The following is a 41483-nucleotide window of genomic DNA, read 5'->3' on the forward strand; positions in this document are numbered from 1 at the left end:
ATGGCAAAAGCAACTTACGGAACAGGATCTTCTATCATGATGAACATTGGACTGGAGCCATTAGAATCTCCTGAAGGACTGGTCACCTCCATTGGTTACGGAATCGACCAATCTATTTACTATGTTTTCGAGGGAAATATTCACTGTACCGGAGATACACTCAACTGGCTGAAAAACGAAGTTCAACTGATCAACGATGCGTCGGAAACAGAAGCTCTGGCAACGTCAGTAGAAAATAACAATGGAGTTTACCTGGTTCCTGCCTTTGTTGGGCTGGGCGCTCCTTACTGGGATAATCAAGCTCGCGCTTGTTTGTCAGGGATGCCACGAAATACAACCAAAGCCCACATTGTTCGGGCAGCCTTAGAAAGCATCGGATATCAAGTAAAAGACCTCATCAGCTTAATGGAAGAAAAAGGTGGTATTCAATTAAAGGAATTACGAGCCGATGGCGGACCAACCCGAAATGATTTCTTGATGGAATTTCAGTCCGGCATTTTGAACCGAAATGTTGCGCGCTCCGAAATTGAAGAAGTTTCGGCACTCGGAGCCACATTTATGGCGGGACTAGCGGTCGGGTTCTGGAAGAACCTGGAGGAGATCCAATCGCTTCGTGAGGATGGAAAGCTTTTTGAGCCAGCAATGGATCAAGATAAAATAACAACCAATTACGCCGGGTGGAAAAAAGCAGTTGAAAGAGCCCGACTAAATTAACAATCAAAAAAAATTAAAAACGTTATACAATGAATCAAAAGAAACAAACATTTGGCGTAATCATCGCCACGCGCAACATTTTCAATGCTCAGTTGGCTGTTGATGCTCGCAAAAAAGTATTGGAGAAATTGGACAAAATGGGCTTTGGAACAGTAATCCTTCCCGAGTCAGAAACCCCTACCGGAAATATTGAAGGATATGCAGACGCTGTAAAATGCGCTGACCTATTCAAAAAGAACAGCGACATTATCGAAGGTATTGTTGTTGTTTTGCCAAACTTCGGTGATGAATTGGGAGTTGTAAATTCCATAAAACTATCAGGATTAAAGGTTCCTGTTTTGGTGCAAGCTTGCGACGACGAAAACGACAAAGTTGACGTAAAAAGCCGCCGTGATGCATTTTGTGGAAAATTGTCCGTTTGCAACAACTTCTACCAATACGATGTGAAATTTACAGATACCATTTACCATACCTATAGTATCGATAGCGCAGAGTTCACCAAAGATCTGGTTAAGTTTGCTGGTATTTGCCGCGTGGTAAAAGGACTGAGCAATTTACGTGTAGGAGCAATCGGAACCCGGCCTATTGGTTTCCAAACCATGCGTTTCAGCGAAAAGCTGTTGCAGAAATTTGGCATTACGGTTGTTCCTGTTGATATGTCTGAAATTATTGCCGCAGCCAACAAGATTGATGAAAATGATCCGGCAGTAGTGGAAAAAGTTAAAGCAATTCAAGCTTATGGAAGCTGTGCGATCACGGCACAAAAAAAGATTGCAAAACAAGCTCGTTTTGGCTTGGCTGTTGAAAACTGGATCAACGAAAACGACATTGACATTTCGGCTCTTCAATGCTGGGAATCAATCGAAAAGAATTACGGCTGTGCTGCCTGCGTCACCATGAGCATGATGGGTGAAAAACTGATGCCATCGGCTTGTGAAGTGGACGTTGCAGGAACCATCTCTATGTATGCGCTGGCATTGGCAGCTCAAACACCTTCAGCCATCCTCGACTGGAACAACAATTTCGCCGAAGACCGCAACAAGGTCGTTTGCACGCACTGTAGCAACTACCCGAAATCATTCTTCCAGAACGACATTGAAATTGGCAGCCTCGATGTACTCGGAACGGTGCTTGGCAGCGAAGATACCTTTGGTGCTGTAAAAGGAAAAGTAGCAGCTGGAGACATGACCTATTTCCGTATTTCAACCGATGACAATAAGGGATTAATTAAAACCTACTTAGGTGAAGGTACAATGACCGACGATCCCTACGGAATGGATGGAGGCATTGCAGTTTGCGATATTCCGAACCTGCAAAACCTGATGAAATATATGTGTAAGAATGGATTTGAACACCACGTAGCTATGGTTCGCGGACATGTTTCTGAAATATTAGAAGAAGCAATTGGCAACTACCTGGGATGGGATATTTACAAACACGAATAAGAGCGTTTTAATTGATTAGAAAAGAAAATAAGATGCAAAAATTCACAGATCTGGAGCTAAAATTAAAATCTGTCAAGTACAGACGAATGCTCCTTAAATATATAAAACTAGCCAAAGCAGGTCATACCGGCGGAAGTTTATCATGTACCGACATTCTAAATGTGTTGTATAATGATGTGCTGAATGTTTCACCCGAGAATTTCTCTGACAAAAACAGAGATCGTTACATCCAAAGCAAAGGACATTCAGTTGAAGCGCTTTACGCCGTGCTTGCTGATCGGGGATTTTATCCTGAAAGTGACCTGGAGACCATGTGTCAGTATCAATCTAAATACGTGGGACATCCAACACGAAAAGTAAATGGCATTGAGTTTAACACCGGAGCTCTGGGGCATGGATTACCGATCAGTGCAGGCATTGCATTGGCAGGGAAAAAAGATAAAGCTCCCTACAAAGTTTTTACTTTAGTTGGCGACGGAGAATTAGCGGAAGGATCAAACTATGAAGCTGCGATGATGGCAGCTCATTATAAATTGGATAACCTGGTCGCTATACTGGATCACAATGCCTTGCAAATTACAGGTCCAAACCGGGAAGTCTGTAGCCCTTACCCCATTGATGAAAAGTGGAAAGCCTTTGGATGGCATGTTATTTCAATTGACGGAAACAATATTTCAGAACTTCGTGAAACCTTGAATAATATTCCGGTTGAAGATGGAAAACCAACTTTTATTATTGCCAATACCGTTAAAGGAAAAGGCGTAAGCTATATGGAAAATGAAAAGAAATGGCACCACGGAGTTCCGTCAGATGAGGAATACGAACGAGCCATACAAGAGTTGAGCAACGAAGAAGAAGAGTTAACTAAACAGCTCGTCACAGACTAATTCGAACAACTCTTTTTATTCAAAATTTAGAACTAAAAAAATGACTTTAAAAGCATTAAATATGGGGCGTGCCAATTTAGAAGAGTTTTCGGCAACGCTAATTGAACTAGGCGAGAAAAGCAAAAACATTTTGGCTGTCACCAGCGACTCAAGAGGTTCCGGCAAATTGGGCCCTTTTGCTGAAAAACTACCCGAACAAATTGTTGAAGTAGGTATTGCCGAGCAAAACCTGGTAGGTGTATCCGCAGGATTGGCCTCAGCCGGTAAAAGCGTATTTGCCGTTTCTCCGGCTTGCTTCCTGGCAACCCGATCACTGGAACAAATAAAAAATGATGTCGCTTACTCTAACCAGCCGGTTACGTTAGTTGGAATTAGCGCCGGAGTAAGCTACGGTGCTCTGGGGACAACCCATCATTCATTGCACGATGTTGCCGCACTAAGGGCTATCAACAACATACAAGTTGTGGTACCTGCCGATAATTTTGAAACTCGTGAAGTTATTATTGCAGCAGCCAAATCTGAAAAACCAATTTTTCTGAAATTTGGTAAGAAAGCAATGCCAACGCTTCCTCGTGTTAAAAATGAATTTGAAATTGGTAAAGCATCAACCATTTGCGAGGGAAGCGATGTCGCTTTCATTGCTTGCGGAGAAACAGTTGCTCCGGCATACGAAGCAGCTCAGCTTTTAGAAAAAGAAGGTCTAAGTGCTGAAGTCATCAGCATGCATACCATTAATCCATTGGACAAGCAAGCTGTTATTGATGCGGCAAAGAAATGCAAAGTTATTGTAACGGTAGAAGAGCATAGTATCCATGGTGGCTTGGGCGAAGCGTGTGCCTCGGTCTTAATGCAGGAACAAATAGTAAAGCCTTTTAAAATAATTGGAATTCCGGATGAAGATACCGTAACTGGTTCGCAAGGAGATATTTTTAAGCATTACGGAATTACAGCTGAGGGATTGAAAGAAACCACCTTAAAATTACTGGAATGAAGACAAAAACTTAACTAAATGACATACAAATCGAACCTAACTAAACAAATTCTACTGCTTATCTTTTTATGTGGCTTTCTGGGTTGTTCTTCTACAACTCAAAAAAATAAGCAGAAAAAGATAGCAGTTGTTATATCTACACTGAACAACCCATGGTTTGTTGTCTTGGGTGAATCAGCGGCTAAACGAGCACAAGAATTGGGCTACGAAACTCAAATTTTTGACTCCCAAAACAACTCGTCCAAAGAAGCCGAGCACTTCGACAACATCATCGCCATGGGTTACGATGCAATTCTTTTTAACCCAACAGATGCCGATGGTTCAGTTTTAAATGTTAAACGAGCCAAAACTGCCGGCATCCCTACCTTTTGCATGGATCGCGAGATCAATTCTCTAGATGCAGCCGCCTCCCAATTACTTTCTGACAGTTTTACCGGCTGCGTTAAACTGGGCGAATACTTCGTCAGGCAAATGAACCAAAAAGGCAACTATGTTGAGATTCTCGGTCTGGTGGGAGACAATAATACCTGGAACCGATCCAATGGTTTTCACAGCGTGGTAGACGAATTTCCTGAATTGAAAATGGTAGCGCAACAAAGTGCTGACTTCGATCGAAATAAAGCCATGGATGTGATGGAAACCATCATGCAGGCTCAACCAAATATTGACGCCGTATTTTGCGGAAATGATGCCATGGCTCTGGGTGCCTACCAAGCAGTTTTAGCCGCGGGTAAAGCGGATGAAATAAAGGTCTTTGGTTTTGATGGTTCAAACGATGCGATACGTGCTATTGCAGATGATAAAATAGCGGCAACTGTGATGCAGTTCCCCGTTTTAATGGCTCACAAATCTGCTGAATTTGCAGATCAAACCATCAAAGGTCAAGCTCAATTCAGCAACAAAATGCCAGTTGAAGTAGAATTGGTTACCAAAGAGAATGTTGAAAAGTACCTCTCTAAAAATTAGTGCCTTATGAAAAAAACGTTAAATTATATCGTTGGGAGTATTGGCATTTTACTTATTATATTTCTTTCATTGAAGGTTGAAAATCTGCAGGAACATCAGGCGAAAGCGCCGACCACAATTTTTGATGCCTCCGAATATGCCAATCATTTCTGGACTGAGAAGTTGCCACAGCGTATCACTGAAGCTCCTGATGCAAATTTGCTTTTAACCAAGTTGAATGAAAACCCAGATATGGCGTTCAGTACTTATGGCAGAAAGTTGGGCATTTCGAAAACCTACTATTTTTTGTTTCAGGGAAACGGATTCATCCAAGCTATCGATGATGAATATCTATCCGTCGTATTGAATAACACACAAGATACGCTGCATATTGCGACAGCCTTTATCTTTGGGAATGCCGTTCGCGACGGCTCAGGCTCAGTCAACATTGATAATTTCATCAATATGACTGACTTTAATAATGTGTCCATTGCCATCAACAAATTGGTAAAAGAGAAGATCGTCCCCCGTCTAAAAAAATCAGCCACAATAGGCAAACAAATTGACTTTGCCGGAGTCGCTGAACTGAGAGAGGATCAAGCAATCCCGGAAATACTGAGCATCATTCCTGTAAAAGCAAATACTTCTGATGAAAAAACAGAATAACAAGGAGGTGCCCATTCTTGAAGTCAGGAATGTATCCAAGAACTTCTCAGGTGTTTATGCCTTGCAGAATGTAAATCTGGATATTTTCCCCGGGCAGGTGACCGCTATTATTGGAGAAAATGGAGCAGGAAAATCAACCCTGATGAAAATCGTATCCGGTGTTTATCCGGACTATGAGGGTGATGTTTTGCTAAACGGCAAAAAAGTCAACTTTAAAAATCCGAAAGAAGCCGGAGAACAAGGAGTGGTAATTATCCACCAGGAATTGAACCTGATCCCCTACCTCAGCATCGCCGAAAACCTATTTCTGGGAAATGAAATAACCAATCGTCTTGGCCTGTTGGACTATACGGCAATGCACAAGCAAGCGAAAGAATTACTCAGCCGTCTTCATTTAGATATTCATCCGTCAACTCCCCTGAACCAGTTGCGTGTCGGGCAACAGCAATTGGTTGAAATAGCGAAAGCTCTTTTGCTCGACTCCAAAGTCTTGATTATGGACGAACCAACGTCAGCAATCAGTGACCATGAAGTCGAACTACTATTCAAAATCATCAACGAACTGAAATCAAAAGGAGTAGCCATTGCCTACATTTCACATAAACTCAAAGAACTCTTTGAAATCGCAGATCGCTATGCTGTGTTGCGCGATGGACAAAGCATGGGATCTGGAATGATGATGGGCACTTCGCAGGATCAACTGATTCAATTGATGGTTGGACGCAACCTAAAAAGCAGTTTCCAAAAAGAGAATACAATTAGTGCCAATGAAATTTTAAGTGTTGAAAATTTGAAGTTTCAGAATCCGGAAAATAAAAAGGACTACCTGGTAAACGATGTCAGTTTTTCACTAAAAAAAGGAGAGATATTGGGGATTTGCGGACTTATGGGGGCTGGCAGAACCGAAGTATTGGAAGCCATTTTTGGTTTGCACCTGAAGTATGTTTCCGGAAAAATTATAATTGACGGGAAGGAGCAAAAAATAAGAAATGTAAATGATGCCATCGCCGCTGGCATTGCTCTTGTACCCGAAGACCGCAAAGTACAAGGGCTCGTTCTAAACATGAATGTGGCGAAAAACACAAGTATGGCCAGTTTAGATGAGATCTCAAAATTCAACTTCATCAATCAAAAACAAGAGGCGAAATTAAGTAAACATTTTACAGAGAAATTGAATACGAAAGTCTCCTCAACCAAGCAAACTGTTGAAAAGCTAAGTGGAGGAAACCAACAAAAAGTAGTCATTGCAAAATGGTTGGCAACAAACCCAAAGGTTTTGCTATTGGATGAACCAACACGCGGAATTGACGTTGGTGCCAAAAGCGAAATTTATAAATTGATCAACGATTTGGCCTCGCAGGGAATGGGAATAATTGTCGTATCCTCTGAACTTCCGGAAATATTAGCCATTTCTGACAATATTCTCGTCTTATCCGAATCAAAGTTAACAGCGAAACTAAGCCGGGCCGGAGCATCAGAAGAAATCATCATGAAAGCAGCCCTCCAAGAAAAAGAATAAACTTAAACTTATGAATACAACTAGCTTAAAACATAATCTCATTAAATTCCAATCCATGATTGCATTGGTGGTCATGTGCATTGCATTGAGCTTATTATCCGACCGTTTTCTATCTCCGGAAAACACCTGGAACGTGATGCGCCAGATCTCGGTCAACATGGTTATTTCAGTAGGCATGACCTTGGTAATTTTAACTGGCGGAATTGATCTTTCTGTTGGCTCAATACTAGCTTTGGCGGGAGCTGTTACTGCAGGCATGCTAAAGTTTGGAGCCGAATATACGGATATGAACCTCTACATTGGATTCACGCTTTTAGGGGCGTTGGTTGGAGGAACATTGGTCGGTACTTTTCTGGGGTGGTTCAATGGATTCACCATCACTAAATTTAAGGTTCCGCCATTTGTGGCCACTCTTGCCATGCTGACTATTGCGCGAGGATTAACAATGCTTTGGACCGGCGGCTTCCCAATCACAGGACTGGGCGATAACATGGCTTTTATTGGAACCGGTTGGTTTTTAGGCATCCCCATGCCCGTGTGGATTTCAGCAATAATAGTACTGTCAGCAGTAGTTCTAACAAACAAAACAAAATTGGGACGTCATATTTACGCCATCGGTGGGAATGAAACTGCAGCCAAGCTTTCCGGCTTGAAAATCAAGAAAATTAAGATCATCGTTTATTCCATTGCCGGTGCGCTGGCCGGAATTGGAGGCATACTGGTTACATCACGACTCGATTCGGCTCAACCTAATGCTGGCTTCGGTTTCGAGCTCGATTCCATTGCAGCGGTGGTCATCGGGGGCACATCGCTTTCAGGAGGAAAAGGAACTATTATGGGCACGGTTCAGGGAGCATTAATTATTGGTGTTTTAAATAACGGATTAGTGTTGCTTAACGTATCCCCCTTTTGGCAGCAGGTCATTAAAGGTTTTGTAATACTGCTTGCTGTAGTTATTGAGAAATTTAACTCGAAAGAGGAATAGAATAATAGCTAAATATAACATGAAGTAATTTAAGGAGGAAAACTTATGAAAAATTACGGGTTCTTAGTGCTGCTGACCATCGCCTTATTCGGAGCATGTACAACACAAAATTCTTTCAAAGACAAAACAGAACAACAAAAAAAGCCCAGAGTAATCGTAACCTCCGATGGCGAGATCGACGATGAATGTTCCATGGTTCGTTTTTTACTGTATACCAATGAATGGGACGTAGAAGGAATCATCACCTCAAGTTCGCAATATCACTGGCATGGACATCGGTGGGCTGGCGACGACTGGCTTGATCCATACCTCGAAGCGTATTCAGAAGTTTATCCTAACCTGGTTAAACATGATGCAGAATTCCCTACACCAGACTATTTGAAGTCAATTGCGTTCCTGGGCAACGTCGAAACCGAAGGTGAAATGGATTCCATCACGCCAGGGTCACAACATATTGTAAAAGTTCTGCTTGATGAATCAGATGATCAACCAATATGGCTGCAGGCATGGGGTGGCACAAACACCATTGCCAGAGCACTCAAAACCATTGAAGAAGACCATCCCGAAAAAATGGAATATGTGGCAAATAAAATCCGCTTCTTCTTCATTTGGGAACAAGATTCGACCTACCAGGCATATATTCGACCTAATTGGGGCAAATACAATATCCTCACGATTATATCAGATCAGTTCGAAGCAATTGCATACCGTTGGAAAGATGCACAGCCGGAAGAAATGCATCCCTATTTTGAAGGAAACTGGATGAAAGAATACATACTCGAAGACCACGGCCCGCTGTGTTCGCTCTACAAAGCCCATAATGCGGCTGAGAGTGAATTTGGAGAGGGAGATTTCAGGTCTGAAGGAGACTCTCCGGCTTTTCTGCATAACATCCCGACCGGGCTCCGCAATATGGAATCACCAGACTACGGCGGATGGGGTGGCCGTTACGTAAAAGTCCGCAGCAATACGTGGCTCGATCCGGTGCCTGTTGAAGGTTACGAATATCCGAAAGGAAGATGGTACTCGACTACAGCGTGGGGTCGAAATAGTTCCAGATTGGGAGCAACTGCATCCACAAATAAAAATCATGCAGAATATTTTAAACCCATATGGCGATGGTCTGAAGTCATGCAAAAGGACTTTGCAGCCCGAGCCGATTGGTGCGTCAAATCATACGATGAAGCAAACCACCCTCCTATTGTCAAACTTCAAACGCCTATAGATGTAGCAGCTGAACCGGGCGACTTGCTGGAATTGAGCGCAGTCGGAACTACAGATTCTGATGGCGATAATTTATCGTATCAATGGTGGCAATACCAAGAAGCTGATACTTACGAAGGAGCCGTGGAGATCAGATCCTTGAAAGAACAAAAGGCCTCTTTTATTGTTCCTGACGACGCATTGCCAGGAGAAACAATACATATTATCTGCGAAGTGACTGATGACGGCAACCCTGCATTAACAAGGTATCAGCGAATCATTATTACGGTAAAATAGTAAAAACCAATTCTATGAAAAATTTAATCGCAAGTGTATTAATCCTGGCACTCTTTACTTCAACCAGCATTGGTCAGCAACTGGCATTTCCTTCAGCAGAAGGGTTTGGCGCTTATTCGAAGGGAGGACGTGGTGGAGCCGTTTTGTATGTCACCAACTTAGACAACGATGGCCCCGGAAGTCTGCGCTGGGCAATAGACCAGAAAGGGCCGCGAACCGTCCTGTTCGCAGTTTCAGGGACCATCGAGCTCAAGGATAGACTAACGATAAAAAACCCTTATATCACCATTGCGGGGCAAACCGCTCCTGGCGACGGAATTTGTATCAAAGGAGAAACTGTTCGGATAGAAACACATGACGTCATCGTCCGGTACATACGGGTTCGTTTAGGAAATGCGATGCAGGGTCAAGGCAGCCTTCAGGGTAAGGATGCCATTAGCATCTCGAAAGGTAAAGATATCATTGTCGACCACTGCTCGGCTAGTTGGAGTCTGGATGAAATATTGTCTACATCCACGCACCATCCTACACTAACCCGCGTAACCGTGCAATGGTGCTTCATCACTGAAGGCCTTAATCCGGACAACCATGGGTTTGGCTCACTAGTTCGTGGAACCGGAGGCGCAAAATATAGTTACCTGTATAATTTGTATGCCCATAACAAAGGGCGAAATCCTCGTCCCGGAAACTATGACTCTAACCCCCACGATGAAGATCCGTTGGGCTTACTGCTCGACTTCAGGAACAACGTCATCTATAACTGGGGTGGAACACATGCCGGCTACAATGCTGACAAAGAGAGTGTAACCCGATTGAATTACGTCGGCAACTACTTAATTTCAGGTGCCAATTCAAAAGCAACCGGAATTGCTTATGCCACAGGTTCACCGTATAATCGTGCTTACTTTTCAGGAAACTATTACAACGGGGAAAAACCTGACAATCAATGGGAATTAGTCAACTTCAACGATCGTTGGACAGAAAATGAGATTGACGCCTACAAGCGAAACGAGCCGTTTGAAACTGGACCGGTCAACACAGAAAGTGCCCAATCAGCTTATCAACGAATACTTGCAACAGGAGGAGCTACTTTACCAAAACGTGATTCCGTAGACCAGCGTATTGTAAACGATGTCAAAAACAGAACAGGTAAAATTATTGCAAGTCAACTCGAAGTGGGCGGTTGGCCAAGGCTAAACTCCTCACAGCCTCCTTTAGATACCGATCATGATGGAATGCCGGATGAATGGGAAGTCAAAAACAAGCTGGATAAAGAAAATCCGGATGACAGAAATACCATTTCAAATAAAGGATATACCATGCTGGAAGAATACTTGAACAGCATTAACTAATTGAGGAATAGCATACCTAAACCAGACAAAAGATGAAAACCAATTCTATGAATAGCAGAGTACTCACCTATTTCCTCCTACTTATTATTACATTTTTTCTGTCATGTTCAAACGAAAAAGAACCAGCGGCTACAGATAATAAACCTAGGATAATTGTAACCTCCGATGGCGAGATCGACGATGAATGTTCCATGGTCCGTTTTTTACTGTATACCAATGAATGGGACGTAGAAGGAATCATCACTTCGAGTTCGCAATATCACTGGCACGGGCACCGCTGGGCTGGCGATGATTGGCTCGATCCATACCTCGAAGCATATTCTGAAGTTTACCCTAATTTGGTTACACATGATGAAGACTACCCAGCTCCGGACTACCTGAAGTCTGTTGCTTTCCTTGGCAACGTTGAAGCCGAAGGCGAAATGGATTCCATTACCCCCGGATCACAACATATAGTAAAAGTTCTACTTGATGAGTCAGATGATCGGCCTATCTGGCTTCAGGCATGGGGCGGTACAAACACCATAGCCAGAGCACTGAAAACCATTGAAGAAGAGCATCCTGACAAAATGAAATATGTAGCCAACAAAATCCGGTTCTTTTTCATTTGGGAACAAGATTCGACCTACCAGGCCTATATTCGACCTAATTGGGGCAAATACGATATTTTAACCATTATCTGTGACCAGTTTTGGGCAATTGCTTACCAGTGGGATAAAATCATACCCAACGACAAAATCGATCATTTCACAACCGGTTGGATGAAATCGAATATTCTGGAAGACCATGGATCGCTGTGTTCGCTATACCAAGCCTACAAAGGTGGCGATGACAATGAAGGATGGAGTGCCGGAAGTCCTAAGCAGCAGGGATCGTTCCGCTCAGAAGGAGACTCTCCCGCGTTTATCTACACAATCCCAACAGGATTAGGCTCATTAGAATCGCCGGATTATGGCAGTTGGGGAGGCCGGTACGTGAAGGTTCGAGGAAATACATGGCTCGACCCGGTGCCTGAACCTGGCTATACCTACCCTGAAGGAAGATGGTATACCCAAACGGCATGGGGACGTAATTACATGCGCGATAAATATCCTGAAAATCAAGATTTAAAGAATGAATATTTCAAGCCGATAACCAGATGGACAGATGCGCTACAGAATGATTTTGCAGCAAGGGCAGACTGGTGTGTGAAAAACGTTGAAGAGGCGAATCATCCTCCAATTGTCAAGCTTCAAGGCGCGTTAAAATTGAAAGCACAAGCAGGTGAGCGTTTGGAATTGAGTGCGAAGGGAACTACAGATCCTGATGGAGATGAATTGACCTACCAATGGTGGCAATACCAGGAAGCAGATACGTACGAAGGGAGTATAAAAATAATATCTGCAGACAAACCGGATGCCTCTTTCGTTGTACCGAACGATATTCAAAAAGGAAAAACCATTCATGTGGTTTGTCAAGTGACTGATGACGGTGTACCCGCATTAACAAGGTATCAACGGATCGTGATTACAATCCAATAATATACAAGTACTTGTTAAACAAATATGATAATAATTTAATTCGAAAGATATGAAATCTTATTTCTTATTTATTTTAACGTTGCTTTTTCTATCTCCTCAATTATCATCAGCCCAACCACCTTGGAAAGAGCATGGAAAACTGGAAATTTCCAACGATGGGCACTATATTCAACATAGCGATCGAACTCCCTTTCTATGGATTGGCGATACCGGTTGGGGCATGATCCAGCAGCTTACTCGTGAAGAGGTTGACCAATATCTGGACAATCGGCAAGCTCTCGGCTTTACTGTGATACAAACTGTAGCTCACTGGTCTCCGCACGGAGGAGGAATAGACAGGAGTCCGGACAATGCACAGAATGCATACGGACATCGCCCATTTACCGGTGAAGAAAAATCGCCCAACACCTCTGAACCATTATTGGTTGAAGGAGGAGATCGGAATTCGGTCAATGATTACTGGGATCATGCTGACTACATTGTCGAAGCTGTCAAAAAACGAAATATGTATCTGGCTCTTTTGCCTTGCTGGGCTTCGCAATTGGTTACCGGGACTGGCGAGTATACAGCAGAAGAAGCGAAGTTATATGGCAATTTTTTAGGTGAGCGTTATGGAAACGAACCAAATATTATCTGGGTATTGGGAGGAGACACGAAAGCACAATTCGAGGCTTACGACAAAAGACAAAAATACAGTGAGTACGATTTCCGATCGGTATACAGAGCCATGGCTGAAGGAATTGTTAATGGTACTACCGGACAGGCTCCAACCTGGAACGAGGAGCACTCTGCCTGGGATGAGGTATTTTTCACCTATCATCCTAACGGGGACTATCCTTATGGCTCTTCACAATGGTTTCATGAAGATGCCTGGCAGGATGCCAATGGTGTGGAAGTATGGAAAGAAGTTCATGATGTTTTCAGAGCCATGTTAGATGATTATCAAATACAAGATCCAGTAAAACCCAGTTTATTCTTGGAAGGATCTTATGAATATGGAACTTACGGCCATGAATGCGGCTGGATCACTCCAGTAAAAGTACGGAGGCAATTTTACCATACTTTTTTTGCCGGGGGAGCAGGCCACACCTATGGTGCCGCGCCTATATGGGCAATGCGCGGGAGCGAGGGTGACTACAACTGCGGCTATACCTGGCAGCAAGCACTCGACTTTCCTGGTGCTTTCCAAGTTGCGGATATAGGCAAACAGTTTTTAATAGATCATCGTTGGCATGAATGGATTCCAAATGGAAGTGTCATTTCCGGTGTTGGTAGTGGCGAGAGTCTGAAAACTGCTGTTACCACCCGATCCAATGATAAGGCACTGGTGTATTTCTCCAATAATTCCTATACACGGGTCAAAAACATATTGGGAAATGATGCAGAAGCTTATTGGTTTTATCCACGCAATGGACAAATCGAAAAAGCTGATCAATTTAAAAAAGATGAATCCCGGGTTATGGCTCCACCTGAAAAATGGGAAGATGCTATCCTCGTAATGCAAATCACAGATTAAAATTTATCTAAGGTGCATCATCAGACGCACTTCTACGTATCTCAATTAGGCAATTATAAACTAACAATAAAAGAATGAGTCAATCAAAATCCATTTTAGTCGCGCTTTTTATGATATCATCCAGTATGATATTAAACGGACAAGAAAACTCAGCAGGTAGAATTCCGGAATATGAAATTCCATATGAATTGCCATCCGTAGAGACTATCCAAGAAGTATTGAACAGAATCCGCGTTTATTATGAATCCACGAGCACTCAAAGCATTGTTGATTCGCAGACAGGAGAAAAGATCACTGATTTTACCACATTCAATCCAAATGCAGAACCGTCACCGGGCTTTTCAAGTTCATATTCATACACACACGGCGTGGTGCTTTCTGCTTTTGAATACATTGACGATGTAACCGGCGACAAGTCGTTTTTCGCCGATAACACCAAGTTCTTTGATTTTGTCGTTCAGAATTTGCCCTATTTTCAGAAGAATTCAGACAACATACATTCTGAAAAAATTGGTAACTGGGGGCGAATCCTTGATTTTGAAGCCTTGGACGACTGTGGTTCCATTGGTGCAGCCTTAATTAAAACCTACTTAAAAAGTAAAAATGAAGACTATCTTGATTTGATTAACCGCACCGCTGAACACATATCCAACAATCAGTTTCGCCTGGACGATGGCACTCTGGCTCGTCATCGTCCACAATACCAATCGGTGTGGGCCGATGATATGTATATGAGCGTTCCATTTCTGATTAACATGGGTGTGCTTACCGGCGATAACAAGTATTTCGACGATGCCGTCAGACAAGTTTTACAAATGGCGGATCGCTTATATATTCCGGAAGAAGAATTGTTCGACCATGGATGGAGCGTGACATCAGCCGATTATGATCCTCGCTTTTACTGGGGACGTGCCAACGGTTGGGTAATGATGTCGATGGCTGAAGTTTTAAGTATTCTGCCTGAAGGCTATCAGGGGCGGGATCAAATTCTGCATCTATACCGCTCAATGGTTCGCAGTCTGGCGAACCTGCAGGATGGTAGCGGGTTTTGGTATAACCTGCTTGATAAAAATAACACCTACACAGAAACATCGTGCACGGCCATGTTCACCTTTGCTATCGCCAAAGGCATTAACGAAGGATGGATTAACCACGTTTATGGCCCGGTGGCACTCACGGGTTGGAATGCGATCAAAACACGGGTGCTTGAAAATGGCGCCGTAGATGGCACCTGCGAAGGAACGACATTTGCGCACGACAATACCTACTACTATCACCGTGGAAAAAGCATTTATGCTACTCATGGCTACGGTCCTGTGCTTTATGCCGGAGCCGAAATGATTCGATTATTACAAAACGAAAAAATTGAAATTATCAATACAAGTTTTGGATCCATTAACAGCACCTTTCATTTTCTTTTAAAAAGTGAATGGCCTGAAAAGAAGTAGTTACCTCAGTATTAGTCAGAAATTATTAACTTAAGGTCACGGACCTATTTGATATTTTCGGTTTCGCTTCTTTCACAAATTGTTAATGACTCGAAACATCACACTAAATTATTCGCACTACTTAATTAGGTTGTTATGCAAAAACATTTTTATAGGTCAGTTGCACTGGTAGCCATAATGTTCTTCTCCGCATATAGTTACAGTCAACAACTAGCCTTCCCAACAGCTGAAGGCTACGGGAAATATTCAACAGGAGGTCGTGGTGGTGAAGTATTTGAAGTCACAAATCTTAATGATTCTGGCGAGGGCAGCCTTCGTGCAGCTGTTGAAGCTTCCGGCCCCAGGACAGTTGTATTCCGGGTTTCAGGAACGATAGACCTTAAAAGCAACCTAAGCATTAAAAACTCTCACATTACTATTGCCGGGCAAACTGCACCGGGAGATGGGATTTGTATCAAAAGATACCCGCTGACAATTGGTGCCAATCATGTAATCATCCGATACATCAGGGTTCGATTTGGAGACGAATCAGGTCAGGATTCCGATGCCATATCAGCTAGGTATGTTAATAACCTGATACTCGATCATGTTTCGGCAAGTTGGAGTGTTGATGAAACCATGTCGGTTTATCATTGCGACAGCATCACCATTCAATGGTGTATAATTTCAGAAAGCATGTTCAATTCGAACCACGTAAAAGGATCACACGGTTTTGGAGGTATTTGGGGATCAAACTATGGTACCTATCACCACAATCTTTTAGCGCATCATAGCAGCCGAAACCCTCGCATGGCTTCAGGTTCCGGTTATACCGATTATAGAAATAACGTCGTCTACAACTGGGGGCATAACAGCACTTATGGAGGAGAAAACCAACAAGTCGGCAATCCTAAATTTTCATTTTCAACGTTTAACATTGCAGCCAACTATTACAAGCCGGGACCCGCAACTCGGCCTGGTGAGGTATCTCATCGCATTTGCAATCCATGGATGCGCAACACGACTGATGATTTTGGGAAGTGGTATGTTGCCGGCAATGTAATTGTAGGAAACAAAGAAGTAACTACCGATAACTGGAATGGAGGTGTACAACCTCAGGGAGGTGAAGACAACTTGCAGTTCGTCAAACTGGAAAGACCATGGCCAGCAATGTCTATTGATCAGCAAACGGCTGAAAAGGCGTACCAGAAAGTTCTTGACAATGCTGGCGCGCTTTTACCGAAGAGAGATGAAATCGATGAACGAATTATTAATGAAGTTCGCGGTGGGTATGCTACCTATGAAGGCAACAACTACAAAAAGGAACATGAGGTGGCCGATCCTTCAAAAATTTGCGGAATTATCGACACGCAGGATGATGTAGGCGGATGGCCTGAACTAAAAAGCAAACCGGCCCCGAAGGATACGGATCATGACGGCATGCCGGATGAATGGGAAGATAGCAACCAACTGGACAAAACAAATCCTGATGATAAAAATCATATCGCATCGGATGGTTATACCATGTTGGAAGAGTACCTAAACAGTATCAATTAAGGGATCGCAAAAAAACAACCATGACAGATCAAATGAATCTCTTCAAATTATCTATTTTAAAGCTTATATTTTTGGCAATGCTGAGTTTGGTCGTTACATCCACCTCGGCGGTAGAAAAGCCTAGATTAGTTGTACTCACCGATATCGGTGGAGATCCGGACGATCAGATGTCGATGGTACGGTTAATGACTTATGCCAATCATATTGACATTGAAGGGCTGATTGCTACGCCCAATGCGGGTCCTAAAAAAATCTATCCGGAGTACATTGAAAAAATTGTTTCAGCATATGGAAAAGTTCGCGATAACTTAGCGTTGCACGAACCCGGATTCCCTGCAGAACAGTACCTGCTGGATCGTATTTCTCATGGCGTTCCTATTGATGATATGGAAGGGGTTGGAGAAGGAAAAGACTCTCCAGGTTCAGCACTATTAATCGATGTTGTTGACAGGGAAGATGACCGCCCTGTTTGGGTCACCGTTTGGGGAGGCCCAAACGTACTTGCCCAAGCCCTCTGGAAAGTTCGCGAAACACGAGCGCCCGAAGAAGTGGAAAGATTTGTTGCAAAACTAAGAGTTTATGCGATATCCGATCAGGATAACAGTGGCCCATGGATTCGTAAAGAATTCCCTGAGCTTTTCTACATTGTCACTCCCGGAATCAATGCAGGTGGTGGCTTTCATCATGCCACATGGATTGCCATTGGCGGTGATAAATTTCATGGGCGTTTTGATGGAGCAGATTTCGACCTTGTCACCAACGAATGGCTGGACCGCAATATCCGCAGAAAAGGCCCGCTGGGAGTTGTTTACCCACATTGGGAATACATGATGGAAGGCGATACCCCTTCATTTTTGTATCTAATTAATAACGGGTTGAGTGTTCCTGAGCACCCGAACTGGGGCGGCTGGGGTGGTCGCTATGAGCTTTATACTCCTAAAACTGAAAAATGGTTTTTGGAACCCGAAACACGGCCGATCTGGACAAATGCACAGGATGAAGTATTGGGCAATGATGGAGAATGGCACACCACCAATCACGCGACAATCTGGCGCTGGCGGGAAGCCTATCAAAACGACTTTGCAGCCCGGATGGACTGGACCATTCTTCCCTACGAAGAAGCGAATCACCCACCGATTGTTAAGCTTGATCACCCAGCATATATTGAGGCGAAACCTGGTGAACGAGTCAATCTAAGCGCTACTAGCTCAACCGACCCGGATGGCGATGCGCTATCGTTTGAGTGGTTCTGCTATGAAGAAGCAGGTACCCGCGCCATGTCAAACTCACGGACAGGAGTAAAACATGACATCTATGGTTTCGACCAACCCAAAGCCTGGCTCGAAGTAAAAACCAGCCGGGTGATGCCGCCAGGAACCGGAACGATGCATATCATCCTAGCTGTTACCGACCATGGATCTCCGCGATTAACCCGCTATCAAAGAATTATAATAACCGTAGAATAAAAGCAAGATGAGATTATTAAAAAAAGCATTTAAAAATATTGGGCTTGTGCTTGCGTTCTTTCTCTTATTCAGTTCCTGCAGCTCGAAGAGTAATAAAAACTCCAATATGCCGGACAGAGCAGTACCTCAGCCTCGCCGCGTAATCGTTTCTTCCGATATTGGAGGAACTGATCCAGACGACTTTCAATCCATGATCCATTTATTTCTTTATGCCGACACGCTTGATATTGAAGGCTTAATCTCTTCGCCATTTGGGTTGGGAGGTAAAAAGAATATTCTGCACGTAATTGATCAATACGAAAAAGACTATCAGAATTTAGTCAGTTATTCCAACAAATATCCAACAGCCGACTCATTGCGCAGCATCACCAAACAAGGAGCAACCAAAGTGGCCGATTATACTGGAGTTAGTAGTCCGACGGAAGGCTCTGAATGGATAATAGAACGGGCCCGATTTGATGATCCTCGCCCACTCTATGTGTTGGTTTGGGGTGGCATTGAGGACTTAGCACAAGCACTACATGATGCGCCTGATATTTTACCAAAACTTCGGGTGTATTACATTGGCGGCCCGAACAAGAAATGGACGCCCGATGCTTATCAGTACATTGCTGACAACCACCCAAATCTTTGGATTATTGAATCGAACGCTACCTATCGCGGATGGTTTACAGGTGGTGATCAATCGGCAGAATGGAGTAACGATGGTTTTGCAGAGAAATACATTAAAGATCACGGTGCCATGGGAAACTTCTTTATGACACAACTGGGTGGCACCATAAAAATGGGTGATACGCCTTCGCTAGCCTGGGTATTGAATAGCACCAATCCGGAAGACCCAACGACCTCCAATTGGGGAGGGCAATATATAAAAGCATGGGATCGCCCTTACTACCTGTTTACAAAGATGCCTAATGAAAAAGACAGTATTCAAGAGTTTGCAATTCTTGAGATTGCGCTACCTATTGGTACTAACTTACCCGAAAAACCGGAAGCTTTTCTCAACGTTGACAATCAGTCATTAAGCGGACATTTTACTGAAGACGGAACTGTTCGTTTCCGCTTTTCGCCTAAAAGTGCAAAAACCTTTACATTTGAAATCAAAAGTAATGTTCCTGATTTAAATGGTAAAACCGGAAAAGTAACTGCTGTCATCCCATCTGCGGGATTAGCTAATCAAGCTTCTGATAAGTATCCAAACTGGTGGACAGACAATCCCAACCCGGAATTTATGGAGCGTGATCACATTGGAGCCAAAACGGTAAGCAAATGGCGAAAAGAGTTTTTAACTGACTTTGCCAGTAGAATGGATCGTTGCCAAACTCCTAATCGGGAAAGATAATCGATGTAATATTTCTCGTTGGTAGTAATAAACAGGTCTGTTTTCAGTACAATAATTGAGCAAATCGGAGAAACAACTTCTCTTTATAACACGCACATAAATAATAATTATCTATACTTGTTTTAAATTAGATTGTACTGTAGAATTAAAGCTTAACAAGGTTGCAGTTTTTTGACAATCGTTATAACTTTAGTGGACGAAAGTCACCATGCAATGAAAAATATAATCAGCCACAACAACACGAGCTTTGATTTCTTAAAAGGTTCCACCGAGTTTCTAAATCTGACTTTAAACAACATTAGCTGTTGCGTCTTATTACTCGATAAGAATATGGAACTTCAAGCTTTTAATGATTCACTGCGTTCTATTTTTTCGAACAGGGAGAATGAAGATTTGCTTTATGTTCGTTGTGGAGAAGCAATAGGTTGCGCACACAACGTAGAAGAAATGCAAAGATGCGGTGAAACTAATTACTGTAAATCATGCTCATTAAGAGAATCCGCAATTATCTCATATTATGAGAACAAGCCCATTTTCAAGGAGAAAATATCACGTGGATTTTACAATTCAAAAGGAACAAAGGAATTGAAACACCTCCAATTTTCAACCCGAAGCTTTAAATTTCAAGAAGAGCGCTACATCATCATGATTATTGACGACATCACCGATTTGACCAATACAAAAGAACAAGTCAATACGCAAGAATCCGCAATCAAAGAACTACACGCACAGCTGCTCAAATACAAAAATATCGGTTAAAATAAATTATACACCCAAAATATTAGCTTCGGGCTCTAACTCAACAGCAAACTTATCTTTTACAGATTGTTGTATTTCTTGCGACAACAGATAAAGATCTCTACCTGAAGCACTACCATAATTTACCAATACCAATGCTTGATTTTCATGCACTCCGGCATCGCCTTTTCGATAGCCTTTCCACCCGCATTGTTCAATCAACCAGCCGGCAGCAAGTTTAATCTTTCCATCTACAGTCGGGTAGTTTGGCATTTCCGGATTCACGGCTTTCAACTTTTCAGCAAAATCATGATCGACAACCGGGTTTTTAAAAAAACTTCCGGCATTGCCCAACTCTAACGGATCGGGCAATTTCGATTGACGAATAGCAACAACAGCTTCGCGCACATGATGCGGATTGAGCTCTCCTCGTTTTTCCACTTCTGCTTTCAGTGTCCCATAGTCTAGTTTGAAATCCGGAAATTTCTCCAGCCGAAAAACAACTGACGTAACGATAAACCGATTTCTCAACTCATTTTTGAAGATGCTATTCCGGTATTCAAATTGACATTGCTCCGCTGGCACACTGTAGGTCGTCATTGTTTTCAGGTCGAAACCATTGACTGTATCAACAAAATCCTGCACTTCCACACCATAAGCACCTATATTTTGAACCGGCGCTGCACCCACAGTTCCCGGTATCAAAGACAAGTTTTCCAGCCCGTAATATTGAGACTTAACACAGTAATCCACAAAACGATCCCAGTCCTCTCCTGCCCCAACTTCCACCCAAACCTGATTCCGGTTTTCCCGAATAACTTCAACTCCCGGTACATTTGGGTGAATAATCAATCCTTTATAATCATCAACAAAAAGCAAGTTGCTTCCTCCTCCCAATAGAAAAATGGGCTCTTCCTTCCAGGAACTGTTCGATTGAAGAAATTCGGTTAAATCATCCAGTTCAGTAAATTCGAAAAAAAAGCTGGCTTTGGCTTCAATACCAAACGTATTATAGTTTTTAAGAGAGTAGTTTTCAGAAAAGCGAATCATCGTTTTTTTTCGCAAAGATAATAGAAGCTGTTTCAAATTCGTTTATTTTGTCATAAAGTAAAAACGGCCTTGAAAAAAGTTATTATCTCCGTCACTAACGACCTGGTTACCGACAACCGTGTACATAAGGTTGCACTAAGCCTACAAAAAATGGGGTTTAAGGTAACTTTAGTTGGTCGAAGATTACCCAATAGTAAAAGGTTAGATCGACGTAGTTATAAAACCAAGCGGCTGAAACTCTTTTTCAAAAAAGGACCTTTGTTTTATCTCGAATACAATGTCAGACTGTTGATTTTTATCCTTCAACGGAAGGTTGACGTCATCCTGGCGAATGACCTGGATAGCCTGCCTGCCAGTTTTATCGCATCAAAACGAAAGAAAAAGCCGCTTGTTTACGATAGCCATGAACTGTTTACCCAAGTACCGGAATTAATTAATCGCAGGCGCACCCAGGCCATTTGGGAGCGAATCGAAAGTTGGATACTGCCCAAGGTAGAGCATGCTTACACGGTTTGCGAATCGATCGCTACGTTCTATAGCGAAAAGTACGGCACTCCTTTTCAAGTTGTTCGTAACCTGCCGCATCGCGAAGAGCTATTAATGGTGCCACCCGAAAAAGTACTGCTTGCTGATCATCGGAAAATCATACTTTACCAGGGAGCTTTAAATATTGGTCGAGGATTGGAATTTGCTATCAAAGCCATGCAATACATTGATAATGCACGCCTGCTCATTGCCGGAGATGGCGACATTACCAAGGCCTTGATGCACTTAGTTGCTGATTTGGAGCTAGCCGACCGTGTAACCTTTTTGGGAAAAATCCCGCTGTCCGAAATGAAATACATCACAGCGCAAGCTAACTTAGGTTTATCAATAGAAGAAGATCTTGGACTTAACTACCGTTATGCACTCCCCAATAAATTGTTTGACTACATCCAGCATCAGGTACCGGTTTTAGTAAGCAACTTACCTGAGATGAGTAAAATGGTTAATCGCTATCAGGTTGGTATGATTTTAAAAAGTCATGATCCGGAACAAATGGCTCTCCAACTTCACGAAGCCTTATTTGATATGCACCTTCGTGAGCATTGGATTGAAAACCTCCCCAAGGCAGCCGAAGAACTGTGTTGGGAAAAAGAGGAAAAAGTGCTTGTTGGTATTTTTTCCTCTCTAAAAAGAAGTCAGGGGAATAAAAATGAATCACAATAAACGATCTAATCCTCTTCCAACAACTCCGAAAAATCAACTTCATCTTTCGCTTTTGAAGAATCACTAACTCTTTGCTCGGCACATACGAGCGTTCGTCCAGGATATCGATTTAAAATATGGTAATCGTGGGTAACCATCAGAATAGTTTTTCCTTCATCATTCAATTCCTTTAAAATTGTCATGAGCTCATCTGATGTCTCCGGGTCAAGATTTCCTGTTGGTTCATCGGCTAAAATAATATCAGGATCATTTAATATAGCACGGGCAATAACAATTCGTTGCTGTTCGCCACCCGAAAGTTCATGCGGCATACTTCCCAATTTCGACTTCATCCCTACCCGCTCCATTACTTCATTGATTCGGTCTTCTATGGCCTTCTCTATTTTCCACCCGGTTGCCTTTAGTACAAACGAGAGATTATCATGCACATTACGATCAGTTAGCAAGCGAAAATCCTGGAAAACAACCCCAAGATTTCTACGTAAATAGGGTATTTCGGAGCTTCTTATTTTCCGAAGATCGTACCCGGCAACCAGCGCTTCGCCTGTAAACAAATCCAATTCAGCATTTAAAACTTTTATCAGGCTCGACTTTCCGCTCCCAACCTTTCCGATTAAATAAACGAATTCTCCCTCCTCAATACGGAGGTTGATCTGGGCTAATATTAATTGATCCTGTTGAAAAATATCAACTCCCTGAAGCGAAATAATAGATTCTTTGCTCATAAAGCTATTTTTAAAGGCTGATACAAAACTAATTTTTTTTGACCAATCAGATAATAAAGCAAGGAAATAAACAGTTTTTTGTGAAGAAGTCTATTCACTATTCCGCTTCTAACGAAAACAGAATCGCTATTTTTATGCAAAAATAAAACAGAGTCTATGAGAACAAGAATCTTACTGTTCATCATTTTATTGAGTGGCTTCACTTTTTCCGGTTACGGACAGGAAACTACCTATTATTCATCTCTCGAAGCAAACATCCATCAAGCGAAAGAGCTTTTTTCCAAAAATAAATTCATTGTAGCCCAACAACAGTTTTCTTCCATCGTTCGAAAGTCCGAAGAAGGATCTGAGATTCAATCGGAAGCCATGTTTTACAAGGCATTGTGTGCTCTTCGTCTGGAAAATAAAAACGGAGAAGAATTGATTGAAAAATTTATTGATGAAAATCCGGAAAGTCCATATACCAACAAAGCTTGGTTTGAATTGGGTAGTGACCAATTTAATAACGGCAAATATGCTCCCATGCTTCGTTCGTACCGAAATTTAAAACCAAGTATTCTGAATAAGGAAGAGCAAATTAAGGTGCATTACCAGAAAGGATACGCCTACTTTCAAACAGAAAAATATCAGCTAGCCGAAAATGAGTTTGAAAAAATTAAGGATACAAATAATTTATATGCAGCCCCGGCAAAATATTACTGGGCACATATTCAATATTTAAAAGATGACTACGATGCAGCGCTCACTGAGTTTGACAAATTGAGAAACAACCCGGCTTTTGCCGAGGTTATTCCGTTTTACATGAGTCAGATTTACTACAAGAAAGGGCAATATGACAAAGTGATTGAATTCACCATTCCTTTGATGAACGAAGTTTCGGATGACAAGAAGCCTGAACTTGCTAAAATCGTTGGAAACAGTTACTTCCAAGGTAAAGACTTTCAAAAGGCCATTCCCTATTTTGAAGCTTATTTTGAAGCAACTAACAGCAAAGCCAGAGACGAAAATTATATGCTCGGCTATTGCTATTATGTTAATGGTCAATACAACAAGGCGATTGAGCCATTAGAGAATGCGTCACGCGGGAAAGACGAGTTGGCGCAAAACGCATACTATCACCTGGCCGACTGTTATGTGGAAACCGACCAAAAAGATAAAGCGCGAGTGGCTTTTGAGTCAGCCTCAGAACTGGATTTTAATCCGGACATCAAAGAAGATGCCTTATTCAATTATGCAAAAATCACTTACGAATTATCGTACTCCCCATTCAACGAAACAATTAAGGCGTTCGATAAATACATTTCGCTTTACCCAAACTCGGAACGCAATGATGCTGCTTATGACTATTTGGTAAATGTGTACATGAGTACCAGTAACTACAAAGAAGCCATTGAGTCTATCGAAAAGATCGAGGTAAAAAGCACAGCAGTTAAAAAAGCCTCTCAGCGAGTTACTTTTTATCGCGGATTGGAACTGTTTAATAATCTATATTACGACTCGGCGATCGACCTGTTTGAACAATCGTTACAAAATGCGTCAGCCAGCCGTGAACTTAAAGCCGGTGCTTTGTTTTGGAAAGCCGAAGCCAATTACAGGCTTAAGAACTACGAAAAAGCAATTAGTGGTTTTAGCCAATTTTTGAACACCTCTGGTGCCGACAGCCGGCCCGAGTTTCAAACAGCTCGCTACAACCTGGCTTATGCTTATTTCAAATTACAGGATTATGATCAGGCCAGTAAATACTTTCAGCAGTTTTTAGATAAAAACAGTAGTGACAAAGATGAAAAGGTTGCCGATGCGTTCAACCGTTTAGGAGATTGTTACTTTGTTGGCCGCGACTACCGCAATGCCATTAATAATTATGAAAAAGCTTTTTGGCTCAAGCAGTACGATGCCGACTATGCTCTTTTTCAAAAAGCTATTTGTGTTGGTATTCAGCGCGATCAGGATCAGAAAATCAGTTTACTGCGTACCTTGGTACAAACATTTCCCAAATCCGCTTTCATGGATGATGCCTTGTTTGAACTGGGAAGATCATTTGATCGCACCGGACAACCCAAAGTAGCCGAAGGATATTATCGCGATATCATCAACGATTATCCCCAAAGCAGTTACCGCCCAAAGGCTATTCTTCAACTCGGGCTGGTGCAGTACAACCAGTCTAACTTTAAACAGTCGCTGGAAACATACAAGCAGGTCATCAATGAATATCCCAACAGCTCGGCAGCTCAATCAGCGTTAATTGGAGTAAAAAATAATTACATCGAACTGAATAATATTGATGCCTACTTTGCATACACTCAACGTCTCGGATCAGGCGTTCAGGTTACTGTTTCGGAGCAAGACTCACTGACCTACCTTTCAGCCGAAAAACTTTACATGGCGAGAGACTCCAAAGCCAAGGCACAACTGGAAAAATACTTGCGCCAATATCCGAATGGCAGTTTTAGTTTAAACGCTCACTTCTATTTGGGTGAACTGCGATATTCGGAAAAAGAATATGCTTTGGCTCTCAAAAATTACGAGTATGTATTGAGTAAAGAAGATAATATTTTTACCGAGCCGGCGCTTGAAAAGGCTGCTGAACTACAATATAATGCAGCCAATTACCAAAAAGCCTTGAGTTATTACCAGCATTTCGAAAGCATTTCGAATACCAAATGGAATATTTTGAAAGCGCGCGCCGGAAAAATGCGGTGCAACTATAATCTGGCAAACTACAAGGAGTGCATTAATGCTGCCAAAATGCTGCTAAGCTCCGACAAGCTAACCGATATTTTGAAGCGGGAAGCGAACTACAAATTGGCCAAGTCGTATTACGAAACCAAACAATTTAATGAGGCACTTCCTATTTTGGGCGATCTGGCCGAAGATACGAAGTCGGCTGAAGGAGCTGAGGCCAAATACCTGCTCACCGAAATTCTATACAATCAAAATAAATTGAAGGAAGCCGAAGAAGAGGTGATGGATTTTATTTCAAAAAATACGCCTCACCAATATTGGCTGGCCAAAAGTTTCATCCTTCTTTCTGATGTTTACCTCAGCCAGGGAGATCAATTTCAGGCCAAGCACACCATAAAAAGTATTGTTGAAAATTATCCGGAGACCGATGATGGAATCATCGAAACCGCTCAAGCTAAACTGCAACATCTGGAAAGTTTGGAACAACAGCAAGAGCAAAAAGGAAAAGAAAGTCCGATGAAAATCAACATGAACAAACAGTAAAAACCAGCAACATGAACCGATCATATTTCTATCATATTTCACTGCTCCTGTTAACCTTTATTTTGGTTAACTCGGCTTCAGCACAAAAAGACAGCACTAAGTTACGCCAGGAAGTTGAAGTGGTTAAAGCTTATCAACCCAGCGTATCCGATGCTTTTAAAATCAATGACATCCCTCAAATTAAGGATGACAAAGGGGAAAAACCGACCTTCGATTATAAAATCAACTCACAGCCGGTTTTTAGCACTTTTGAAGTAGAACCGGTACAGGCGGCACAAATGGTTGGAGAACCTCAAACAAAGCTTGGCAAAGGACTATTAAAAGCCGGAGTTGGAAATTACCAGACACCATACGGGGAGCTTTTTTACAATACAAAAACCGGCAAGCATGCTGTTTTAGGAATGCACTTTAAACATCTGTCGTCGCATGGATCGGTGAAACTGGCTAACGATGATAAAGTTGACGCTCCACGAAGTGAAAATGTTGCCGAGTTGTTCACCAAACATTTTTTCAGACGATCAACCTTAAATACCAAGCTGTTCTACGAGCGAGACGCTCACAGCTATTATGGATACGTTGGCGAGCAGCTTTCTGATTCTGAAAAAGAAGGTTTATTTCCCTACTGGAACGACAAGCAAGCTTTTTCAAAAGGAGGGCTGCAAGTTCAATTGTCGAATGAAGAAGATACGCGAGCTGACTTAAACTATGACCTGAATTTGTACTATCACTATTTTGGCACCAAAACCGGACAAACAGAAAATCTGATAAATTTAGGAACCTCTTTTCGTCGCGAGTTTGATGAGTTTTACGGCCTTCTGGGAGCCTCTGTCGGTTATCTGAAGACAGATAGCATCTTCAATCGAACATCGCTCGATTATGGACAAAAGCAGCAAATCCTGCTGAATTTAAGTCCTGCCATTCTATTTGAAGGTGATATGGCCAAATTGCAACTTGGAGTTCATACATTTACCTTGTTGGACGATGATGAGGATGCAAGTTTTTTAATCACTCCTAATGTTAAAGCGCAATGGTCACCAGTTGAAAATATCATGACCCTTTTCGTTGGCGCAGACGGTCGCTTACAGCAAAACCACTATTCCGCAATTGCTGCCGAAAACCGATTTGTCAACCCCTACCAGGATATCAAAAACTCGAAGTACCAATATATTCTTTCAGGAGGAATAAAAGGGAAGTTTTCACCCCGCTTAAATTATCGCTTCCAAGCTGATTATTCCAGCATTAAAGACGAGCACTTTTATTATCTGCATGAAATAGAATATGATTTAAATCCCGTTGAACCTTCCCGTTCAAATACCTTTGATGTTTTATATGACGATGTGCAACAATTTACACTTGGTGCCGAATTCTACTACACGGCCTCAGACCTGATCAATTTTCATTTAGACGGAAAGATGCACTCTTATGCACTAGACTCACTGGAACAAGCCTGGAATAGGCCTCAATTTGAACTGACTATTTCAACCATTTTAAATCCGGATGGCCCATTAAAGTTTAATGCAGATATTTTCTTTACAGGAGACCGCAAAGCACTCATTATACATGAAAACTACGAAAATAACGGAGCAATCAGTATTCATGGGACAGGCTACCAAACCTATAACCTTTCCTCCTTCGTTGATTTAAACTTTGGAGTTGAATACCAGTACAGTCCACAACTCAGTTTTTTTGGTAGAGCAAACAACTTTGCATTCCAAAAATACGAGAACTGGCTCGGTTACACACAACAGAGTTTTAACCTGTTGGTAGGTGCAAGTTTTTCGTTTTAAAACGACCTATTTCATGTTTAAAATTCTCAATTTAAGTTTGTGCAACTTCTATACTGCACTATCGTGTTTTTAGATATAGCTACCAACAAATGGAACTCCCAAATAATCATCCTCCCGTGTGAGCGAAACTTTGATTAAGACCGTTTCATTACACTTAAAAATGACAAAAATCAATTCTTTAAACGCAAAAACCTAACTAGCTAATATAATGACTCTTAACTCTTAACATCTTGTTGAAAACTTTGTCTGTTTTAAGTCCGAAAAACAAGACTTTATCGGCATATTTTTACTATATTTGCGTGTTATGAAAATGAGGCGAAGAATGATTGTTAATCAATTGAAAATTAAACACCTTTTTTATATCAGCCCAAATTATTAAATAGCAAATTAATGTCTGGAAATTGCTCTGGATGTAACTTTCTGTTTGTCTGTTTTTAAAACAAACAGGGGAAAATAGGATTAAACCAAACACACAATAGATGAGCGAATTAGAAAAAAAGAAGGATAACGGAAACGGAAATTATTCTGCAGAAAGTATCCAAGTACTGGAGGGTTTGGAAGCAGTACGTAAGCGTCCGGCGATGTACATCGGAGATGTAAACGAAAAAGGGCTTCACCATTTGGTTTATGAAGTTGTTGACAACTCCATTGACGAAGCATTAGCTGGTTATTGTAGTAGTATTGATGTCATCATTAATGAAGATAATTCGATCTCGGTAGCTGATGATGGACGTGGAATCCCTACTGAAAAGATGACTAAAGAAAATAAGTCAGCTTTGGAAGTGGTAATGACTGTGCTCCATGCCGGGGGTAAATTCAACAAGGATAGTTACAAAGTATCCGGAGGATTGCATGGTGTTGGTGTATCCTGTGTGAATGCGCTTTCAGCAGTATTAACTGCTGAGATTCATCGCGACGGGAAAGTATACTACCAGGAATACCATCGTGGAGTTCCTCAGGAAGAAGTTAAGGTAATTGGAGACTCGGATAAAACAGGTACAATCGTTACGTTTAAACCTGACGATACCATTTTCTTAACGACCACTTATAAATATGAAATTTTATCGGCACGTTTGCGTGAGTTAGCGTTCCTAAATGCAGGAATTAAACTTTCGTTGATCGATAAACGCGAACAAGATGAAGAAGGAAACTACAAAACTGACAATTTTTTATCAGAAGAAGGACTGAAAGAATTTGTAGAATTCCTGGATAACGCAAGAGAACGACTAATTGATGAAACTATTCATATTTCATCTGAAAAAGCTGGTGTTCCGGTCGAAATAGCATTGCATTATAATACTTCTTTTTCTGAGAATATTCATTCGTATGTCAATAATATTAACACCATTGAAGGTGGAACACACTTGACAGGATTCCGTCGTGGATTAACCAGAACACTGAAAGGCTATGCCGAAACTTCAGGCATGCTCTCGAAACTGAAATTCGACATCAGTGGAGATGATTTCCGCGAAGGATTGACAGCTGTCGTTTCTGTAAAAGTTCAGGAACCACAGTTTGAAGGCCAAACAAAAACGAAACTCGGTAACTCGGAAATTAGTCTCCCTGTTGATCAGGCGGTTAGTGAAATGCTCGCCAATTATTTGGAGGAAAACCCGAAAGCGGCAAAAGCAATTGTTAATAAGGTTATTCTGGCTGCTCAGGCCCGCCATGCCGCACGTAAAGCGCGTGAGCTCGTTCAGCGTAAAAACGTAATGTCTGGTGGCGGACTTCCAGGAAAACTGGCTGACTGCTCGGATAAAGATGCCTCACAGTGCGAGATTTACCTGGTCGAGGGAGATTCGGCGGGTGGAACAGCCAAACAAGGCCGTAATCGTCGCTTTCAGGCTATTTTGCCGTTGCGTGGTAAAATCCTGAATGTGGAAAAAGCCATGCAGCACAAAGTTTTTGAAAACGAAGAGATTCGAAATATTTTTACGGCGTTGGGCGTAAGCATTGGAACCGAAGATGATTCCAAAGCACTGAATATGGATAAGATTCGTTATCACAAAATCATCATCATGACCGATGCCGATGTGGACGGAAGCCACATTGCCACACTCATTATGACATTCTTTTTCCGCTTTATGAATGATCTGATTAAAGCAGGCTATCTGTACATTGCGACTCCTCCTTTATATTTAATTAAAAAAGGGAAACGCGAATCGTATGCATGGAATGATCGGCAACGCCTTCAATTAATTAACGAATGGGCTGATGGAAAAGAATCATTAGTACACACCCAGCGTTACAAAGGTCTTGGAGAGATGAACGCAGAACAACTTTGGTCGACCACAATGGATCCGGAGCGCAGAACTTTACGCCAGGTGACCATCGAAAACGCCGCTGATGCTGACCACATTTTCAGCATGCTAATGGGCGACGAGGTACCACCACGAAGGAAGTTTATTGAAGACCACGCAGTTTATGCAAACATTGATGCTTAATAAATAATACCGAATGCCAGCTTTTAGTTGGCATTCTTTTTTTAATTCAATTTTTTTTCTGAAATGAAAGTTTGTGTATTTTCTTCCTCCAGCAATGCGATTGATCCTGTTTATATTAACGAAGCCATTCATCTTTCGCAACTAATTGGGCACGAAAAAATGACCTTAATAAACGGAGGAGCCAATGTAGGATTGATGGAAACCGTTTTAAAAGAAGTTGTCAATGCCGGAGGAGATACTATTGGCATTTTACCTGAAAAGCTAAACGGGCACAAGCTTGCCTCAAAATTCGCCAGGAAGCTAATTATTTCGAAAGACATGATGGATCGTAAATCGATTATGCGCGAAATGGCCGACGCCTTTGTGGCTCTTCCCGGAGGCTTTGGAACGCTGGAAGAAATATTGGAAGTGATTACCCTCAAACAACTAGACTACCACCATAAAGCCGTTGTATTTATCAACACAAACGGATTTTATGATGATTTATTCAAGCAATTTGAACGATCCTTCGAAGAAAACTTCGCCAAGCACAGCTACCGCGAGCTCTACCATATTGCAGCGAATAGTGAAGATGCTATCAATTACCTAAAAGCTTATTCGCCTCCCGTACCGGTCAATAAATGGTATAACGTACCTCAAAAATAAAACCCGAAATTAAACATCGCGGGTTTCCTGCGTTCCTATTCTTAAGATTTTCACTACGATGGTGAAAACAATTTCAGAAACGATTCGAAAAGGACAAATAACGAAAATTCATTACTTCTTCATCGAGTAAAAGAGAACGGGGAATTTGGTTTCTTTTAAAACCTGTTCGAACAAATCTTTTTTAAATATGCTTTCCAATATTCCCTTTGGCTGCTCAAATAACAAAGTCATGTCAGGTTCAATCATTTCTTCAAAATCAATAAATTCCTGATGGAAATTGCTTGTACCTATAATTTTTGAGCTTACCTGCGAACCTTCGAAAACACGGCCCACTTCTTTTTCCCAATGTTCTATCGCTTGAGGCTTAATCTCGTTCGACTGTCCAAAAGCACTTACCACTGGGCCAAATTTATTGATGACATCTGTAATATTTCGGTATGACTGTAGCTCGTTCAGGTCAAAATCAGTCGGTAAAACAACGTTTGATATTTTCTGATACTCGTATCCAGGCGGAACAATAACGCTGATTCCATTAAAATTCTTACACGTATCTACAATTTCCTTCTGATCATCAAAAATGTACTCATCCGGTTCATTATTCATGATCAACAGGGTGGTGGGATCTGAATTCAAGACTGTACTCGTTTTATTTCGAATGCTACCTACCTCTACTTTAACATTGATTTTCAATGGATAATTTAACCTCGAAACCTCACTGCTTAAGAGCTTATCTAAATCAACTTCCACCTGTTTCTTTTCGCGTTGCATGATTTCCTCATGCGAAAATTTGTTCCCGGGGGTTACACTTTGCGAATCGGAATACATGCTGCTAACCCCTTGCTGCATTCGTGTATCAACCATATGAATCACATCAACTTCTGCCTCAAGGTCTTTCGCTAACTTTAATCCATAAGGAATAATACTTTTTGCTTTTCCTCTGATATCACTGATAATTGTTATTTTCATTATCTATCCTTTTTCAAATTCATCATTCTAATCTTTCATTCTTTCTGCACGGATATGAAAGAGTTCTACTTCCTTCTAAAATTCGCACTAGGCGCTATTCCAGAATCCATTTCACTGCATCTGAAACTTCGGCATGGTCATAATACTTGATCTGCCCGGAAACAAAAGGGCTAGCCAGGTTTGACCACAACTTTTCCCATTTGCTTTTTCCGACAACAGCAATTTTTTCAATATGATTAAAATGCCTGATATAGGTTTTCAGGTCTTCCTTGAAAGCAGATGGTTCAATCCCATCAATACTTTCAATTTCAATGTACATTTTAATTTTACCATAGTCTTTTACCCTCCCGTCAATCAAGGGGGTAATCATCTCATAGTCTGCCTTTTTAACCTTGCCATCTATTCTTATGGCAATGAGATTTTTATCTGTTAAATTCAATACCTTAAACATTGTATTGTTCCTTTCTTTTTAAAATTGTTAGTGAAATCCGATTCAGCCTTTTTAAAATCGATTACTCTTTTTTCTTACTTTTAAAGACAACGATTGCTTCAGGGCTAATTACTCTAAAAGTAAATGAAGCAGTAAGGTACAGTTTTACCTTTTCGGTATCGTGACTGTCATATCCCAAGGTAATGTCCTGTCCTTGAATCAATTCATAATCCCCTCCTCTTTCTGAAATTAAAAAGGTGTGTTCGTTGGACTGATTGACAATCACATTTCCACCCAATATTTCTTTGAGTTGCATCGAGATTGGATAACCTTCGGATAGTTTAATCAAATTAAGCCACTGTTCGGAGTTGATAATTAAAGAATAAGGACCTTCTACCCCATTCTGACTCAGATGCAACACTTGTCGACCAAGTTCTTTTAGAAATGCATTTGTATTGTCAGGTATTTCAATCGGATCACTTTCAGCTGACGATTCCAAACCTTCAATTTTAATCGGGGAAAATCCCTTGTAAATCACCTTTTCTTCAAAAAAAGCCACTTCTTTCACAGCGTCTTCCAGCGGCGAAAGGTCCACATCTTTAGCCCCACGTTCAATATTATCCAGTTCCCAAACATCCAATTCAAATGGTTTGCGAATTTCAACGAAAGGAAGAACTTCCCGGATTCCATAATTAATACCTTCACTCGATTGTTTTTCAGGAGTTACCAGCCGTCCGGTTGATACTCCTCCCATTTCCAATCCGTTCGGACCATCGATATCAACAAATTTTCGTCCTGTAAGATAGGTCTTCAATATTTCATTGGTTCTATCGGATATTTCTTCCCAGGCTTTATCTGTTATTGGTGCAATTGATTTTTTTAAAATATTCATGATGTTTTTCTTTTTAGTCATCTTCAAGTTTCACAATATCTTTTTCTGTAAAAAGGTAGGTTCTCAAATGTTCATCCCAACCTTTCATGTTTCTTCGGAGCCACTCTAAAGCCATACAGGCATGCTCCATTTCTTCATCGCGGTTATGTTCTAATATTTTCTTGAGTTGTTGGTTCTTTGTGACCGATAGTCGCTGTTGATACCAATCGATAGCTTCAATTTCTTCTTTCAGCGAAACCAAAGCACGAACATAGTCGCGTGTTTCATCAGTTAATTCCTGAGGTGGTTCATGATAGTTTTGCATCGTCATTTATTTAAATAATGAAAAACCAACAGGTTGCCCTGTCGGCCTTAATGTTACTTTATTTTTTTGGGTTATATGAAACAATCAGGTTGTTCTCAACTTCATCAGCTCCACCCTCAAGTGCGTTTACTTCTGCGTAAAGCTTTTCTCTTTGGGTTTCCACTGTGCCTGTAAGAACAGCTGTTCCTCCCGCTACTAATACGTCAACTTCATCTTCATTGACATAAGGAGACCACCATAGTTGATTTTGAATACGATTTTCAATCTCAAAATCTGTCAAATAATCATCGCTAACATCGATATAGCCTGGAGCATAAAAAGAATTCCAACCATAGTAATTATCATAGTAATAGTCGTTAGTATCATTTACTTTCAGGTTGTTTTCAACAGCAATAACCCCTTTTGTTTTAGAGGCAATGTCCTCTGCCTGCTTTTTTTGAAAATAAGAATCGACTTCGCCATTCAAATAAACCAAGCCAGCGCTAGCAGTTACATCAACGTCCCAAGATTCAAATAAGATATTGTTATCTATAGCTGCTTCTACATCTGATTCCAGTTGGTAATCTTCCGGAACATATACTGGACGTACTTTCAAATAATTATTAACGTTAAAGACACCGACTACATTGCGAGCATCGTGCTCTGCTGCTCTTTTGGCTTTCAGATTATTAACCGTTCCGGTCAATGTAACCGTTCCATTAAAAACAGAGACTTCAGGATTGAAGGAATAAACCCGTGGATCGTATAAAAACGCATCATTAACAGCGTCTTTGATTTCTTCATCTGATTTTGGGATATATTTATCCTTTCTCAAATTTTCGGCTCGTGCCCATTCAGTGATTTCCACTTCATCACTGTCGACAGAAGATACCCCAACTACCCAAGATTCAGATACTGCCAATGTGCGTTCATTCACGCTTCCAACTTTACCAGAGAGAGTTACTTCTCCATCCTTTACATTTACATCAATCAAAGCATGATCAATTCTTACGTCATTTTTGAGACTTTGCACGATGTCTTGTTTGATTTCAATATCAGATCGATCAGTTTTGTAATCCACAATCAGGTTGTTTTCCAGTTCTGTAATACCTTTTACACCTTTAGCAACATAACCCGAAAGTTGTTTCTCTTGCCATGAATCAACTGTCCCAGTTAAAGTTACTTTCCCTTGATCGGCCTTCACATTGATTTCATATGAATCTGTTGCCGGATCTTCAAGAAGTGCATCTGTTACTTCGTTCTCCAATGTGATGTTAGAACGGGACAGTGCTTCAACATCTATTTCATTGACAATACCTCTTACACCTTTTACAGCTCCCGCAATTTGGACTGCCCGCTCTTTAGTACGCAGGTTATTGACCGTCCCCGACAAGGCTACAATACCTTCATCAGTTTCCACGTCAATCAAATACGACGAAACCGCTGAATTAAACATTAACTCGCGATCAATCGCGTTTGTGATTTCTTGATCTGTTAGCTCAGTTGCAGCATATACACTCATAATGCTTAATATGAAGAGAGTTGCTGCCAACAAACTTTTCAATAAAAGTGTTTTTTTTAATCTCATAATTCTATTTTTTACGTTTCTAATTTTTAAAAAATCAACCGGCCTCGAAGCCAGTCGATGGATCAAAGACCATTCAAATCATGGACAAATTAGTTTAACTCCATCATTCAAACTTATAAGGGTCTTTTCCCATTTCAATATCTTTGAATCAACCTTTTTTCACAAAGGTGTGCGCCGGATGTCCGTAAAACACTTCGGCAGCTTCCATAATGGTTTCGCTAAGCGTTGGGTGCGGATGAATGGTTAAAGCCAAATCTTGCGCAGTAGCAGCCATTTCTATGGCCAAGGCTAATTCAGCAATCATGTCACCGGCGTTTTTCCCAACGATGCCTGCACCCAGAATCCGCTCATTCTCCGGATTAATTAAAAGCTTGGTAAATCCTCCGGCAGTATGCATCGCTACCGCCCTGCCTGATGCAGACCACGGGAATTTTACGGCTTTATATTTAATACCTTTTTCTTTCGCTTCTTTTTCACTTAATCCACAGGTAGCAATTTCAGGTTCGGTGTAAATCACCGCCGGGATTACTTTTGCATCGTTAACAGATTTTTTCCCGGCAATTACTTCTGCGGCAACCATGCCTTCGTAGCTGGCTTTATGCGCCAGTAAAGGTCCGCCAGCCACATCGCCTATCGCGAATACATTTTTTGCTGTTGTTTCCTGTTTCCCATTTACTTTGATAAAGCCGTTATCATCCAGCTCCGCAGCTATTTTATTGAGTCCTAACTCTTTGGTATTTGGCTTTTGACCAACAGCTACCAACACCCGATCAAATTGCTTGCGAAAAATTTCCTTTTCCTTCGATTCAAACGTGACCTGTTTCTTTTTACCGTGTTTATCCACCTTCGTGACTTTGGTTTCCAAAAACACGTCAGAAAATGTTCCTTCTGAAAGTTTCTTATACGCTGCAACCAAGTCTTTATCCATGCCGGGCATAAAGTCATCGGTTAACTCAACAATCGACACCTTAGCACCTAAAGCCTGATAAATAGTAGCCATTTCCAGTCCGATGTATCCACCGCCAACAATTAACAGTTTATCCGGAATTTCTTTCAATTCCAATGCTTCAGCCGAATTCCAAATTCCTGATTGATCAAACTCAATCCCAGGTATTTCAACCGATTGGACTCCTGTAGCGACGATAGCATGTTCAAACGTGATTTTTTCAACATCCCCATTTTTTGATTTGAGCTCCAAATTCTTTGAATCGATGAATTTGGCGTATGCTTTCACGTAATTTATTTTTCTCGCTTTTACCAACTGTCCCAGCCCACCTGTTAATTTCTTCACGACGTCGTTTTTCCAGGAAGCTATTTTTTTAAGATCAACTTCCGGAGCGCGAAACTTTAGTCCCATGTCTTCTGCCTCAGCTGCTTCCTTTTTAATCTTCGACAAGTGCAGTAAGGCTTTGGTTGGGATACACCCCCGGTACAGGCAAACTCCTCCCGGATTGATTTCTGGATCAACCAACGTCACTTTTAAACCCAGGTCTGCAGCCATGAAAGCTGCACGGTAACCTCCGGGACCAGCGCCAATAATTACTAATTCGTGTGTTTTATTATCGTTCATATTCGTTTCCTTTTTTTATTGCAGAATGGAAAACGGATCTTCAATCACATCACATATCCAACGTAAAAACCGCGCTCCATCAGCTCCATCAATCACACGATGATCGTAGGACAATGAAAGCGGTACAACCAATCGTTTTTCAAATTCGTCGTTCACCAATACTTGCTTGTATTGACTACGGGAAACACCTAAAATTGCTACCTGCGGCGCATAAACGATTGGTGTAAATTGCGTTCCTCCAATTCCTCCCAAATTGGAAATGGTAAAACTTCCACCCTGCATTTCGTCGGATGATATTTTTTTATCGCGAGCTTTTTCAGCCATTTCGCTCAATTCTGCCGCCAATTCGCTCAGCGATTTTTTATTGACATCTCGAATCACCGGAACCAATAAGCCTTGCGGCGTATCTACCGCAATACCAATATGGTAATAGTGCTTATAAACAATCTGGTCATTTTCTTCATCCAAACTTGCATTGAACCGGGGGAAACGCTGCAATGCCAAACTCGCAATTTTTAATAGCAAAGCTGTGACTGTAAGTTTTCCACCACTTTTAGCAATTTTATCCTGATTCTGCTTTCTGAAGTTTTCCAAATTGGTGATATCAGCCTCATCAAACTGGGTTACGTGAGGTACAGTCTGCCAGGCTTGCTGAACATTTTTAGCTGTTACCTTACGGATGTTATTCATCGGTTCCATCGAAATCAATCCCCACTTTGCAAAGTCGGTTGATGGCTGCTTTTCCCCTTTCGATTCTTTCGTCTTTTTTGCTTTTTTGTCCTCGTCATCCGCCTGGTCTGAATCCGATTTTCCAGCAAATTGCTCAACATCTTCTGCCGTTATTCTACCCGATGGGCCGGAGCCTTCAACCTGGTTTAAATCAACATCTTTTTCACGAGCTAAACGCCGCACTGAAGGAGAAGCCGGAATGTCGCTCTGATCTTTTTTTTCTTTTTCGTTTTCTTTCCCGGATGACTTTTCTTTCGAATCATCTTTCTCCTCTTCGGTCTCATCTTCTTCCGAATCTGAATCTGAATCCGAGTCATCTACTTGCTCTTCTTTTTCGGCTGATTTCGTATTTTCTGTATCCTGATCGGAAGTTTCATCATCACTCTCATCTTCTTCATTATCCTGGCTCTCCTCTCCTTCCGTTTCAATGATCATGATCACTTGGTTGACTTCCACTTCGTCTCCTTCACTCACTTTGATTTCGGCTACAGTTCCTGCAAATGGTGAGGGAATATCAGTCGTTGCTTTATCAGTCTCAATCTCAACAACCGACTGATCTTCTGCAACTTTATCTCCTTTCGAAACTAGAATTCCGGCGATCAGGCCTGTTTCTACATTTTCGGCTATATCTGGTACTTTTATTTCTTTTTTCATGGTTCTGAATTTTAATTCGAATAGCAAGTTTTATTCAATCAGCTTCAACTGGTGGAGCTATTTTCCGGTTGGTGATTCCTTTTCACCATCGATATTGAGTTGTTTACGTGCTTTGTTCAGTATTTTTTCGGCTACTTTTCCATTTCGATTGAGAGCAACCAAAGCGTTCCATGCGATATGTTCCGCACTCACTTCAAAGAATTCCCTCAACTCCTCGCGGTGCTCACTGAAACCGTAGCCGTCAGTTCCCAATGCATCAAAAGATCCCGGAAACCATTTAGAAACAGCCAACGGAAGCGCTTTCACATAATCAGTAGCAGCTATAAAAATTCCTTCTTTTTCTCCCACAGCTTTTTCGATGTATGTCTTTTTATTTTTTTCCTGTACGCGACTCAAACGGTCGCTTTCTATAGCATCGTCGTAAAGCTTTTTGTAGCTGGTTACACTCCATACTTCAGGATAAATATTGTAGTCTTTTTTTAAAATTTCTGCAGCCTTCAAAGTCTCATTCAATATCGATCCACTTCCTAGCAAGTGTAGGTTGTGCTCGTTTTTCTGGCTGCTTTTAAATTTGTACATGCCGTTTATGATCTCCTGCTCAATTCCCTTTCGCGAGGGCATCGAGGGCATTTTGTACTTCTCATTCATAATAGAAATGTAATAGAAAATATCTTCTCCGTCTTCATACATTCTTTTCATACCATCATTAATAATGACGGCTAATTCGTAAGCAAAAGCCGGATCGTACGCTTGCACAGCCGGAACGGTAAGAGCCGTCAGGTGACTCTGCCCATCTTGGTGCTGAAGTCCTTCGCCTGCCAATGTGGTACGCCCGGAAGTACCTCCCAACATGAAACCTTTGGCGCGGGCATCGGCTGCAGCCCAAATAAAATCGCCAATCCGCTGAAACCCGAACATAGAATAAAAAACATAAAACGGGATGCAGTTAATTTGATGCGTTGAATAAGCCGTTCCTGCCGCTATAAATGATGACATGGAGCCTGCTTCGGTAATTCCTTCTTCCAAAATAGCGCCATCTTTTGCCTCCTTATAATACAGTAAACTGTCGCGGTCAACAGGCTCATATAATTGTCCTTTGTGTGCATAAATCGACGACTGACGGAAAAGTGCATCCATACCAAAAGTACGTGACTCATCGGGTACAATAGGAACCACCAATTTTCCAATATTTTTATCTTTCAATAACTTCGATAACAGCTGAACAGCGGCCATGGTAGTTGCTACCTCACGCTTTCCTGAGCCCTTTAAAAATTCATCAAACACCTTGGATTCGGGCATTTCAAAATCAACAGCATCTTGATTCCGTTTTGGCAGAAAGCCATTCAGCTTTTCGCGTTGCTTTTTAAGATATTTAATTTCATCACTGCTATCGTCCGGTTTATAAAATGGAGCACTAGCCAGTTCATCATCCGAAACAGGAATATCAAACCGATCGCGAAAATGCATCAATTCTTCTTCGTTTAATTTCTTTTGCTGGTGCGTAATGTTGCGCCCTTCTCCTGCTTCACCCAAACCATATCCTTTCACCGTTTGTGTTAAAACCACAGTCGGCATATCCTTTGTTTCGGTAGCCGCTTTAAAAGCATTGTAAACCTTAACCGGATCGTGTCCACCGCGACGCAGTTTTTTTAACTCGTCATCACTCAAGTCTTCCACCAGCTTCAACAGTTCCTCGCTTTTACCAAAAAATTCTTTCCGAATGTAGTCACCATCAGAGATTGAGAACTTCTGGCGTTCGCCGTCAACCAATTCCCCCAATCGTTTGACTAACAAACCGTTTTTATCTTTTTTCAGGATCGGATCCCATACTTCACCCAGAGTAACCTTGATGACATTCCAGCCGGCTCCGCGAAATGCTGCTTCCAGTTCCTGTATGATGGATGAATTTCCTCTCACCGGGCCATCCAGCCGTTGGAGGTTGCAGTTAATCACAAAAATAAGATTGTCCAGTTCCTCTCTCGAAGCCAATGTTAACGCTCCCATCGATTCCGGCTCATCCATTTCACCATCTCCCAGGAAAGCCCACACCTTCTGCTCTGGAGCATCCAACAACCCTTTGTCTTGTAAGTATTGATTAAAACGTGCCTGATAAATAGCCATGATTGACCCAAGTCCCATTGAAACAGTCGGAAACTGCCAATAGTCGGGCATTAACCGGGGGTGAGGATAAGAAGTTAAGCCACCCTTTGGATTCATCTCTCTTCGAAAATTTTCCAATTGGTCTTCCGAAAATCGTCCTTCTAAAAAAGAACGGGCATACATACCGGGAGAGGCATGCCCCTGGAAATAAACAATGTCGGCAGGTGAACCATTATCGCCACCTCTGAAAAAATGGTTGAAGCCTACCTCATACAAAGTGGCTGACGAGGCATAAGTAGAAATATGACCACCAATGCCATCTTTCTTTTTATTGGCCTGAACAACCATTGCCATTGCATTCCAACGAATGATACTTTTAATTTTTCGCTCCAGTTCACGTTCTCCGGGATAGCTCTCTTCCTTGTCCACCGGAATTGTATTGATGTATGGCGTATTTAAATGTGATCGCAAGCGAATTCCCTTTTCATAAATTCGTCCTTTTAGGAGCTCCATCAATTCGTCAACCCGCTCACTACTTTCATTCTTGATGATGTAATCAATGGAATCAAGCCATTCTCTATTTTCAATTTCGTATGTGTTATTTTTTTTACCCGTC

General features: G+C 41.7%; 32 protein-coding genes. 22 read left to right on the plus strand and 10 right to left on the minus strand.

Annotated features, from left to right (window positions below; all coding sequences use genetic code 11):
* From ACTB00_RS16590 to ACTB00_RS16670, 17 genes are all read left to right on the plus strand, one after another.
* On the plus strand, window positions 1-714 hold a 714-nt coding region (locus ACTB00_RS16590; RefSeq protein WP_463301029.1), incomplete at its 5' end, for an FGGY-family carbohydrate kinase.
* Between the two features lie 29 nt (window positions 715-743).
* Window positions 744-2159, plus strand: coding sequence for an L-fucose/L-arabinose isomerase family protein (locus ACTB00_RS16595; protein ID WP_159517378.1), 1416 nt, complete (start codon window positions 744-746; stop codon window positions 2157-2159).
* Window positions 2160-2170: 11 nt separating this feature from the next.
* Window positions 2171-3046 (plus strand): transketolase, encoded by an 876-nt coding sequence (locus ACTB00_RS16600; RefSeq protein ID WP_463301030.1) that lies wholly within the window; start codon window positions 2171-2173, stop codon window positions 3044-3046.
* Between the two features lie 40 nt (window positions 3047-3086).
* Window positions 3087-4037, plus strand: a complete 951-nt coding sequence (locus ACTB00_RS16605; RefSeq protein ID WP_463301031.1) for a transketolase family protein — start codon at window positions 3087-3089, stop codon at window positions 4035-4037.
* 18 nt (window positions 4038-4055) lie between these two features.
* Window positions 4056-5003 (plus strand): substrate-binding domain-containing protein, encoded by a 948-nt coding sequence (locus ACTB00_RS16610; RefSeq protein WP_463301032.1) that lies wholly within the window; start codon window positions 4056-4058, stop codon window positions 5001-5003.
* A 6-nt stretch (window positions 5004-5009) separates the two neighbouring features.
* A complete protein-coding gene (locus tag ACTB00_RS16615) occupies window positions 5010-5648 on the plus strand; it encodes a DUF2291 family protein (protein ID WP_463301033.1) in 639 nt (212 codons plus the stop codon).
* Window positions 5632-7167: a sugar ABC transporter ATP-binding protein gene (locus ACTB00_RS16620; RefSeq protein ID WP_463301034.1), complete on the plus strand. Its 1536-nt coding sequence runs from the start codon at window positions 5632-5634 to the stop codon at window positions 7165-7167. Before ACTB00_RS16615 ends, ACTB00_RS16620 begins: the two co-directional genes overlap by 17 nt.
* A 10-nt stretch (window positions 7168-7177) precedes the next feature.
* Window positions 7178-8152 (plus strand): ABC transporter permease, encoded by a 975-nt coding sequence (locus tag ACTB00_RS16625; RefSeq protein ID WP_463301035.1) that lies wholly within the window; start codon window positions 7178-7180, stop codon window positions 8150-8152.
* Window positions 8153-8197: 45 nt separating this feature from the next.
* Complete coding sequence (locus ACTB00_RS16630; protein ID WP_463301036.1) at window positions 8198-9652, plus strand: nucleoside hydrolase-like domain-containing protein; 1455 nt, start codon at window positions 8198-8200, stop codon at window positions 9650-9652.
* Window positions 9653-9666: 14 nt separating this feature from the next.
* The gene (locus tag ACTB00_RS16635) at window positions 9667-11004 is read left to right on the plus strand and encodes a pectate lyase family protein (protein ID WP_463301037.1); all 1338 of its coding nucleotides are present in this window, start codon (window positions 9667-9669) and stop codon (window positions 11002-11004) included.
* Window positions 11005-11051: 47 nt separating this feature from the next.
* Entirely contained in the window at window positions 11052-12524 is a 1473-nt protein-coding gene (locus ACTB00_RS16640; protein WP_463301038.1) for a DUF1593 domain-containing protein, read from the plus strand.
* A gap of 49 nt (window positions 12525-12573) precedes the next feature.
* On the plus strand, window positions 12574-14040 hold the full coding sequence (locus ACTB00_RS16645; protein WP_463301039.1) for an apiosidase-like domain-containing protein: 1467 nt from the start codon (window positions 12574-12576) through the stop codon (window positions 14038-14040).
* Between the two features lie 74 nt (window positions 14041-14114).
* Window positions 14115-15488 carry a glycoside hydrolase family 88/105 protein gene (locus ACTB00_RS16650; RefSeq protein ID WP_463301040.1) on the plus strand — a complete coding sequence of 458 codons (1374 nt, stop codon included), beginning with the start codon at window positions 14115-14117 and terminating at the stop codon, window positions 15486-15488.
* 135 nt (window positions 15489-15623) lie between these two features.
* Window positions 15624-17024 (plus strand): pectate lyase family protein, encoded by a 1401-nt coding sequence (locus ACTB00_RS16655; protein WP_463301041.1) that lies wholly within the window; start codon window positions 15624-15626, stop codon window positions 17022-17024.
* 20 nt (window positions 17025-17044) lie between these two features.
* A complete protein-coding gene (locus ACTB00_RS16660; RefSeq protein WP_463301042.1) occupies window positions 17045-18490 on the plus strand; it encodes a nucleoside hydrolase-like domain-containing protein in 1446 nt (481 codons plus the stop codon).
* A 106-nt stretch (window positions 18491-18596) separates the two neighbouring features.
* Entirely contained in the window at window positions 18597-19832 is a 1236-nt protein-coding gene (locus ACTB00_RS16665; protein WP_463301043.1) for a DUF1593 domain-containing protein, read from the plus strand.
* Window positions 19833-20045: 213 nt separating this feature from the next.
* Entirely contained in the window at window positions 20046-20591 is a 546-nt protein-coding gene (locus ACTB00_RS16670) for a hypothetical protein (RefSeq protein ID WP_463301044.1), read from the plus strand.
* A 6-nt stretch (window positions 20592-20597) separates the two neighbouring features.
* Here the strand turns inward: ACTB00_RS16670 and murB are convergent, their stop codons facing one another.
* Window positions 20598-21620 carry a UDP-N-acetylmuramate dehydrogenase gene (gene murB, locus ACTB00_RS16675; RefSeq protein ID WP_463301045.1) on the minus strand — a complete coding sequence of 341 codons (1023 nt, stop codon included), beginning with the start codon at window positions 21618-21620 and terminating at the stop codon, window positions 20598-20600.
* Between the two features lie 69 nt (window positions 21621-21689).
* Here murB and ACTB00_RS16680 point away from each other — a divergent pair, with 69 nt between their 5' ends.
* A complete protein-coding gene (locus ACTB00_RS16680; protein WP_463301046.1) occupies window positions 21690-22829 on the plus strand; it encodes a glycosyltransferase in 1140 nt (379 codons plus the stop codon).
* A 5-nt stretch (window positions 22830-22834) separates the two neighbouring features.
* On the opposite strand, the gene ACTB00_RS16685 is transcribed toward ACTB00_RS16680, so the two are convergent.
* Window positions 22835-23554, minus strand: a complete 720-nt coding sequence (locus ACTB00_RS16685) for a cell division ATP-binding protein FtsE (protein WP_463301047.1) — start codon at window positions 23552-23554, stop codon at window positions 22835-22837.
* Window positions 23555-23710: 156 nt separating this feature from the next.
* Here ACTB00_RS16685 and ACTB00_RS16690 point away from each other — a divergent pair, with 156 nt between their 5' ends.
* The 4 genes from ACTB00_RS16690 (at window position 23711) to ACTB00_RS16705 (ending at window position 31655) form a co-directional block, all read left to right on the plus strand.
* Entirely contained in the window at window positions 23711-26779 is a 3069-nt protein-coding gene (locus tag ACTB00_RS16690; RefSeq protein ID WP_463301048.1) for a tetratricopeptide repeat protein, read from the plus strand.
* Window positions 26780-26790: 11 nt separating this feature from the next.
* Window positions 26791-28566 carry a hypothetical protein gene (locus ACTB00_RS16695; protein WP_463301049.1) on the plus strand — a complete coding sequence of 592 codons (1776 nt, stop codon included), beginning with the start codon at window positions 26791-26793 and terminating at the stop codon, window positions 28564-28566.
* A 479-nt stretch (window positions 28567-29045) separates the two neighbouring features.
* Window positions 29046-31010, plus strand: coding sequence for a DNA topoisomerase (ATP-hydrolyzing) subunit B (gyrB, locus tag ACTB00_RS16700; protein WP_463301050.1), 1965 nt, complete (start codon window positions 29046-29048; stop codon window positions 31008-31010).
* 63 nt (window positions 31011-31073) lie between these two features.
* Entirely contained in the window at window positions 31074-31655 is a 582-nt protein-coding gene (locus ACTB00_RS16705; RefSeq protein WP_463301051.1) for an LOG family protein, read from the plus strand.
* Window positions 31656-31766: 111 nt separating this feature from the next.
* Here the strand turns inward: ACTB00_RS16705 and ACTB00_RS16710 are convergent, their stop codons facing one another.
* The 8 genes from ACTB00_RS16710 to aceE form a co-directional block, all read right to left on the minus strand.
* A complete protein-coding gene (locus ACTB00_RS16710) occupies window positions 31767-32621 on the minus strand; it encodes a hypothetical protein (RefSeq protein ID WP_463301052.1) in 855 nt (284 codons plus the stop codon).
* Window positions 32622-32715: 94 nt separating this feature from the next.
* On the minus strand, window positions 32716-33072 hold the full coding sequence (locus ACTB00_RS16715) for a SpoIIAA family protein (protein ID WP_463301053.1): 357 nt from the start codon (window positions 33070-33072) through the stop codon (window positions 32716-32718).
* Between the two features lie 61 nt (window positions 33073-33133).
* On the minus strand, window positions 33134-33943 hold the full coding sequence (locus ACTB00_RS16720) for a family 1 encapsulin nanocompartment shell protein (RefSeq protein ID WP_463301054.1): 810 nt from the start codon (window positions 33941-33943) through the stop codon (window positions 33134-33136).
* A gap of 13 nt (window positions 33944-33956) precedes the next feature.
* Window positions 33957-34247: an encapsulin-associated ferritin-like protein gene (locus tag ACTB00_RS16725; protein WP_159517398.1), complete on the minus strand. Its 291-nt coding sequence runs from the start codon at window positions 34245-34247 to the stop codon at window positions 33957-33959.
* A 58-nt stretch (window positions 34248-34305) separates the two neighbouring features.
* A complete protein-coding gene (locus ACTB00_RS16730) occupies window positions 34306-35814 on the minus strand; it encodes a BON domain-containing protein (RefSeq protein WP_463301055.1) in 1509 nt (502 codons plus the stop codon).
* A 148-nt stretch (window positions 35815-35962) separates the two neighbouring features.
* Window positions 35963-37384: a dihydrolipoyl dehydrogenase gene (gene lpdA / locus ACTB00_RS16735; RefSeq protein WP_463301056.1), complete on the minus strand. Its 1422-nt coding sequence runs from the start codon at window positions 37382-37384 to the stop codon at window positions 35963-35965.
* Between the two features lie 15 nt (window positions 37385-37399).
* Window positions 37400-38767, minus strand: a complete 1368-nt coding sequence (locus tag ACTB00_RS16740) for a 2-oxo acid dehydrogenase subunit E2 (RefSeq protein WP_463301057.1) — start codon at window positions 38765-38767, stop codon at window positions 37400-37402.
* A gap of 57 nt (window positions 38768-38824) precedes the next feature.
* A partial coding sequence (aceE, locus tag ACTB00_RS16745; RefSeq protein WP_463301058.1) for a pyruvate dehydrogenase (acetyl-transferring), homodimeric type occupies window positions 38825-41483 on the minus strand: 2659 nt, incomplete at its 5' end.

This window comes from Sunxiuqinia sp. (assembly GCF_055140945.1).

Coding starts and splice junctions, on each gene's coding strand:
- ACTB00_RS16595 (WP_159517378.1), top strand. CDS start 744: ATGAATCAAAAGAAACAAACATTTGGCGTAATCATCGCCACGCGCAAC.
- ACTB00_RS16605 (WP_463301031.1), top strand. CDS start 3,087: ATGACTTTAAAAGCATTAAATATGGGGCGTGCCAATTTAGAAGAGTTT.
- ACTB00_RS16610 (WP_463301032.1), top strand. CDS start 4,056: ATGACATACAAATCGAACCTAACTAAACAAATTCTACTGCTTATCTTT.
- ACTB00_RS16615 (WP_463301033.1), top strand. CDS start 5,010: ATGAAAAAAACGTTAAATTATATCGTTGGGAGTATTGGCATTTTACTT.
- ACTB00_RS16620 (WP_463301034.1), top strand. CDS start 5,632: ATGAAAAAACAGAATAACAAGGAGGTGCCCATTCTTGAAGTCAGGAAT.
- ACTB00_RS16625 (WP_463301035.1), top strand. CDS start 7,178: ATGAATACAACTAGCTTAAAACATAATCTCATTAAATTCCAATCCATG.
- ACTB00_RS16630 (WP_463301036.1), top strand. CDS start 8,198: ATGAAAAATTACGGGTTCTTAGTGCTGCTGACCATCGCCTTATTCGGA.
- ACTB00_RS16635 (WP_463301037.1), top strand. CDS start 9,667: ATGAAAAATTTAATCGCAAGTGTATTAATCCTGGCACTCTTTACTTCA.
- ACTB00_RS16640 (WP_463301038.1), top strand. CDS start 11,052: ATGAATAGCAGAGTACTCACCTATTTCCTCCTACTTATTATTACATTT.
- ACTB00_RS16645 (WP_463301039.1), top strand. CDS start 12,574: ATGAAATCTTATTTCTTATTTATTTTAACGTTGCTTTTTCTATCTCCT.
- ACTB00_RS16650 (WP_463301040.1), top strand. CDS start 14,115: ATGAGTCAATCAAAATCCATTTTAGTCGCGCTTTTTATGATATCATCC.
- ACTB00_RS16655 (WP_463301041.1), top strand. CDS start 15,624: ATGCAAAAACATTTTTATAGGTCAGTTGCACTGGTAGCCATAATGTTC.
- ACTB00_RS16660 (WP_463301042.1), top strand. CDS start 17,045: ATGACAGATCAAATGAATCTCTTCAAATTATCTATTTTAAAGCTTATA.
- ACTB00_RS16665 (WP_463301043.1), top strand. CDS start 18,597: ATGCCGGACAGAGCAGTACCTCAGCCTCGCCGCGTAATCGTTTCTTCC.
- ACTB00_RS16670 (WP_463301044.1), top strand. CDS start 20,046: ATGAAAAATATAATCAGCCACAACAACACGAGCTTTGATTTCTTAAAA.
- murB (WP_463301045.1), bottom strand. CDS start 21,620: ATGATTCGCTTTTCTGAAAACTACTCTCTTAAAAACTATAATACGTTT.
- ACTB00_RS16685 (WP_463301047.1), bottom strand. CDS start 23,554: ATGAGCAAAGAATCTATTATTTCGCTTCAGGGAGTTGATATTTTTCAA.
- ACTB00_RS16690 (WP_463301048.1), top strand. CDS start 23,711: ATGAGAACAAGAATCTTACTGTTCATCATTTTATTGAGTGGCTTCACT.
- ACTB00_RS16695 (WP_463301049.1), top strand. CDS start 26,791: ATGAACCGATCATATTTCTATCATATTTCACTGCTCCTGTTAACCTTT.
- gyrB (WP_463301050.1), top strand. CDS start 29,046: ATGAGCGAATTAGAAAAAAAGAAGGATAACGGAAACGGAAATTATTCT.
- ACTB00_RS16705 (WP_463301051.1), top strand. CDS start 31,074: ATGAAAGTTTGTGTATTTTCTTCCTCCAGCAATGCGATTGATCCTGTT.
- ACTB00_RS16710 (WP_463301052.1), bottom strand. CDS start 32,621: ATGAAAATAACAATTATCAGTGATATCAGAGGAAAAGCAAAAAGTATT.
- ACTB00_RS16715 (WP_463301053.1), bottom strand. CDS start 33,072: ATGTTTAAGGTATTGAATTTAACAGATAAAAATCTCATTGCCATAAGA.
- ACTB00_RS16720 (WP_463301054.1), bottom strand. CDS start 33,943: ATGAATATTTTAAAAAAATCAATTGCACCAATAACAGATAAAGCCTGG.
- ACTB00_RS16725 (WP_159517398.1), bottom strand. CDS start 34,247: ATGCAAAACTATCATGAACCACCTCAGGAATTAACTGATGAAACACGC.
- ACTB00_RS16730 (WP_463301055.1), bottom strand. CDS start 35,814: ATGAGATTAAAAAAAACACTTTTATTGAAAAGTTTGTTGGCAGCAACT.
- lpdA (WP_463301056.1), bottom strand. CDS start 37,384: ATGAACGATAATAAAACACACGAATTAGTAATTATTGGCGCTGGTCCC.
- ACTB00_RS16740 (WP_463301057.1), bottom strand. CDS start 38,767: ATGAAAAAAGAAATAAAAGTACCAGATATAGCCGAAAATGTAGAAACA.